We start from the raw sequence: 57,671 nt of genomic DNA, 5'->3' as shown, positions 1-57,671 counted from the left end.
TTCCCATGTAGTAGAATGTTTTCAAGTTCAGACTCAAAGAAGTCTAAGGCCTCGGCCATCCATACAAACTTTTCAGTTGATGGATTGCGATAATCAAACTGATGTACGTATTCATAACTAAGTTCTTTTTCAGCATCACGCCAACTTTGCTTTGTCGTTTGATTCAATGCAATTTTATTATCTTTAACCATTTATAATTCTCCTTTTTATTAACTGACTATTATTTAACCTGGAAGTTTGTTTCGTGTCCTAAAAAAGATTCAACCCTAATACTTGATCCTGCAATTGAATAGATTAGTCTGTCTTTCTTGTTTAAACGAACGCTTAAGCACGGCATACGACGATAGCAAATCTTTTCTAAATCGCCGATTGAATCCGTAGCACCATCTTCAAGCAATCGCAGCAAGTGCATCGTTTTGTGATAAATCTGATTGTTGTGCCCTGACTTCATCTTCTTCAAGTCTTTCTTGGCCCGTTTTGAATATTGAATTTGCATATTTGAATCTCCAATTTATTTCTTCTTCTCTATTATCCCTCACTTTCCTGCCGAATGAAACCCCTTATTCGGCACGTTTTAATTAATTAGATAATTCCTCATTTCGTCCCGCATGTCTATTATCATCGGATGAGGCCTCACGTCCATTGTTCACATCATTCCTTAATGAAGAATTTGTGCTATTTACCGAACTTGAAGAACTATTAGCTTCAGGCCGAACTTGATTTGACTCCACGTTTCCCTCTACACGACTTGGCAATGTTTCACTTTCATCTGTCCGTGACTCTTCAACATTTTGTTCAAAGCTACGACTTACACGTTCAGAATCTCTCTTAAATGATTCTTCCATCTCTTTGCGTCGTGATTCTTCATCTTCCATCGATGCCTTACGTGATTCCTCATCACGTTTGCTCTGTTCAGACGCCCGACGCTTTGATTCTCTCTTAGCCTCTTCCTCAATTTGCTTTAGATATTTCTTTGAATCAGATTCCATTTTATCTTTATGGCCTTCTGATAATTTGGTTAGGTTAGACTCTCCTGACTTAATCACATCAAGGCATCCCCATTGATAATGCAAAGAAGAAAAGCTGTTCATCACACTATTCAACGTTGGTGGAAATAGTAAATCTGACGCTTGCAGTACGTAACCGGTTTGGCCATTCACATTTTGTCTTTTTACTTCTCCATCTTTACCAATTAGCTTTGAGAAGCCAGATAAAATCGTATCTGAATCTTGTCCTAATTGAACCATCAATTCATCCATCTTTAATGCAAATGGATCAGATGGGTTATCTAAAAGAATTGAGTGAATTGTTCCAGCGAAAGTATCGTTAAATTGATATATCTTTGCCGGCGTCACCGACTTTTTCAGCTTAGTAGTATTACCACCTTGTCGTCCTGTCGCTGACTTACCATCGTTATCCAACAATGCGTTGTAATTCTTCAAGACAACCCGTTCTTGCTTATAGGCGTCTAAGCCATCTTGAATAAGCGCTGCCTCATTAGGATGCATGTTGTCCTTCAATTCATTCATCTTTGAAATATCTTCGTCATCAGGAACCATCTTTGAAACATCGGTTGCCTTTTTGAATTTAGTATCCATCTGTTCATATTTGAGATAAGCATTACTCTGAGAAGACATGACACCATTCTTGACTGAGACATTCTCTGCTCCTTGTTTATTTAGACTATAAGAACGCCAATATAATAAGACGACTATCACCACCAAAAAAACCAAGGCCAGCATCACGATATGCTTTTTTTTAGTTCGCATTATGATACCTCTCAATGTCTGATTTTGAATAATTTGGATCTAGCGTCCCGCCAACAAACATCTTTTTCTGATTCAAGAGATTATCAACATCCCGATTTAGGTTTGCATCCCCTGGTCTTGAACTAGGTTGTTTGTACTTTTGTGTTTGAACAACCGGGCCAATTTGACCTCCTGATGTTCCATATGCATCGTTTGGCTTTTTCCAATCGTTCTTTTTATTAGTAATCCTCTTCATTGTGTCTTTATATACATACTGTGGTAAGTCTTCTTCTGAAGCCCCACTAGGTAAAATGCGTGGCGACAAGTAATGAGTAGCCTTAGCTGTTTCATCAAATCCCATCCACGTGACTAATACTTGATTAGGCGTAAATCCTGCATACCATGAATCCTTAACCGCACGTGCGGGTTTCTTTTCACTAGCATCAAATTGATTCAAACCAGTTTTACCAGCCTGAGGCATACCTTTAATCATCGCACCCTTTGCTGTTCCATTGCTTGAAGGAACACCCTTAAGCATATCGACCAGCGTATAGGCTGTACCTTCACTCATAACACGCAACGCTTTATTCTCACGTGTTCTTGTACCTGAATTTGAAACAACTTTGCGTAACAAGTGTGGCGGATTATACATACCACCATTTGAAACAGCAGCATATGCACCTGCCATTGCTTGTGTTGATGTTTCAGTACCCAATGCTTGCGATATTGTAGCAATAGTTGAGCCATCATCAGGATTCTTTAAATCGATGCCAAGTGCACGTACAAAGTTAGAAGCGTATCTTGCTCCCGCTGCCTCAAACGCTTTAACAGCTGGCACGTTCAAAGAATTAACCAGGGCCTTACGCATCGTGACACTGCCACGATAACGACGATCATAGTTGTAAATCTGAATGTTAGTTCCTTCATACTTATATGGCGAATCATTTAACACGTGCTGACTATGCCATCCATACTTCTCTATCACTGGTCCATAATCAAGTAATGGTTTGATTGATGAACCAGATGACCTAGTTTCTTGCGTTGCACGATTTAGACCAAAATCAACTTGTTTGTTTCGTCCACCCACTTGCGCTTGTATCTCTCCATTCTTCACATTAACTAATGTAGCGGCTCCTTGTAATGCTTTATCAGTACCTGCAAAGTTAGGGTTGTCATTTATTTGCCCATACAGAACATTCTGGGCTTTTGTATTCAAAGATGTATAAATCTTCAAGCTTTCTGTTCTTGGCTTATATCCTGCCTCTTCGGCCTCCTGTAGCGCATTTGAAACAACATCATCAATCTTTCGCACATTTGCTGGCCGTTCATGCTTTTCGATTGGTACCACTCCATGGTTAACCGGCTGTTGCACAGATTGTTGATATTGTTGCTTATTAATCGCTCCGGTCGATTGCATAGCTGCTAAGACCAAGTTTCGACGCTTTTTTACTGCCTCAGGATTTTGATAGACGTTATAGACACTTGGCGATTGGCCCAAACCAGCAACCAGCGCTTGCTGATCCACAGACAACTTATTCAAATTCCTTCCATAATAGAATCTCGAAATTGTCTGTGCGCCATATCGGCCATAACCTTCATAAACTTTATTGATATACCACTCTAATTGTCGTTCCTTAGAATAGATAGAATCTACTTGAACTGATATCCAAATTTCTTGCAACTTACGTTTTAACGTCCGATCAGATGCATCAGTTGAGAACAATGATAGTTTCACTAACTGTTGTGTGATTCCCGAACCACCAACTTGGACCCCTCTCCCTAACACTTTAGATTCAAAGGTCGTTTTAAATGCATTTAGAATTCCCTTTACTGAGAATCCTTTTTCATGGAAGAAATTCTTATCTTCTATAGCAGTAACTGCATCAATGTAGCTCTTGGGGATGTCGTCATATTTAACATAATCATTTTTCGCCTGAGAAGAATTATAAATTTCCTTATTATTATCGTCATAAATTTGCGTGGTAATCTGTGGTAAGTTACGCAACTGCTTTTGACTAACCTGTGGTGCTCCCCACAAGATATACAGAATTCCCAATGCAGCTGCTATCACTACCACAATCAAATAGAACCAAACACTCTTATATACTGGTTTTTTCTTAACTACGTGAACTTTTTTCTTAGCCATCTTAGACTCGCAATGCCCTATCTAAACACCGCGCCTCCCATCTACTGTCGATAAACATTTTTAATAACATCATTGTCTATCTCACCGTATTTTACTAATGAGATGGGTACTGACACATTCCCACCGACATCTTGAATTAACGTTGGTGTGTTATTAACATCATATTTCTTTAAAAGACTCTTGTTTTTATCATCCTTTGCGTTCACATAAACTGTGGCAATATTTTGCGCTTTAGTTCGTTGACTTCCTGCAGCCTTCACAATTTTTGGATATGCATCCTGGCAATGACCACACGTTGGATTCAAAAATACAATTACTGTTTCTTTATTTGCCTTGTCCCTAGTTTCAATAACACGACTAGGGTTTTGCGTAAATGTCATTTGGGTTTTAATACCACTGCTTGTAGCAGAATACACAATTGCTGATACTACCCCCAGAACAACAATGAACAACAATATAACTAACGTTTTCCCTACGTTTCTAAATTTGGAAGTCATGCATATACCTCATGCCATTAATTGGATCATCGTTTACTGTTCTTGAAATGCCTAAAACAGGTACATACTTGATGACATCTGAATCACGTAAGGGCTCATTATTGTCATGGTCCTCTAACGACTTCTTAGCTACGCCCAACAATACTTCACGTTGTCCAGCACTTGGGTCCTTTAATACGTTTTTTTGTAAAGCATCTAAAATATCAGCCGACTTTTCAAAGAAGCTTTCTTCGTTGGCTAGTGTTGGAACAGTATGATCCATTCGATACCACTGAAAGAATATTTCATAAACAGTGCCATTAATTTCGCTTGGCCCCAAGTATCTAGTTGAACCCATTTCTAAATTATTTTTCTTATTAACAAATAAATTAACAAAATCAGCGTCTGGTTCAGACACCACTGCTTTCTTTAACTCATCAATTAACTCGTATAACTTCATAAAAATCTCCTTTTACAACATATATTAATTATTGTACACTATATAGCCGTGCGCTAATTTTTATTTTTGGTAACCCAATATCTACAAATTAACTCTAAAATTTAGGTGTTTTTTAGTCGAGCGCAATTTTATTCAAATAAACTGCTATTTTTTTACGCCTGTTACAACGTTTTAATTAAAATAACTTTAAATGGAAATAATTTCATGTTTATAATAATACGGTTGAATTTATCTCACTTACACCATAAAGAATTTAGGGAGAATATTACATGGTCAAATCTAAGCGGTTCAGAAAAGCTCAAAAAAGAGCAAATTCCGACATGTCGAAACACCCAAAACGGACATCCATACATCAACAGATTGTCCAGAAAGCTAATCCAAATGAAAAGAAAGCATTAAACGACAAGCTGAGAAACGTATTACTTTCATTTTCAACTTTACTAGTTGCTACATTTATAGTTTTTTCAGCCAAATCTAATAGCCTCGTCACTTCTCTGGCTGAGGGCGTCTTATTAATACTTCTAGGCATTATTTTTATATTCTTATTCATAGACTGGGTTCAGTTCAGAAAGTTCACTTATCAAGAAATTCTCAACGCATATGCGCTGCCGGCGCCTGTAGCAGGAAGCCCAAATCAATCTCTTGTTGTTACGGAAGCAGTTGTTGTCCGCAAGACGACAAAACTGAACAAACCTACGTCAATCGTGTTAAAGAAGTCATTGTTAAATAGTTTTACACTGCTTGAAGATTCACTAAGCTTTATCGCTACACAACTCAAGCCGGATAACGTTGGTGAAAATGAAGAGGTTTACTTAAACCCCTCTACTCAAGAAGAAATTAATGAGGCTTTTGCACGTTCTTATAAGCTCGTCAACACGATTAACAATAGTTTCAATGAATCTATCCGTGAATCAACAAGGAGTTACTAAGCATGGCTAGAAAAATTAAAAGGTTCTTTGTTACAGAACTTTTAGAACAACCTTCTGAATTTTATGAGTTACCTAGTAGATCAGTCGGCGTCACTCACTTCTTAGCTATTACAGTCAGTCAAGATAAGGAACCGTCTATCGCATATCGCGGTTCAATGGTAATCATTGAAAATATGGTTGATTCATTGTTTCAACACGTTCTTCATTCATCGACAACTATTAATTCAGAAATTATTCAACAAGCATTAACCATGTCGATGAATAACAATCACATTGACCTCAACTTATTTGCCAATGTTCCTATGTATGACTTGTTTAAATCTGAGCTGCCTGAAGTCGCTAAGAAAACAACTAAGAGAAAATCATTCAACCTTTTGCTTGAATACAAAAGAGGAAACATAAGTTACAGAGCAAAAGATATTATCACCCCTACTCAATTTACTTTAGTCGCCCTACTACTAATTCAATCTCTTGCCAAAGAAGCCTCTTTAGAAGATTGGTTCCTTGACTTTGAACTTAATAAATTAAAGGAGAACTACTGCAATGACCTCAGCGCATGACACAAAAACACTCGGAAGCGGCGTTCCAAAAATCTGGTTTCTAGATTATCTATTTATTTGCTACCACCCCATCGTTATAAAGAACCTATTAGGTAATCAAAACAATAGCGATTTTGTTGACGAATCTAAGTCATTCAAAAAAGTACTTGTTAATTATGTTGATACGCCTTCACGGGTTTTCAATGATCATCACGAAGTTTTTATGGTTGGCTACACAACAAAGAAACGTCTTTGTATTGATCCAAAAGAACCAATTGAAAACCCTTTATATCAAAAAATGTTGTGCTTAAATACATATATTCTTGATTGTCTTAAAAGACACGAATCATCATTAAGCCCAAATTCAAATTTTAAAATTGCAAAAGTTGGTGAACGGATTCCAGATACCGAAAAATTGCCCGATGACCTTCAAACCGTTCAAGCCTATGACTTCCCATATATCGAATACTTACTAACGCAGCACAGCGTTCGCTGGGTAGTCACTAATTCAGACGTCTTAATTGGTTTCAAGTTTGATGAAGTCGATTCTCAAAAATCAGCAAACCTTGATTATTGGGATTATTCACAACTATCAAATTTCCAGCAACGTTTCTATTCTCTTTCTCGCACCCCCACTTTCCTAACTGAAAGCCGCATCAGTTTAATTGTATTAAACGAAACATTAGTTAGATTTTGTAACCAATATAGTCGTGATCCAGAAACAAAATGTGACAACGCTACTTTAGCTTTGATACTTCAAACGTTGCACAATGAAGTCATTGATATTTATGACAATTTGCAGAACAGTCAGTATTCATATATCAGTGAAATCATTGATGATCTATCCAAATTTAGCCCTAACAGTTCAGAAAGAATCATCAAGCGAAAGATACGACACACTTTGACACACAACGACCGCTGGAATAACAATGAACCCGTGGCTCAGAATATGGCATTTGAATTTATCAACCATGCAAACACCAGCTTTCAAACAACTCTATCTTTTAATTAATCTACAATAGTGCCGAAAGGCGCTTTTTATTTTGCCTTCACTTTATATGTCTATATGTCACTAAGACAGTTACAATTATGACTACTTTAAACATCACAGACACCCCACCCTATTTGTTTCGTTCGCTACCAAGGCGTTGCCAGCAAAGCAGTCATCTACGCTAGTCAGTAATGATAGCTACATTAATCACGGTAACGTCCATTATAGATACTAAATTGTATAGAATTCTTGTTAACACCCCCCGCCACCCTAATAGCACCATGGCCAATCCATTGGATATTAACCTATTTTATAACTAGGTAACATACTAATATCATCCATGCTAGTTTCATTTTACGACTATTAGTTGAGTCCAATTGCATTGTAAAAGTCTTATCTAGACTAAATTGAAATACTTCTACTATTGTCAGTTTGTCTATAATAATTATCAATAAAGCTACACTAGTTGCTTATTTAACTATTGCATCGGGCTAAATAGAGTGTCTACTGAATCAACAACTATCAATAGCTACAACTAACACTCTTACAACAAGCTTATTTCGTGACCAAATCGAAACAAATAACTATAGTTTGATTATTATAGTTTATAATATATCCATGTTAGACATTTCAACTTTCATGGAAACGCTGAATAATTCAAGGTTTGTAATCAAGTTATACCTATACTTATAATGTTAATAACACTTATAGTTATATTCACGCCTAATATAGATTCTTAGGCAACTACAGCTGTCGTTCAAAAACAAAACAATTATAATAAACACGTTTTTCAACCATGATGGTTTATATTTAGTTGCTTTTTTACAACTAACATAGTGCTAAATAGCTATTAAACACTGGTGCCATAGTATAAAGATGGTATAATCAATAGCGACTAGATTAATCATATGATAGGAGACGTCAAATGGAAGAAAAAACATACCGAATAAAAGACTTTGAAGAAGAGTTCGATAAATCACGAACGGCAATTATCAATATACTGAAAACACTTGATCAAGAAGACGAAAAAATCTCAGCGGATGGTCGTGGATTTGTATATCCTCAATCAACATTCGATAAGCTTGCTGAATATTACTTAGAAAAAGATGCTACCTACATCAAAAAGGTGCAAGACAGAACAGACGCAAAGGAGTCAAACGTCGATAGCAAAGCTGACGAAATTCTAGAATTACAAAAACAATTAGAGTCTAAAAAACATGAGATAGAAAACCTAACTACTCAACTCAAGCACCAAGAGGAGATGACAAGTTCTAAGGAAGAACACATTGAAGACTTGCGCAGTCAAGTAAATGTGGCACGTCAGCATATTGAACGCTCTGATAAACGCTTAAGTGAGGAACAAGAAAACCTCAAAAGGGAACAAGCATTACGTGCTGAGTCTCAAAAAGAGATAACTTCTGTTAAACAGAAGAATCTAGAATTAGAAACTACAGTGAGGGAAAAGGACCAAGAGGTTAAGGAAAAGGATCAACAATTAGAGACAGAAGTTAATTCAAAGCAAAAAGGGTTCTTCAGTAAGTTATTTGGTACCAAATAACTTACTTGTTTTCTTAATTTCATTCTATTTGGTACCATAAGCTAGATATTTGGTACCGAATATGAATAATAATTGACCCCTTGTAGTTTATTTGGTACCATATAAGTATTATTTGGTACCAAATAAACTAAATCATTAGAACTTTTGGTACCAAACAATTCATAAATGACAAAAAAATTCGGAGGACGAATAAATGGCTGCTAATACATTAAAAATGGGAATCGACTTAGGGAATCGACAAACGAAAATCTACATACCTGAACAAGAAGGTGTGAAGAAACCAATTAATATTGTTTATCCATCAGCTTTATTACCCGCTAATTTGGTAGGTGAGAGTACTTTTGGATCACTAATGAATAATTCTGACTTACCAACAACACGTAAATTTCAACTTACCAATGATAACAACGGTTATATTTGGGGCGAATCATTAACACAATTTCACAAAGACGATGGCATCTTGCAATCTATAGCTAAGTCAAATCGTTATGAAATGGATGAATACAAACTACTTTCAAAGTTCGCCTTAGCAGAAGGTGTCCTACAAGCTGGCTTTGCTGATGAACCTGTAAACATTAGTCTTTCTATTGGCTTGCCAGATGACGATTATGATAAATATTCAGACAGTGATTTAATTAAGTCTATCTATAAGAATGCTCACAGTGTCGAAATTGATGATAAGGTACTTCAATTCAAAGTCACAAAATTACAAGTCCTACAACAAGGACTAGGTGCACCGATTCATGAACTAATTGATTTTGACGGCAATGTCATTAACCCTGAAATCCTAACTCAACGTACAGTTTGGGTAGACATGGGTGGGGGAACAATCATCATCAATACTTTTGACCAATTCCGAGCACTACCAGATCTTTCAAGCATCTATTGGAATGGATCAGATACAATTTACCGAAAACTAGCACAATTAATTGCAAAGAACCAACAAGTTAAAGTGGATATCGACGAACTTGAAAGCCAAATCAAGAAAGGGGAACGTTCATATAAAGTCTCACGTAACCAAACCATCGACTTCACAGATGAATTGAACGAAGTTCTACAAGAAACTTTGACAATTCTAAAGAATAAAATTCAAAACACTGTCGCAGATATGGACGCCATTGATAATATTTTCTTCTCTGGTGGAACTGCGCAAATCTTTGATCCAGAAGATTTGAAAGGAATGTTTGGATTTGGTGAAATCGTTCCTGATGGTGACATGGCAAATGCAATTGGTTTCGTCAAAGCACAATCAATGAAATAGTTTAAAGTTTCAGTTCATCAAGATATATCAAATATATTAAGGAGCAATTATGCCAGCTAAAAGAGATGGTGAAGTTCTCAAGGATGTTCATTTCCGTATCTATGATGACGAGGCTGATTTACTACAATATGTCCAAGAATATAGCGATGCTAATGGTGTAACTTTTAATAATGCGATTAAAGCAATTATCAAAGAGTCTAAAGAAGGCATGCCTAATAAATCTAGCATTGAAGATATGGTATCGAAAATACTTGCTGATAGCATGTCTGGTCAGTCATCAACCGTTACCGAAGAAAAAGAAACAACACCCAAAAGCAAAAAATCCACAGTAAATGTCAAAGATTTAGATTTGGGTTCAATAGCCGGAAAAATAGTTTAAAAAACGCTTTGTGTCGTTAGGCACAGAGCGTTTTTTGATTTACATAAAGATTTTAATTTCTTCTCTATACTAATACCTATGGAGGGACCTCATGAAAATTAAAAGCTCTACTAAGGAAAATAAAAATCTAACTATGGCGACTACCGGCTTTAAAAAGCTGTGGTATGGTCGCGTAGGGAAAAACATAGATGACACGGCAACCAGCAAACTAAACGAGCTAGACTTAGATGCTGCAATTGAAGAGTTGCAACAGCCAATCCAAACTATATTACGTTTTTTCTACACAGCAGCTGCTGTTTTAGTCGCTTTAGTTGTATTACCAATTGACAGGCCACTTACCTTAGCCCTTTTGTTAAGTGCCTTTGAGTTCGTCATGTTATCTTTAAGTGCATACAACATAAACTACCTAATCAAGCTAATATCACGTCAGCATGCCGTTATCTTTAACGGAGAGGAACTCTCATTTGACCGTTCCAGGATGCAAATCCTGTTAGAGGCACTTGACCGTTATTCTCTATACTTGAAATTTGAGTTCGCTGTTTACTTATGTACCATCTTGCTATCATTTTTTGCACCAATTCTACATCATTTCGCCACATCACAAAGCCTCATGTCAAATGTAACTGGGCCATTCATCTTAACGAAAATAGGGCTAGTGATAATAGGTATTTCAATATCTATGACAACTTTTCATGGAGCATTTATTTCCCAGTCAATGTACCCAGATGAGTTCAACAATGCCTTAGAAACGATGTATTACAAAGACGGACGCCTCGAATACACGTTAAACGGCACACCTTCAAAGCACAAAGCTAATTCGCTTCTAGGTTACACGATTGATAATCATGAATCAGAACTATGGTTGGACCAACCTGTTAGAACACTGGGTACAATTATTTTTGGGCCACCAGGTACGGGTAAAACAAGAACTATTTTCAAGCCTATGATTAAGCAAGACATTGATAAGCTAATCGAGTTTATACGTGACTATCAAGAAATATCTCAATACGACAATTTCTACAGTCGTGATGTATCAGCGACTTATCTAAATAGCATCGTCGTAGTTGATCCCACAGAAGACCTTACAAACACCGTTTATGAATTAGCTAGGGAGAAGGGCATCCCCGAGAGTTTAATCTTTTACGTGAACCCGAAAGACCCGTTCACGCCGTCTCTAGACTTATTCACTGGTGATACATCTCAAATCATCGGTAAGGTGTTAGGACTGTTCCAATCCCTTAGTGCTGATGAAGGTAGTACAAATCAGTTCTTCTCTCAATCAGAAGATGCTCACTTAACGCGTATGATTCAGGTATGTATTGGTGCCAATGCAATGCGGGGAACTAAAGCCACGTTAAAAGAGTTAATCGATATGTACCAAAACACGGCGATTCGTGATCGTGACATTGACATGTTCATTGAATATGAAAAACAGTCGAAAAAGTACTACCGAAAAATTAAAATTGAGTACCCAGACTCAGAAGATGACCAAACCGAGGAACAACGCATCACATTAAAGCGTTTATCAACTGAGTTAGAGGTTATCGACCAGACCAGCAAATGGCTATACAGCTCTTTCCCAAAAATGACCGTTGAAATCCAGCCAGGAGTGAGAGTTCCAGACATGCATACGGAACGAGGTTACGAAAGCACCCAGAAGCGATTTGATATGAACCTAAATAACATTCAAGGTTTAGTGAATAAAATGACGTTTGTTGTTGCTAATGAGAGGTTACGTAACGTACTAATGCAAGAATCACAATTTATTGATATTGATAAGGTCTTCAAGCATGGTGGTATCGTTCTATTCAACCTTGATCACTCTGGATTAGGGGAGGCTAACTCTAGTGCATTCGGTAAGATTGTCCAGGACTACCTTATTGAAGGTATGCACCGTCGTGATGCAAACGTGTCGCCAACCGCAGCGGTTTACATGGATGAGGTGGCCAGTTACATGACGAGTAACTTGGCCAAAACACCAACACAGGTGCGTAAGTTCGGAATTGCGTTACATCTTGCGTTCCAGGCACCCAGTCAAATCATTTCACGCTTTGATAAAGAAGAATACGAAAACCTGGTCACTGCTTGTCGAACAAGAATTTCGTATGGGGATACATCCCCAGAAAACGCAAAGATGATATCTGATATCTTTGGCGAGCATGTGGAGTTCACTGAGAAGCTTTCTAGTTGGGGAGATGACTTTATCATGACTAATGAGTCTAACCGTCAATCTTCAATGGTCAGTGTTGATGAGCACGTGCCTAATATCACACCTTCTAAATTAGCATCACTTGAAAGCAATACTATTGCAGTGCGCTATCCGTTAACAGAACGGTCAAATCTGTTCGAGCTAGTCAAGCAACGTAACCTAGATGGAGTGGATACCGAGAATAGACTAGACATCTCAAACCCTGAATCATTTGATGCAAAGGCATTTGAATATTTCAAGGAAGAATCAAATCGGTCTGTGAACGTGGATTTCGGACCATCACAGATGATCGCCGACTATCTGCTGAAGAGCGATAAAACCGTTAACTTTGTTCCAACTATCATAGACAATTATTCAATTAAGCCTTCTGAGACAAGCAAAGCCAAGATTAAGAATCCAACAAAGGTTAAAGACCAAAAAGCTGAAGATAGCATGCCTGAAGACTTGAAAAGGAAATTAGCAAACGCTAACGAGACAGACACGACCTCAGCTAAGGGAAAGAAGTCAACTAAGCGTAAGTCAAAGACATCAAAGAAAGCGACATCCCAACCGAATTCAAAGCCACGTCCTGAAGAACCAGAATTAGACAAAAATGCAATTAGGGCAGAAGACGCGCTAAAAGATTTGCTAACTGCAGCCCCTGCATATGGCGAATTAACAGACGACGATATCAATTCAATGCCAGTTCCTGATGAAACGGAAATGGATGATGAATCATTAGCGATGGACCCACGTAACTTATTAGCCCAGGATAAATATGACCATTCAACCGACGATTGGGAAAACATCGGAACAATCGATGATGATGACGGACAAGTAAAATGGTGATGAGAAAAATAAAAAATAGCGCACGATTATTTATGTATAATATTATTATCAAGAAAAAGGAGACATAATATGTCAAAACGCAACAACCCAATCGAGATTCGGAAAGCCTTAGGTATCAATGCTAATCGAATACTTAGCCCAGAACTTATGAAAGAATTAGTCCTAAGAAACTTCCAAGACTATATTGAATCCAACAAAATTTCTATGGAAGACGCAGTTAATGCATACGACGTTTTCTTTCCATTACGAGATGGCTTAGTTCGAGCAACTTTCGTCGGTCCAGATGATGAAAATCCAAAGGCACATATGGTTTATGAAATTTTACCTGACGTGAGTTTTGTAGATGATCTAAAGTCATACTTAGTTCCAACGGACGAAGAAGACGAAGAAGACGAAGAAGACGAGGAAGCCTAAGTTTCATGGGTATCGAAGTAAGCGCTCTGTCAGAGTCATTTAACAAGTTATTATCGACAGAGGAATTTCAACGACGTTTTATCTCAGCTAACTTTGAACGTAAGCAACCACTTAAAAAGTTCCTGACTGCCCGTAACTGGGAAGACAAGCCTCTTATCTACACTGATGGATCAGTAAACATGGAACTCTTAACGTACTTACGAGAGTCAGATTATACTAACGAAGATTTAGAATATTACTATCAACTACCTAATAACTATCTAAGCCAGTTCTAAACTGGGTTTGCGGCTTATCGTTACACACACATTTTTATCACTTATTCAAATAAGTGCGCAAAACACAAGTAGTTGTCCTAAGTAAGATGCTCAATCGCGTTATATCAATATTCTGACGCAATAATTTAATCGATATATTTTAAATCATCATATATATTAGATAAAAACGGCCTATTTCCAAATGGAATATGGTCGTTTTTTTCAAATTAGCGCACAGCAAATCAGGGGTACATAAAACGCTTTATAAACACTATTATATAGGTGTTTAGCCGTATAATTACGTCATTTTTGATTGAACTGGGCGCTCACTGAATCAATATTTATCTAACCTAAATGTAAAACCATCGTTTTTTACACGTATCATCTGTAATTTTGGGGCTTTTTTTCATTGTGCCTTTTTTCTCTTCCAATCATAGAAAATTACTTTAGGCGATATATCGTCAATTTCAATTTTTAGGAGGAAGGAAAATGTTTTCTTCATTGGTAAACTCAATGCCATCAAATCTTTTCACCATGGCATCAATTGCTGATGGTACCGGTGGTAACGCATCATTCAATGGTGGTTCTCTTGCCAAGGCTTTGCTTGGTCCCATCGATGAACTAATGCCCGTAATTGGTGCATTGGTCGTTTGGGGTATTGCACTTCTTGGTATTCGTATGATCATTGCCAACATGTTTGGGGATGCGCGTTCAATGGCACAAATCGGGCCACAATTCTTATATCTATTCTTAGGTGTTATTATTTGTCATAACTGTCGAAATATCGCGATGTTATTTGCAAATACAGCCCAGGCCGGATCAGCAACAGCAATGTTTAATCCAACTGTGATTAATCAATTGGTCACCAACGTACTAATACACTAGGGTAAGGTACTATGGCAAATAATGATGACCGAAATTATGAAATTGCAGCTGTCCCACCATATTCTGGCCGAAATCGTGAAGTGTGGTTGCTGTTCACAAAGCAGCAGGTCGCTGCAATTATAGGAACCGGCCTACTACTCATGCTTTTCGTGCCATCTATCTACCAAGCCTGTCGGGCTTTTGTGGGTGGTGTTATTGCCTTCGTCCCCATCATAATACTTTTAGTATTTGTGATTTACGCTCTTTATAAGACAGTTCTTGATTGCGAACGGGATTCCCAAGGGAACATTGTCTATAACGGACCACAAACATTAGCACTAAAAAGTGCCAACGAAAGCCTGGCTGAAAATATGCATTATGGTCGTTTAGAACAAAATGGCGTTATCAGTGAGCATGAACCAAAACGTATTGTGAGGATGAAGTAATACCACCTATTAATCGTATACACATATAATTTGAAAGGAGCAATCTAACAATGGCTAAAAAGAATAATAAGAAGAAGCGTAATGGCTCATTCTTTAACCGTATTTTGAATTTCTTCCGTGATAAGAAGAATTTCAAGAAAGTCTCAGTACTTATTTTCTTGGTATTCGGTTTCTTCTGGTATGAACAAGCATTTCTTCTACCAATGGATTCATCACCACGATACTTATGGACGACTGGACTAGCATCACTAGCAACTGCCGCTGGACTAGTTTTCATCTTGTGGCGTGTCAACATCCATGGTGTTCAACCAAAGAAGAAGCATTCACGGCGCTAATTCGTGTGTTCAGAAAATCTAATAGTTTTATTCCCTAAAAAGCAAGTAGTACATCTTTATGTGCCACTTGCTTTTTTTCTTTTAACAACAGAAGCTAATATAAGGTTATGCTAATTACATATTAAATTTTGAGAGGTATGACAATGTTAAAAGAGGATAAGGAAGCTATGCCAAAGTTTAGAGAAAAACCAGCCACTGATAGTCCAAAATTTGGAGTAGATATTATCAAGCTACTCAATGAGTATTTCAATGAGCCAGAACTTGATAAGGCCATTGAAGAGGGAACCGTTTTAACGGGCGAAGTAACTGATTTTATTTATGATCATCGGTTTAAGAATGACCGGGGCGGTACGATGAAAGGGGTTGTCGTATCTATCAAATTGCCTAAGTCAGGACACATTAAGGTGACCATCCCCGAAACTGACATGTCTGACGAACGTCCAGCAGACTTAGAGAGTTTAATTGGGTTGCCACTTAAATTTAAAATGACGGAAGTCTACGGTAGTTTAGTATACGGGGATGCTAATGGTCCCGATGGTGACTTCTGGGCTTACATGTCAAAGGAACTTGAGCAAAATGAATCAGTACGTAACCAAATTCGTAACAGTTATTTAGTCGACACCATTGTTAATACACAACCAAGTGGTCGTTCTACTACGTTCATTCGCATGAACTACGATGGGTATTTGTTTACTTTGCTTGCAAATAAGGTTGTGCCGTTTAACTTCAATGGACATTATGACCTACAAACAATGGCATTCATCCGTTCTGAGTATCCAATTCAATTCAGCGAGGTCTCTATTGAAAACGGCTCAATCAAGGTCTTTGGATCAAACGCTGCGATGGACGCAATCAACCCAGAAACATTTGTGAAGCAAGCAGAAGAAGATGACCAACCCGTTGTTGGTTATTTGCATCTTTTCAAGAGTAAATCTCAAGAAGAAATCATGTTAGTTGAAGTGGCACCATCTGTATTCATTCGTCCACGTGGAAATGCACAACGTTGGTATACAAAGGAAGACGCAAAGAACGTTACACCAGTTTATGGAACTATTAAAAACCTTTTCCATGGCCGTGGTGGAGCGTTACTAGGAAACTTCATTATTAAGAAGCAAACTTCAAAATCTGATGCTGTTTCATACGTCGACTTCGTAAACCAGCAATTAGATAAGTTCTAAACAATAGGGGCGTGTTATGACTCAGAAAATTTCTTACATGTCCGACAACATGGGAGTGCCTGTTCTATTTAGTTATCGTAAGTATGATGAAGAATTAGGATATCTCAACGCCGGTGGTTTCACAGTCAAACGCATCTACAAGCTTAAGGATAAAACTGTTCTTCAAACAGAACGTTTACTACGGCGCTATTCAAGTACAGATGAACTCTTAGACCTGGGGCCAAAGGTTAGCGACTATGAACAGAACCTACTAAAGTTCATTGGTCGGTTTAAGTCTGTACAACATCTGCATTTATTGAGAGAAGTACAAACGCATCCTGATCTATACGGTACTAATAAAGGCAGTACTAAATCTGACCCGGCCATTGCTTATGAAAATACTACCGCCGGTAAGAAGTGGACAAATAGTATTAGAAAGCTGTACGTCTTAGGGCTTACACAACGATGGTCACACGTCCGCATTCTGCCGGATGGTACACCATCAACTATTTACTTCTATACGCTTTCAGATGCCGGGTATAAATATTTGGAAGTTCAGTTCGGTAAACGGAACTACTATCAGTTCATGTCACCAAACAACTTCTACAAATTGCCTGAAATTGTGCACCTGCAATACTGGATGGCTTTAGACATATATCAAGCTATCAATGTAACCAAGCCGTTCAAAGCAGTCCACAATATGTTCAATTCAATTGGTGTAGGGAAGAAGATTAACGGCGTTTATTCACCACTACAGATGCGCCTGGACTTAAAAGGGCAGGGTGATATGAACTATATTTTCTATCCTTATTTGCCATCTAATCAGCCCAACGATTTACGAAACATCATTGACGACTATTGCGAATTAGTCCTTAATCGCGCTGATACATTGTACATCCCCGAATTAGCCACTGACGCTAATCTCATGAAGCGGGAATATCCCATTAAGCCAGTCTTCGTTGTTCAAAACACTGAAGATTTGTTCCAGCTGTACGACATTTTATTCAGCCCTACACACAAGCATGGGGATGAAGCTAAGAACGTTAGTGTCCTGGTAATGATTATGTCTCTTGTCAAATCTGAGCAAGAAGAAGCTGGCTTGCCTAAAAGCTTTGTTGAAATTTTTCCTTTCGTGCCTACTAAGAAGGATGGCGTAAAGGAAGTTACTATGGAGAATTTTTATGACTAAAAAACAAGTCAACGTAAAAAGACAACGAAATAACAAAAAAATTGCCTTAGTTGCGTTAGCTTTTACAACGACGATTGGCGCTACAGCATACACGACTAATGCTGTCTCTTGGGTCCCGGATTCAATTGCTTACGCAGAGCAAATGATGTCGTCTAAACCTAAAGAGTCTAAGCAAAAGAAGACAGACAAGAAAAAGACCATTGAAGTGGTTGACCGTACGGAAGTGAAGCACCATGACATTGATGTGGATCCACAGGCAGTGGCAAAAAAGCAAAACGACCAACTTATCAAAATCTCAGAAAAGAATGGTACAACGCCTTCTAAAATCGTTGATGACGACAGTAAGTCTGACAGCTCTACTTCTAAAAGTAAGAAAGCTACCGTCTCTAAAGGCAGCAACAAGGATGAATCAAAGGATAAAATTGGTTCTTGGATTCCAAAGTCTAAGCAACGTGCTAAGGCTGCAGATGAATATGCTGATGTTCCTGTCTTTAACCAGGAGGCTAAACGTACAGAGAGTGCACCAGTTGCATCTTCTACTCTGACTAAGACTTTGGTCACTAACAACAATGATCTAGATGACAATTCTGATATTTCAACTGTTACTGGGGATGAAGCATCATTCAAAAACGAAATCATCCACCGAGAAAGTACATTTAATCCATACGCTGAAAATGGACAGTATGTTGGTTTAGGACAATTAGACCGTAATTACTATCCTGTCTTGATTGGAAAAACTTGGGACCAAGTTAAGGGAAACAAGCGTCTACAATCGATAGCAATGGACAAATATGTAGCAGGGCGATACGGAACATACAAAAAGGCACTAGAGTTCTGGAACAGCCATAATTGGTACTAATTTAGGAGACAATGACATGATAGACTTCTTGTGGATAGGGGCATTCATCATTGCGTTCTTGTGCTTTGTGTACAGTCGTACCGGAGTATCTTTAAACCTAGATACCGTAAGCACAGATGATAATGACCCTAAATTCAAAAAATTAGTACAGAAGATTCCTTTTCTGGTTATCGGTCTGAATGTACTTCTAATCATTTTGAGCGGTATCTTTTCATTCCATCCAGCACAGTTAATATCAATACTGGCCGGATGTATCTTGGTAGCAGTTATTTTTATTTACGCACCTCTAGAATTCATACAATCATTCTTGAAGATAGAACTACTAGACTTTATCAAAGTAAAATCATTCAGCAAGCAAGCGGCAGCAACCCTAAAGCATGTCTCTGGATTGTCTATATTAGTCGCTCTAAGCGCTGTTGTCGGTGTGTTGGGTACAATCTGTTACGGAATATTTAACATGGTGGTACATTAATTATGTGGCGTATAGACCCTATATCGTTTTTCTTACAAGCAACTTTGGGTATCCTGATCGTGATGCTCATTGTCATTGCTTTTATAATTCTTACATTCCCGTTTTAAATAAAAAGGCTGTGATACATTAAAAAATGTATCACAGCCTTTTTTATTATTTACATGTAGCCTGATGAAACCAAATCATTCATAAGGGCCTGAAATTCCTTAGTCCGTTCGGGCTTACTTAATTGATTGATATATTGCTCTGCTGCCGTCTTCAGATACTTTACTGGGTTTCCCTTTGAATCAGGTTCTTCCTTGTATTTCTTAATATAAGAAATATGTTCGTATACCGCATTATCACCTTGTTCAGGTTTAATTGATGCAATCCGCTTATACAATGGATAAACCTCTTTTAACATCGACCGTTCAAATTCAGTATCAAACATCTCTTTCGTAGTAATAATGCCTGCTCTAGCCAGACGTTCAGTATAATTAGACTTTAAGAATGTGTCTTTAACCTGATCATCATCATTAATGTCCAAATCTTCATCCTCAAGTAGGGCACCATCGAAGATATGATCCTTTTTCAAGGAAATATGAAACTGTACACCGATTAATTGACCACGATCTTTAACTTGTTCAGCACCTAGATTGTACTGTGTGATTTTAGAGATCTCTTCTGTCATAGGTACAACAACATAGCGCCAAAAGTCATACTTACGCTTATATTTACCTTTTTTGTTAACAGCCTTAGCAAGGTCATCGATATCATAGTACGGATTCAGCATAGCATCTAACTGTTCTTTTGTGCGCTTATTAGATCCAACATATTGTTCATACTGCTTGTATAGCATAACAATTCGCTTATAGAAAAATACAGGTGCGCCACTTAATTTAGCCTCTTCTGCAACCAAATACCGCGTATAGCCAATACTCTTTTGATAAGCTAAGTAGGGGCGGAGCTTAGGGTGCAAACTAATTTTTACGTCTGGTGTATTCCTAGTTCCATACGTCATATCCAAGAATACGCTACCAATTCCTTCACCTTTCTGAATATCGAAAGTAGCATCCTTGATGGCAGTATTCAGCTTATCTTTCAAACGACTAAATTTACTCTTTGAAGAATTATCATCTAGTCCAAAGTAAATAAATAGCGCCTGTTTTTTAATAGTGACTTCAATTGCCTTGCCTGCATTCTTCTCTGCAGCCTCAGCTGTCAATTCTGATTTATCTATATTTGCAATAGCAAGATCTAGTAACTTACTTGCTTGCCAATTCATGTCTGGATAAGCTGTGACTAAATCATTGCCTTCTTTCACATACATATCATCCAGAAGCGTTAAGTTGTTTTTATCTTCTAAATTCTCTTCATCAGCCATGCTTACATATCCTTCACTGTACTTTGCATTTAATGTATTCTAAATAGCCAGTACGAGGGTTGCTTTTGTTTCCAGGGAAAAATGCGGTCATTCAATGAAGCTTTCCTGACGAAAAAACTGTACTAGAGCTATCTTTATTTACAGTAATGATAGCACAATCAGGCCTAATGAGCGAAAAAAACTTCCATTTAGGTGAAAGTTGCAAACTTTTCCCTATAAAGCCCAAAAACACCCTAGAAAGTTGCACTTTTTTCCCTCTCAACATCTAAATCCATCAAAAATCACTTATCTTTGACACCAATTGATAACTGTCACTCCTGTTTCTTCCCCCTTAAAAACAGATGAATTCATCCTATCAATAAAACGGATTTCTCAATTTTTCGTATTCACTGATCAAAATATCGAAAATTTCCCTATTCGATTATTCAGAACTATTTTCAAAAGTTAAATACTTTTACAGCAGCAAAATGTCACTAGATACAAACAATATCGGCTCGAACGGATGGCAATATTCGTCCATGAGTGATATAGTGCAATATAGCGCACAAGCAATCGAACGAAAAAAGTGCAACCTTTTAAGGCTTTCAAATATAAAGTATCGATTATTTCTCTCCAGGGAAAAAAGTGCAACTTAATCAATCAGTTATTTACTCATCATTTATAATGACAAAATTAGCTCTAAACCATTGTTACAAAGGCATTATATGCTTTTAAATGGATTTTTCGTTAGGAAAATTTTTCTCGATAAACAGATACGACGAAAAAAGTGCAACCTCAAAGACCCAAATCAAGTAGAGGGAAAAAAGCGAAACTTCGGGTGCGATCAACGAACAAAATGCGGTCACTACCTAAACACAAAATACGAACTACCACTCTCATCGATGATACACAAGTGGAACACAGGCACAATTATATACTATACATATTTATTTTAAATATGCTTTGAAATAGATACATCACCATTTGAAGTTGCACTTTTTTCCCACTTAACATCGCTTTTCTTCGTCGCCTACATCGCTTTTCTTCGTTCCCTACATCGCTTTTTTTCGTCGCCTACATCGCTTTTTTTCGTTGTCTACATCGCTTTTCTTCCCTTAAAAATCGTCTTAAGACCCAACACAGAGCGTTTTACCCTCTCGCCTATTTATATCCTTATATTCTTATATCAAGAGGATTCAGGATGAATAAAGGCAACACGTAACGGAACGTTACGAAAAAGGTCAAATTCATTTCATATAATTTATATAATATTTAACCTCATTAAAAACGTGTAAAGCTTTTAGCTTGCTTTTACACTAATAAATTGCTAAAATCAATTTTTGTTATCCAATACTATTATTTTCTTGTTATTGAATAACATGATTTGTTTAGTTTATATCTCTTAATTGAGATTTGGTTTGCACAGTAGTGCATGTATTGTTGTTAATTCAGACAAGTAGTCTGAAGAAGTTTCTGTTGTATATAAGACAAGTAGTCTTATTAAATTACATTGTTAATATTGCATTCAGCAAAGGACATTGATACCAATTTATCTGACCGATAAATTAGTCGATGTCCTTTTTTTGTTTGCAATATTGTTGCGTCCAATTGGACAGAAGGAGATTTTTTATGTTGAATCCGTTGCAAGATATTTCAGATGTCACTAATTTAGATGAGGTTTCTATGCTTGATGTTCATCAAGCAAACTTATCTGCTAAAAATGGGATAGACAATCTTTGTCTTTCTTTAGTTATCTATCGTCTAGAACAACTTAAAAGCGATAAACGTTTTATTTTGAACCGTGGTGATATTGATATTTTTATCGACACGTTCAAAATGAACCAAAGCTATGTTGGACCAGCTTTTAAAATCACGAAAAAAGATTTTACAGAATTGGTCAACGAAGATTTAAAGCAGGTATACGGCGTATTTTCTATTGGTATCCGTAATTGGTTAACGAACGCTCTAATTAGTGCGATCTATAAGTAACGAGTCGTTTATTGTTGTAATGTGCTTTGCACCATTATTGTTGAAAGAGGGGTTTATTTTCTATGACACGAAAAACTTACTATGTATTTAAACCTAGACAGGCACCAAACTCTACTTATCACTATTTAACAGTTGTTTATACTTCTCAAAATAGTAAGGACCGTTATGGCAAATTGATTCGGCATAAATATACGGAACGTTTAAATTCAGCTAATGAATTTGAGGAGTACCTGATAGGTTATGTTGAAGACTTTGTTAGTGGTGAGGCATCGTTTGGCCCTATATCACATATACAAGATAGAATGGCCGTTATTCGTAATCACTCTGAGTGGTTTGAAGAGGTTAACAATCATATATGTGTAGTCTCAGATTCGGACGTACATCATGAAATCGTTAATATTCTTTTGGGAAAGCAAAAGGTTACATTAACGATGGAACGACAGCACTATGTTCTTATTGATAAAATCAATGGTCGCTATCGTTTTGTTAAATATTCACATGGACGTTCATATACTAGTGATAAACCCGTAATTGTTAATGGATCTAATGCTAAGAAATTGGCTAAGATTCATAAATCATTACGGGTATTTTTGTATCAAAAAGATTATGAAACTGCAGAAGACTATGTGAATCAGTAGTTATTAAATCAACATTGTTGGTTGGATTGAAGATTGATGAAAGAGGAAAATAATAATGAAAATTGTAGATGGAAGTTTAGCGCAGCGTTTGGTTGCTTGTTATGAGCAGCAGTTAGGTCAGGAAGATGAGTGCGCATTTATTAAAGACTTAGTACGTACTTACAATGAGTTTCTTGGCCCATATTGCGAAAGTGAGGATGGGTATGATTATTTCAGTGAAAACGACTACAGAATTTTTGGATTAGCCAGTTTAAAAGGTGTGAACCGTATTGCTGTATATCTACCAGGGATTAACAAAAGCTATTACTTTTACTTTAATGACAATATGGATGAAATCTTGTATATGCAAGATTTTATGTATGACCATCCAGAAAAGGGAAGAGGAGTTTTCCCCTGTGTTTTTAATCAGCCTTATGCTGGTGGAGATGATCTTGTTACCGAAGCAAAAGTTGGTACTAGTCATGTTGTGTTCTTTTCACAGTTTCCTGAAGACTTAGCTAAAGGCATGGAGATTGAGGACCTGCGACGTTATGAACCATACATTGACCATGGTATTTATATGATTGTTTTGGACATTGTTTGTTCATTTGGAGAATGGATTCGGTCATGTTGGAATCCTTTGTCATTTTTTACCGCAATGGGAAAATACAATTTGTATGGTGTGGACATTAATCGTGAGGACATTTACAAAAAAAATATTGAGATTTTTTTCCGAGAAGATGCTGCTTTTAAAGCAATGACGGAACGGACTGAAAAAGAACTTCTTCAATTATTAGCTTATGTAAAGAATCCCAAAGAATTTGGGTTTTCTGAGGATGATATTAAACGTTCTTTTTGGGCTTATCTAGAGACTAACTTACCGGATATGGTAGGTAATAGAGACTGTTTAGATACCTGGGAAGAAGATTAGTTAGTTCTCTTGATTAGTACTTATGTTATTCAAGAGTAAAGCGTATTGATTGCTAGAATATTTGAACATTGATGAAAGAGGATAAATAAAATGAAGATTGTAGAAGGTAGTTTAGCAGCGCGTTGTATTCAAGCATATAAAGGACAACTGAGTGAGGATGGTACAAAATTATTTATTGTTGATTTTGTACGTACTTTTTGTCAAAACCGAGGTAATTATTATTTAGATGAGAATGGCTTTGGTTTCACAGAAGACGATTATGCAATTGATTTAGAATATGACGAGTACAATGCTGATGGCGTCAAACGATTTGGGATTTCTCTTCTTGATAGCGATATTAGCGAGATATTTGAACTTTATTTCAATAAGGAACTAGACGAAATCTTGTATATGCAAGAATTCGAGCGTAACTTTGATATTTTGTATCAAGAGGTTACTGCTTTTCCTACTGCTTTCCATAAAGAATGTAAATTTGGTGGCAATGATTTGCTTTATACTGACGTGAAGTTTGGTACTTCACTGTTTGAGAGACGTGAATGGTTTCCACCAAAATCAATTTTAAAGGGATCAACAATTGCAGATTTGAGACCTGGTAAAAATCGCCTAGATTATGGAAATTACTTAGTTTTAAAGGATAAGGTAAACACTTTTGCTAACTGGTTACATTCTTATTGGGATGAACAGCCTTTCTTAGAACAAATGAAAGAGTTTAATGTTCACGGGTTAGGCATTGACCAGGATACGCTTGATATTGAGAGTATTGAGAAATTTATTCGTGAGAAGTCTTTAGATAAAGCTATTAGTACTGGTACTGAGCAAGATGTCCTTAATATGTTTGAGGAATTTCAAAAGCCAGGACATAGTGCTGCGATTTATGATGAAATCACACAATCATTTTGGAGTTATTTAGAAGAAAATTTGATTGAGATGATTTGAGATATTGATGAGAGAGGATAAAGAATATGTTTAATGAGGATATTAGTGTAGTTGCAACAGTTGAAGTTTTGGAATTTAACGAGTTCTACCAGCGTGTATTGATTATGCCTGATGCAGTAAAGAATGATAATGATGTTCTTGTTTTTAAGGCTACTAGTAATGTGGGGACTAATGATCAAGGTGCATTAATCGGTGATGAACATAATTTGTATCTCACAGGTAAATTCAAAGGTTTCAACCTAGAATTTGAAATCGAACAATTTCCTAATGATATGGATCAAGTGTTATATGTTGAATCACCTCAAGAGTTCGCTATTGATCGTCAAAGTTTCCAAAAGGCTTGGGAAGAATTAGAACAAAAGCACCCTTATTTGGATAACTTATCGTTCATCGAGATTAGTTATGATTCCCGGGACAAATCAATCTTATTGAATGTACCAGGGGATGAAGAAGTAGATGATGTTGTTGTCCCAACGGTTGATGTAGATGTTTCAAGTCTCTGCAATCTAGATGTGTCTGATTCAGAAACATATAAACGAGTAGCTGACATGCTTTGCGTGCAAGCAGACTATAAAAATACACGGTTTGAATACGTAAATGCTGGACTGCCAGGACAGTTAGCAGAGGCAGTTTACAGTCGTTATAACCGAGTTGTGAAAATCATGACTAGTCCAAACTTCATGACTCATGAAGACATGGTGCGTGAATTGGAATTCATGAATTAGCAATCAAACTCAGCGGATAGCAGTTAATAAACATTGTTGAAAGAGGCAATTATGGCTGATATTTCATATTTTGGTTGGACCGACAATTGTTCGGAAGGACATAACGAAATAGTTATTGGGTCAACGAATGATTATGGTGAAATTGATTTAACTGATGCAGATGTTAAACGTTTAGTTGGGGATTTGCAGATGCGATTAGACTGTGGTGAACATATAACATTGAGCATTGACTGAAAACAGGGCCCATGAATTAGAATTTATAGATTTGATGGCAAATCTGAACGACTAGAAAGTTATAAACATTGTTGAAAGAGGAAAATAGATATGATGAATACAAATAATGATGTAATAAAGGAATTCAATAAAAAGCACAAGCAAATCCTTAACCAATTGAAAACTGATGAGGGATTTGACGAGTTCACGTCGGATGACATAGTTAATCAGACAGCTAAAATAACGAGTAACTTACGCGGAAATTATGAATCTGTCTTTTTTTTCATTGATCTCGGTGGACCAAGTACTTTCATAAATACTGAAGAGGGTATTATTGAAAGTCGCTTCGGAGGCGATGTATTAACGACACTGTTATCTTTTTCGGATATAGAAAGAATAAATAGTTATTTTGAAGATGTGTGGGATTATTATCGACGTCAATAGCAAGATAATAAAAGATTTTCATTGAGAATCACCGCCATGGCGCTTTTTTATTACGAAACTTTTCTAGAAAAATTGGTGAAAGAGGAGAGAAATTATGACTGTTAAGCTAAGTAATGATGAATTTAATGACTTTGTAGCATTGATGAACGGGGAAGACTTAGTTCAAGTAGATGCAGAAGATGAATATGCAGTTGAACAACGAAATTTAGTTCTTGCTTTGTTTAATCAAATGAAGACTGTTGAGCATCAAGAATTTGCAGTTGAACCTTGGGGTTATGACCAGATAAATTTAGAGAATGTGACGCTAATTGGTACTTATCGTAATAGTGTTTTGTTACAAGGAAAGTATGTATTGTATGCGGTTAGCAAGTCTAAATTTAATAAGCGTGAATCTGCGTCTTTAGATGGTTCTCGTATGACTTTGTGGGCAGAACCACACAGTTATAACGAAATAGCTGAAAATGTTATAGATAATTTTTATAGTGGTCATTAAGATCGAAGTTGGAAAAATTGATGAAAGAGGACAGATAATGTTGAATGAGAGAGTATTTGTTGCGGATGCACCGATAAAGGAATTTAGTGAGAATTTAAAAAAGGAACTACTTGCACCACATGCGAAGATCAAGGAAGAAGCTAATGGATTCACTTCTGTCTATGCGGCTTGGACTGATGTATATGTAATAGCTAATGACACGTTGGAAGATTTTCAATTTTCACGCGGACCAGTTGAACAAGATCAATTTGGTAATGCTTATGTTATTACTACAGTGAAGGCAAATGGAAATGAACGAACTCAGCCTTATCCATTGGATACTAGAAATCCAACAGCTCAAAACATTCAGACTGCTTATGCACGTGCTTTTGTTAAGAGCACTGCGGAACTGACAGGGATAGGATTTGAGCTTTGGTCTAAGCCTGAGGAAATTAAGCAAAGGTTGTTAAATAGACAAGCTAATCAAGCTGAAGAACAGGCTGTAGAGCAAGAAAATACCATGGTTGAAGAGGTTAAGCATGTAAAACAGGCTATTATGACCGTAGCCAAGCAATTTCTTGTTCAAAGTGGATTTTTCGATGATGAGAATTCTGTTGATAAGCGGACAGCATTTGACTTTGTTTCTAAAATAAAAGAGGAAGTAAGTCAGAAACGTAATTTCGCTAATGAATTAGAACTTTATCAAACTGTTGGAAAGTCAATTCGAGAGAAGTTGAGGAAAATTCAAATTGTTGAAGAGACTGAAACTATTAAACCGACACCAGCCTTTATTGCGGATGATATGGATCAATCTAATCAGACCGATAATGTTGATGGATTGGATGACTTAGATGCTTTGAATGAATTAGATAGTATGGCAGTTAGTGCAGACGAAAAATTGAATAATATCTTGAGTGTTGATTTTATTCAGTTAGAAAAAGACGGCTCAACCAAGGCAGTCTAATATATTGTTGAATCAATGTTTCTTGTTTCAATATAGAAATAAGAGACATCAGGCGGATAATGATGAAAGGAGAGAGCAAACCTAATTGGGTTACTTGCTCAAGAAAATTGATGGAAATTAATGGATTAAGAATTTCAAACAGAGGTAAGCAAATTAACCCAACTAGTGATTTGCTATGGTATGAGTTTAAACAACCATGCCCAATATGTGGTCATGATGATTGGTGTGTTTATTGTCCAGAAACTAATACTGTTCGCTGTGAACGTGTTATTAATGATTATGGACGGCCTTATCACAAATTAGAAGGCGAAGTAACAACTAATTTGCCTGAACCTAAAAAAACCTATGATGTTAAGACTGCAAGCGATAAGCAACTTGATGTTGTCTATCGTATCGTACTGCAGGAACTTGGACTAGCTGAAAGAACAAAGCAGGACTTATTGCGTAGAGGGTTAACAGAGGAGGCCATTGCAGCAAAGCAATACGCCTCAGTTATACCAGATACTGCATTAATCCAGTGGGACGATGTATTTGAGCGAGCAGGATATGATAAAGATTCAAATATCTGGCGAGGTGTGCCAGGCTTTTCAAAGGTTAAGATGAATGGTGAATGGCGAGTTAAGTTTTGCTGGAGTGCTATTAAAGGGATGATTGAAAAGCATGATGGTCCTTTTGAAGCATTATTAGTTCCTTATCGCAATGAACGTCAAGAGATTATTGGATTGCAAATTCGTGATCTTGATCATCCAAAGGAAGACGGTAGTAAGTATCGCTGGGTTTCAACTGCTGGCCAGGTAGCAGGATCCACTGTAGCTAATCGCTTAAACGTAAACGTTTCCGTTTACTCACCAATGATTAATGATATTAAAGGTGGCAAGCATTTAGTTTCAGATAGCGCTTGGCTAACAGAAGGGGGCCTCAAAGGTGATATTATTACTGAAAAGGTTCTAGAGCGTTACTTCCAAGGTGATGACACATTGTTAAAGAATGGATTTGTTTCATTAGCTATCGCAGGAACTGGTAGTTATAAATTATTCCTTGAGATGCTAAAGCGGATGCAGGTAAAGTCAGTAATTGTTGCTTTTGATGTTGATATTGAAAAAGAGCAAGTACGGAATTCACTTAATGCTTTGGTGAAGTTGCTTAAGGAAGAGGGCTATACAGTTAAGAAAGCTACTTGGAACATCGAAAATGGTAAGGGATTGGATGATTTGTTGAATAACGGTTACTTACCTGAGATTGTTGAAATTTAAAATTGAAAGGACTCTTTGTAGAGGACGTGGATAGTTAAGTCTATCTTGTCGGAAATATCCGGCTATGTTCTCTACATTGAGTAGTGGGCATAGTCGGGTTTTGATTATGCTCATGAAAAATAAGTTATTAGCTCAATTAAAAGTTCAGAACGTATTTGCGGATGAGGTAGAAACTGGTGTAGATGTTGATTTTCGGATTGAAAACGCATCAGATATAGACATTCAAGCACCTATCCCGAATTTACAACCTGTTGATTAATTGAATAAGCAGAGGCGCAATTCTTTAAGAATTGTGCTTTTTTTGTTTTTAACAAAGAAAAAATATTAGCCTTTATACTTATAGACATAGTTTAAAAAGGAGAAGATTATGTCGAGCAAAGTAAACGTGTCACTAGCAGTTGCTAGTGCAGCGACAGGTGTAGTCGCTTTTAACCAGACCGAGGCATCAGCAGATAAAATTGAGGTTAAGCAAAATGATTCAGTTAAGAAGATTGCTAACCGCTATGGGGCTAAGGTACAAAATATTGTAGCTGAAAACGGTATCGATAATGACCATAAGTTAACTGTTGGTGAAGATATTGAGGTACAAAAGGGTCGCAAACGCATCTATACTGTTAAAGCTAATGATTCACTTTCTAAAATTGCACAACGACATCATGTGTCAATTGAACGTTTAATGGAATTAAATAAAATTTCCAATCAAGATGTGATCTATGTGGGTCAAAAGCTTTTCCTTGGATATGAAACGCCTAAAGGCCGAAAGCAGCCCTTGGTTCGTGTCCCTGTCAAGGAGGGCGACACCTTAAAAAGTATCGCACAACGCTATAGTACTGATGAGGCAACAGTTAAGAAGTTGAATCCTAAAGCAGATTTCAATGCTTTGAAAAAAGATATGACATTGGTTGTGAATGTAGACAAGTTGTCTAAGGAAAATGCAACGGAAGCAACTATGGATCCAAATGATGGTTTGTTGACTTCAAATGGTGCACCAACTACAACAGGCGAGGGTAATACAGCGGTTACTGGTGGTGTAAAAACGGATAGTGCTCAAAGAAATGCAATTGTTAAGATGGCATTGAACCTGACGACTAAAAATATTCCATATGTGTGGGGTGGAGAATCAATGAGCGGTATGGACTGTTCTGGCCTAGTTCAATATGTATTTGGTAATGCAGTCGGGGCAGGAGTGCCACGTACTTCACAGGAACAATCGAAAGTATTTCAAAAGATAGCCGTAAAGGATGCTCAACCTGGAGACTTGTTGTTCTGGGATGAAACTGGAAGTAATGCACATCACGTGGCAATCTACATTGGTAATAATCAATACGTTGCAGCGCCTACTTTTGGATATAACGTTCGTGTTGAGACAATCTCAGCTGGCTTTATGCCTAGTTATGCTGGTAGTTTAGGATAAGAATTAGCCGCGATAAAGCGGCTTTTTTTGTACTCTAAAAATAAAAAATAGCGCACGGAAAACTGTTGTATAATTTAAACATGTTCAAATTAATATCTTTAATTATTATAAGCGCAATTTTGTTGATAACTTTTTTCAATGCGCCAAATCAAGAAGAAGCCATGTCTATAAAGCTTTTTAGGGGTAATTTAAGTTTTGACTCAATAAGTAAAATTCTATTGTCGAAAGACTTTATGATGTTCTTATTAATTTTGGCGTTCTTTTTTTTGACGAGCAATATGTAGGAGAAAGTGATGAAGAAATTAAAAGCAGATTATGCGAAGTACAAAATGCCAAGCATGAAGAGGCAATTGATTATCAACTTTTCAATTTTGGTTGGATTAGTTAGTACAGTAGCAGTTATATGGGTAGTAGGAGGATTATAATGCCGAAGTTGAATGTAGAGGTGTCTATCACAAAGGATAATTTTGCACTGTTTGAAGCCTGTGTGACTGGCATGAAAGCACAATATCTTATGAAAGATAGTGTGGAGAAGGACAATCTTCATATGCAAGTATCAATGTCTCTTGCGTACTTAGTTAATAGTATGCGTAAGACTGTTGAAAGTAGAGAATATATTTATAGAATTTCAGTGCCTAGGGAGTACTTTCCAGAAGATAATTTACGGGCGGTTGCGCTGAATGTCCGTATGAATAGAGCTATTGAACATATTTGTACGATGGCAGTAAATCAATATAAGGATGAATTTGAGATTTTGAAAGAGAAGGAAGACTCTACGGAATTTCAAGAATTTAGTAGTAGACCGACAGCGATGATTGGCGTTATTATGGTGAGCTTGCTGGATCAATTTAAGCAGCCTGTCATTGACCATAACTAGTTATTCAATATGGTTGCAAAGAAAGTTCATTTAAAAATAAATCCCTTATCAGTTGTAGCGTGGTTAATGTACATGTTTGAATTACCGGCGATGTTGGTTATTGTGTACAAGCTATATACGATAGGGGATTGGTTTAATTTTGGGGTGTCGATTGCTCTGGTATGTTTCATTATTTATCAGTTAACCCTAGTTAATCCAATTTTTAAAGATTAGAGGCGAGGGATAATGGAGATTATTAATTTTCAGACGCAAAAGACGTTAAAGAAAATCGATAAATTAATTGATGATGTTTATAGTGGATGTACTATTGAACAATTACGTGGATTTTTGGTCGAGGTTAAAGGTTATCAAAATCGAATTGACCGATTGACACACACGTTTGCGATACTTTATGTACATATCAAGAATGAATTAGGATTTACGCCACACAAAGTTCAATTGCAGGCTGCGTTAGAAATGGCAAACGGCAATCTAATTGAGATGAAAACAGGTGAAGGTAAGACACTGACAGCGTTATTTACGGCACTGTTCAGAGTGATAGAGGGTGATCATGTTCATATCATTACTGTTAATGATTATCTAGCGAAACGAGACCGTATTGAATGTGGAGCTTTATTAGAGAAGTTAGGTGTGTCTGTGTCTCTTAATTCAAGTCAGCATGATATTACAGAAAAACAAAATGCTTATTTGGCAGATGTAATGTATGCAACTAGTGAAGCAGTAGGATTTGATTATCTAAAGGATAATGTTTGGATTAAAGACCCTAAGAATCAATCAGGCTTAAAATTTGAATGTGCAATTGTTGATGAAGCGGACAACATCTTTTTGGACCAAGCAGTTGTTCCTTTGATTATTGGTCTTGACGACGATTCTACTAAGGCAGCTGATGTTAAAGCTGTTGATATGTTTGTCTCAGGCTTGCGAGTCAATGATTTTATTGTTGATAAAGCCAGCGATACAACTGTTCTAACAGAATCTGGTATCAAGAAAGCTCAAAAGAGATTTCAGAGTACGAACTTGTTTTCAGATAAGTCAACGGATAAGTACATAATGCATTTGATTGTAAATGCGTTGTCTGCTCATTTTAATATGCAAAAAGGGCATCAATATGTTGTTAAGAATGGTGAAATTCAACTGGTTAGCGATAAAACTGGCCGAATCACTCAAGGGCAGCGTTATTCAGAAGGGTTACATGTTGCATTAGAAGCTAAAGAAAAATTGGAAATTAAGAATGACCAGTTAACGAGTGGATCAATCACTTATGAAGCATTATTTAATAAGTATAAGTTCCTAACGGGCATGTCAGGAACAATGATGTCATCGAAGAAAGAATTTAAAGACTTATATCATCTTGGTGTCGTCAAGATTCCAACGAATAAAAGAATCCAACGAAAGGATTTAGCAACTAGACTGTTTTCTAATAGACAATCTAAATATGACGCTATCGTTGCAGAGGTAAAAAAGCTATCCGATGCCGGTAGACCAGTATTGATTGGAGTTGGTAACGTCGAGGAGAGTGAGCAAATTCAAAAGGTGCTTGAACAAAATAGAATTTATTCATATTTGTTAAATGCCGAAAAGAAGGACATGGAAGAAACCATTGTCAAACTTGCTGGTCGGGTTGGTTCAGTCACAGTAGCTACTAATATGGCCGGGCGTGGTACTGATATCAAAATTGACGTAGTAGCTGAGGCTGAGGGTGGTCTTGCAGTCATTGCGGCTGATATGAGTTCTAGTAAACGTATTGATGATCAGTTAAAGGGACGTGCTGGAAGACAGGGCCAACCAGGTACAAGTCAAATGTTCGTCTCTTTAGATGATGAGGTCTTTGACAAGCTAGAAAGCTATCAGTTTTCAAAGTTCAAATATAAAAATCAGCGTAAAGATAATAACCAAGGACATGAAATTACTTCACGCATTAAAATTCATCGTGCCTTGGGTTATCAAAAATATATTGAAAGCAAAGATGTTGATACGCGGAAAACCTCTGACAGGTTTGATGATATTGTCAAAGGATATCGAGATGATTTTTATCGTATCCGTAATAAAGTACTGCACGATGAAAACTTCCAAGATAGTTTTGATGCCTTTTTGGATCAGGCGATTGATGAAATGTTGTCTAATCAGGAAAGTTTTGATGCAGCCTATAATAATGCTAGTGTACGAGGCCGAAAATGGTTAGTAAAATATTTACGGTTAAATAATCAAAAACCAAGTAAAGCAGCGTTTTCATCAATTCATCGTGATGCTAAGGCTGAACTTCACGACTTAATTTCAAACTATATCGATAGGTTTGTTGACTATTCAGTTGGGCAACAAGAGTTAAAGGATATTGAGTTGAATTATATTGATAGAAGCTGGATGTATTTGTTAATGAAGTTAGAGGTCTTAAAACAGAGTGTGCAGTTACAGGCTCATGCGCAATATAATCCTTTCTTGAAATTTGAGGAGCTTGGTAATGAGCTCTATGCTGATGCAAAAAAGTATATGAGTTTAGACGTATTTGTAGCGATTTTAAGCCGAGTATTAATGGAGAAAGGGTATGAGCATGTTTAATAAAGTTTCGGGAGCAGCGACACTGCAAACGGTATCAGACAATAAAGACCTGAAACGATTGTGGACATTATCTGTACGACTTTTGGTAACCTTATTAGTTGTCGTTACATATTCATTTATGATCGGCATGTCTTTGCCTGGTGTTACACCATTGAAAGAACTGTATGGTAATTACCTGGGGTTGTCGCAGATGTTGAATGTTTTTGGCATAAATGGGATAACTCAACAGTCTATAGTAGCAATTGGTATTGCACCGTATGTGACGGCGCAAATTTTTGTGCAAATTTTGCAAAAGGGTGTTAGTACTCATCTGACCGATTTAACGAAGATGGGTCATCTGGGAAAGAAGCGCTTATCACAACTAACTCATTATGTGGGTATGGTGCTAGCGATTCTTTTTGCGAGCTTTATGGCATTTGCTGGGACTGATTCACTTCCATTGAAACTGGAATTGTTTGGTGTTCTGATGGCCGGATATTGTATTCTAATTTGGTTCACGACAATGATTAACCGCTTTGGCTTAGGAAACGGTAGTGCAATCATAATGATTGTTGGTATTTTAGCTGGATATGTTAACTTGATTCAAGAATCAAAGATCACATCAAAAGATATGTCATTCTTGCTCTACTGTGTACTCTTTATGCTAGTTGGATTGTTTATTGTGGCAGAGTTTCAAATGCTAGAAAAGCACTATCGTATAGTATTGGCTAAGCAGCGGATTGATTTGGTTGATAAGGCAGTATTGCCATTCAAGGTCAGCTTGACAGGGGTTATGCCTATTATTTTCGCAGGGATGTTGTTTACATTAATTCAAATGATACTTCAATTTGTCTCAAGTACTTTTAGTGTTGTCATTCCATCTGTATTGATTGACCAATATTTAGGTATGCAAACATGGGAAAGCATTGCATTGTATTTGGTGGTTGTATTCTTAGGTACCTTTTTGTATTCGTTCATTCAAATGAATGTACCTGATTTACAAGATAACTTGGAGAAGCAATCAACTTATATTGCTGGTATCGCATTAGGTGATGATACGGCTAGATATATCCGAGGGCAAATATTGCGATTAGACGTATCTGGAGCTCTTATTGTCACATTAATTGCTGGTGTTCCATTAATCTTGGTTAAGTATTTCGCTTTACCAAGTGCGCTTGGTTACATTGGCTCTAATTTGTTTATTATTGTTATTGGATATCAAGATATCTACCGACATTTAACTGGAATTATTAATAAAAAAATCACGAAGTCCACGTAAAGTGGGCTTTTTTTGATTTGCCATAAAATTCTGCAATACCAGATAAAATGAAATAGAAAATTAGGAGGAGAGAATAATGAATATTTCATGGATTGTTGAATTTATTAGTCAGCATAGATTGTTATTTGCGGGTGGAGTCCTTGCATTAATTGTTTTAATCTATTTCATTTTTAAAATATTTAGTCCCGATGATGAGGAAGACGAGGAAGATGATGAACCAGAGGTGGATCCAATCACAGATGATGATTCACATTTTGAGGATTTTGAGCCTTTTGCGGAATTGTTCCGTGAGATGAACCTGGTTGCGATTAGAGATGGATTGATGATTTTTAATGAATCAGAGGAAGTCAAAAAATTTGTCGGGATGGCTAAATTGATGCCATCAAATCCTGTGTTGCAGACAGCGGACATGCGGAATGGCACAATCGCAGCGCAAGCAAGAATGTTTTCTATTATCCAATCAGAAGGCCAATTGGTATCAATTCCTTTGAAAAAGGACCAATCGGAATACTATGACGGAATTGACGAACAGATAAAGCGTTCTTTTGAGCGAGAGGACTTCTCTGTTTCTGAAGAGAAACGAGCACGAAATCATACGAATGCAGATCAGGCACGAGAATTATTGGAGCAATTTAAATCTTATGACCAGGAGAATGAGAATTTTGAGTCTGAGGTTTATATCTTATTAGCGGACTATATCACTGATGAAGATATGGATGAAACAAATGAGGTAGAACGCGCTAAGAACATGACTAGACGTGCTAAAGAAGATTTAGGAATCCAGTTTCAACAGATGAGTCAAGCGGAGAGTGCAGTTGGGCGGGATGTTGAACCGTTGGATGATATTGGGATTCTAGAAGTTTTGTATCGGTACTTTAATCGTGAACAGTCAATTGAGGTGCCTTTCCGTGAATTAATTAAGACGGAGAATTATGCCTCAATGACCACGGGTAGCTTAGATGAGGAAGTAGCCATCAATATCCAGAAATTTATGAATGATTTTGTATACGCACAAAACAGTGCAGAAAAACAACGTCGTCAACGTGAACAAGCGGCAGCTAAGAAGAAAATAAGTGAGAAGGAGAACCAGTAATATGTCAGATAATGAATATAAACCTGACGTGGATGAGCAAAACGAAGCTCAAGAGAACGATAGAACTGACCAAGAAGACTTGTTTATGGATATGTTGGATAGTACCGGTATTCCAGACAAGGAACTAGGACGGACTACCGTTTTAGAACTGATTGCACCCGACTATATCGGCTTTGATTCAACTGAAGAAGATTTTGTTGTTGTTAAAGAAACACCGGCAAAACGTTATTTTGCCATGGATGCTTTTGCAAGTCCTAAATCGTTTCCAGCACGTTTGACTGCTGATATTTTTCCGGAAATACAATCTTTGGGTTATGGCATTAGTATGTCGATTCATCCTGTGTCTAATCAGTTTGCTAGGCGTACTTTAAAGTCAGAACGAACAACAGCGAAGGTCCAAGCCATTAAGGAAGCCGAGAAAGGCTTAGACGCTAATGGAAATGATACAGAACGATTAGTAAATAACATTGATGCGATGATGCAGGAACTGGAAAGTGGAACTAATCGTATTTTTGATGTTAGTTTGAATTTCCAATCGGTTGGGAAGAACACCCGTGAAACAAGAATCCTCATGCGCAAGTTGGAGAAGATACTTAGTGATAGGAATATTATTCTAAAAGGCTATGAAATGAACCTAGGGACCGGTTTTAAAGCCTCAGCACCGGTTATGTTGGAAATGGATGAAAATGAGCCTACATATCGTCGTTTGGATTTGACTGCATTATCTGTTCTAGATATGGGACGTTTGGATAGCGGTGCTGGAGATGGGGGCATCATTGTTGGTATTAGTTTAGCTGTACCCAGTGAACCGTTAGTTCATCAATCCGTGTTTGGTCCAGAAAACGAGAACTATAATGTTGCGACAATTGGACCGCCCGGGTCTGGTAAGTCTTTGTACATGAAGTTAAAGATGCGTCGAAACTACTTACTGACAAACGAAGCTGGCATGGTTATCGATAGTGTTGGTGAATATGTGCATACTGCACGGTCAGTAGGCGCGCGTGTTGTGCGTGTGGATCCATCAGAAGAAGATAGCCGTGAAACTATTAATCCAATTGCTTATCAATTAGTCGAAGAACCTATTGAGCGATATGCTGAGGCTAATGATATGACGGTTGAGGAAGTAGAACGACGCTACAGTACACCAAATGCTGCTAGAAAGATTGTTCCAATTCAATTTATGGATGAAAGCACTGGGGAAACCTTTGTTAAAGAGTTCATCCAAAATTTCGATAAGAAGGGGACTAAGGCGGCGGTTGTAGACTTTATTCAATCACTAGTTATCAATTTAGCGGGTCCAGGGAATGAGCTATCTATTGGTGAAATGACAGCAATTAATACAGCGATGGAAACTTTGTTGAACGAACGTGAAATCCGGAGTAACCCTGATAGTTTGTATCAAAATGACGCAATCATGGTTAATGGAGTGCTCTATGAGCATCCAAAAAAGCCGGAAATTACATTATCTGAATTACATGCGAAGTTGATTGAACAAAACCAAGTTCAAAAAGGATTTGCCGATTCTGATGAGACTGTTTTGAGTAACAATGTGATTCGGATTGAAGAAGCTATCCGGGATAACCTAGATGGCATATTTGATGGTCAAGGCACGATAGACTTTGATAATTTGAGTCAAAACCGCTTGGTAGTGTTTGATATTTCACCGTTAGCTAAAGATGCATCTACTATGCGGGTGGTTGAAAACTTGCTTATGTACAATGTTTGGTATCGATACATTACAGCAGCGAAAAACTCTTATATTCACAAATCTATATATTTAGACGAAGTATTGAAAAATACTGATGACCCAACCTTCATGAAGATGCTTTCAAAGATGATTCGTGAATCTCGTAAGTATGAAGCGGGTATTAATTGGGCTATTCAGGACTATGCAAGCCTGAAAGATAATAAGGCAGCCCAAGGGCTACTTGTGAATACCGGACAATATGTACTCTTTAAGACTGCCGAAGCTGAAACTAGTTTGCTACAACAAGAAATTGGGATTAGCGAAGGTGTTACTGAGTTTTTGAGTTCTGGTCAGGAACCAGGGACAGGTGTGCTTATTTCTGGATCAGGCCGTACGGTACCTTTTAAAACTAACCCGACAGCTGAAGAACTGAAAATCTTTGAATCTAATGAGGGAAGGAGAGATAGTTCCGATGAAATGGATCAAGAAGCGTTCTAAGCCAATCATTATCACTATTGTGATATTAATCGTTTGTTTGGTTGGGTTTTTCATGGGGGTGTCTAATAACGCGAAAAAAGCCAATAATCAGGTTTCAGAGGTCAGCACAGAGAATTTAAATAAAGTGCCTGATAAACAACGTAAACCTGCAGAAGAGTTTATTACAACTACTAACCAGTTAATTCATAAAGGAAATTTTGGTATTAACAGCGATGCACAGTTCGGTTTGACATATGTTAAGAAAGAAGATGCCTTTGTAGTCACTATTCCTTATGATAGTCAGAACACTGATATTAGTGTTGAGCAACAGAATAAAATTATGTATAAAACTGCAGAGCTTTTTGTTGATTCGTGGAACTCATATTCAGATGGCATGCCGAAGTATCCAACGCTAATTTTCGCAGATTCTGAAAACCGTGAAATTGGTCATATGAAGCCTAATAGTGAGAGAGTTAAATCAGAATTAGGTGGTGACCAAGGTGAGTAAATCTAAGTTATTGGGGTGGATGCCACTTTTTTTCATTATTCCAATTGTTTTTTCATTGTCATTTATGGCGGGGAATTCAAAAGAACAACCACCAGTTGAAGCGACGACAACTGTTTCAATGCAAGAGGCAGCCATGCCTGTTCCACCTGTTGGTTATCATCCAATAACGCCTTTGGGACAGGCAGGTAAATATATTATTCAGGGTTCAAAGTTAGTAAAGCCTCTTGGTGAAGTGACTTGGTCTCAACTTAAGGGCGGAGTTTCTAATTTGAACGCGAAGATGCAACCAGAAGCTCAAAAGCTCAAAGGCAATATTGAGATTAATTCCAAGAGACGACAGGCCAAGCATGCCGAGCAACTTTGGGATAAGAAGAAGGCAAAAAAGCTAAATGATGAAGCTGATAAGCTAGAAAAGAAGACCAAGGATAAATATAAGGACGATAAGAAAAAGAGCGATAAGAAGGTAAAAGAAAATAAAAAGAAAACCAAAAAAGAAACAGATAAAGCTGTTAAGGAATTGAAAGGGGCCTGGAAGTTTGATTTACCAGACCCCGTACAAAATATCATGAAAGGTGTTCTTGGGTTTTATTTACCGGGGATGTCTAACGTCAATGGCTTTTTGAGTTTCTTTAGTGTTAGTAAGATTATTTATCTTAGTGATTATATATCCACGAAAGACGGCGGTTTGGATGCTGTAGATAAGCTTACAGCTGACCCATTTATCACAATATTTGGGCCTTTGGGGCAGAAAGATCTAGTTAAATCTTATGGCCAATTAACGTCTAAATTTGTTGCGGGTATTACCCCGCTAGCGGGAACAGTTCTGGCTATTATTATCTTTATTCAAGGTTACCAATTGATAAAGAGTGGAATCATCAATAGTCCGAAGGATAAAGGCGAGTTCTTAGATAACGCTTATTATAGTTTGATAATGATTGTTGCCACTTATTTCTATCAGCCAATAATGTTTTGTTGTATTCGTATTCAGGCAATTCTGTTTGTGTTTGTGCTTGATTTGATGAAGACAATAGATGTAGGCAAGGGTAATCTATTGGATGCAGCGCAACATGTTTTGTCGGGTACCTCATTGTGGAAGATTATGTTCAATACCGATGGTTTCCCTGAGGTCAATGTGGGTGGAATCATTATCCTTATTGCAATCTTCCTAGTTGTGTTGGGGCTTATTGCATCTATTTATTTCCAGTTTTTGGCGCGTGCAATCACCTTTATCTGGTTGTACTCAATTGGACCAATCATGTTGTCTTTGGCAGGACTGAATATGAGTAGAGGTCGAACTGGAGCATGGATCAAGGAGATGGCCGGAACATTGCTTTTCCAAACAGTTCAAGCTTTGGGATTTGGAATAGTAGTCATCTTGATTGAAGGTGTAACTACCGCAAAGGTAAATGGATTTGTTGGTGGCATTATCATCATCTTTGCTTTGTTCGTATATAAGCCCATTATCTCAAGTATTCAAGAGTTAATTGGATTGCCATCTGGAGTGATGAATCAAGCATATTCCAAGGGTTCTCAGTCACTTATGGTTACTGGTTTAGCGGCTGCTGCTGCAGGTGCAGCGGTTGCAACTGGCGGTCTTTCTCTTGCAGCCTCTGGTGGAGGAGGATTAGCGGCCGCTGGTGCTGGAAAAGGCACGGCAGGTATCCTGGCAAAGGGAACAATGAAGACTGGAATGAAGTCATTAGGCGCAGCCATTAAAGATCCTAAAAAGGCCAGCCAAAAAGTTGGTATGATGACGCGCAGTAAGTTACAGGATTTGCAATCTGATTCTGCTAAAGAAAGAAGAGCTGAAGCCTTTAAGAAGGCAGGGAATGGCTTAAAGAAGACCAAGGATGCGATGCGTGATAGTGGCGCAATTGACGCTTTAGGTACATTTGCTCTGACAGCACTTGGTAGTGGTGATTCAAGGCTTGCAGGGGCTTATATGGGCCATAAGATGATGAAACGACGAAATGGTAACACGAGTCCGTTTAATCGCTACCGTGATAAGAATTCAGGCTATGGTGGATATGATAAGAGTATTGAAGATCAAAAATGGGATGATATTGTTCCTAAAGATGATGAGAAGCCTTTCAATCCAATCAATAAAGACATTCCTAATCAAGAAAAGGATGCCGTTAATGCTGATGATTTGTTGAAATCATACTTAAACAAGTCATCAGTGCAAAATAATCCGCCTGAACCTGGCATGCAAGACCCTGGTTATTTTGATTCATTAGTAGAACAAACTGAACCACCTGCTGATAACTGGGTCAAAACAGAAATATCAAGACCTGTTCCAACTCAATTAGGCATGGGAAACATTGCTGATTTTGCTGGCCAGAATGGCAAGCTTATGGCTGTCCAGACTAATCAAGGAACACAGTTGGTAGGTGAAGACAGTAGCAGTGTTCTACAACCACTTTCACGTATGGGAAAAGGAAATCCAGGCCTAGAAAATGGAGAGACAATTATTCAACCGTTGGCTTACCATCCTGAGACTGGTGTTCAAATACCAACCGTAGCAGATGGGTCGCCAGCAGTGGCTAAGTTCTATTCACCTACAGTTGGTGGTAGTGCGAATGCAACACGACCATTAGGAAATTCAGAGATGTTTAACGCATTGTTGGATAGCACAGATATACCATCGGCTGCTTATACCCCGGTTGGCGCGTCTGTAGACAATGGATCTCTTTCATTTAACAACATCCAACAGGTACAGGACAATTTCGATGACTTTGGTATGCGTTTCACAGAGGCTGGTTCCTATGTTTATGGTAAGAATCACGCGACTGGACAAGTTCAACGCTTGTCACCCGTCATGTATACGATGCCAGATTTTCATGAATATGGTGAAGAGCTAGATGTTCCACTTAATATTGGAGACTCTAACTTCCGCCTAGACTTGAGCCGGCCAACTAAGCTTGATAATCATGATTTGTCATTAGGAAATGACGGCCCTCTACAGAATTATGTTAAAGGACTTTCTAGCGATATTTCGGGTGAATTTAGCATACCGATTGATGATAGTATTTCTGGATTTACGTTACGTGATATCAAGCGTGATATTGAGCCGTTTCCATCAGGAGATGTTTAATGTCAGTTAGTGAGAATTTAAGATTTATCAATGGAGTAGTCCTTGTGGGCTGTATACTAAGTGTTTTTATTGGTTATTTATTTTTTCACACCGACTTTTATGTTTCAACTGCTTTCCTATTGCTACCAGCAATTAGATATGCTTGTTTTCCATCACAAGTAGATGGTTCAAGTGAATTTGCTATCTTGGTTAGAGACAAGCTGGACACTAACTTTAATGTTTATTCTGTGTTTGATTCATTTCTTGCATTTAGAGTTGCGAAGTTTTTTAAAGTTTTCCTCAGAACAGTCTTAGCCTTAGTTTTTGGTGGATATGCCTTGTTCTTACTTGATATCTATAATACGTTGGTCAATATTTATAAGCGCTGGATCCACAAAGATATACAGCCGACCTTTATTGAGGCCAAGAAAATAAATGATGACTTTAAATCAACCGATGGGGATGTAATCAATCAAATGATGAGTTTGCATCACGAAATTATGGACCATAATAAATAAAAGGCAGGGCCAATATTGGCCCTGCCTTTTTACATAGACATCGATGCAATTGCAGAAAGGATTATGTTGTTGTAAGTGAATGCCTGATTTTCCGTTTGTAAGACATCAAATGTGGTTGGTTCTAATTGGCTAGAATCGATGTTTAAGTCGTTTGAAACGAACATAGGATAATCATTAAGGATAATTGCATCTTTGGACTGAGCGATAGTATTTAGTAGTTTTTTGATAGCATCAGGTTCCTGGAAGATAGTGTGAATTGAAGCGTTTTCCGTGGGGTTAATGATCATCGATGCTGATTGAGGGTCCAAAGGTGATTGAATCGTCTTTGAAAGGGTTTCATTGATTGCTTTAAATACTTTTTCTGTGTTGGTTTCGTCTTGTTTGCGTACCAAGTCTGACTGAATGAGAGCACTGATACTGTCCATTGTTTGCAACAATGAGAGTAGTTGAAGATACATCAATTTTAAAGACTCATCTAGCATATTAAAGTCAATCAAATTTGAACGTAGGTAAACACTGCCATCGCGCCGTGTGAAATCTGTTAACGCAGAAACTATGAGTTTACTGATTGTTTCTTTGTTTTCACGTACAAATTGGTTTTGGATGCTGTCCAGTTGACCTTCCTCATTCCAAAAGTCTTCACGTGATACGACAGGCTCAACTAGTGGGAATAGGATAGTCTTGCCCTTTTCATTTTTTTCATTAATCGGTTTAACGAATATGGAATTTTGAATAGCGTCCAACATGATTTGGAAGACTTCAAAGGTTCCCATTGCCTTAGCGTAGGTCAACGAAGTAGGCATAAGATTATTCTTAAAGATGTAGTCAGAGCTTTTGTTAATCGCACCCAATTCATATTCACTGTCAGTTGAGGCAATAATTTGTTTCAAACCATCTTTTAGAAACTTTAGTTGCTTGTCAGCATTAAATTTATCTAGCAACGCGTGTAGTTTTGAATCTAGAGTCGAAGCATATAGCCCTGGCATCATGGGTTGGAATTTTTGGATGGAATCGTTCATTAGGAAGTCCTTTCTTTAACGCGCGGTTGTAGATTCGTACAGCTTGGTGATGTTTAGATCACTAATGTCCGCACGGTTTAGTAGATTAATGGTTAATGCACGTATTGATGCATCCCCATTCTGGTTAATCATCTCATCAATATTTAGGTCACCAAATTGTGTAGTGAGATACTTGTTGATTTTGTATCTTGATAGACCCAAGGCCTCAGAAATTTCCTTGATAGAGAAGTTGAATGTAAGTAGGCCAAGAATAGATTGAGCGATTTGTTCGTCAGAATCTTTTTCTAAATCAATTGCGACAACTAGGTTATCTAGTGAGGGGTCGTTCTTATGGGCCATCATGTCCGCGTTGTGGTTGATTTGAGCACGAACCTTTAGTGTTTTAAAATTGGCCAAAATATTGAGTGACTTGAAGTCTCTAGTTACTAAATCAGGTGAGTAGTACTGCATAAGACGTTTTTTGTCCTTAGCCTCAAACATACTAAAAGGATCTAGGTACGCCTCTTCATTCACACGGTGAGAATGATCATCATTATCAACGTATACATATGAGAAGTGTGGCCAAAAGCTAAGGTTAACGGTAGAGAAGCTAAAGCTAACGATGTCTACTTTTTCTTCTAGCGTTAGCAGTTGCTCATCGTGATTAACACGGTACTTTTCATCGTTGCAGTAAAAGAGTTGAGTAACATCAAGTGCAGCTTGTGTCATCGCAAATACAGCACGTGAGAGGTATTGTTCTACCGCTGAATGGTTATCGTTTGATAGAACGATACCTGTATAGCCAGCAAGAGCATATTTGACTAAATTAAACATCTCTTGGTAGAACTCTCTGTTACGTCGTGCGAAATAGCTGAGTTCATAAGAGATATCGAAGAATTCGTCAAAAGACATATTAACGATATCTGGGTCGAAGATGATTTGACCTTCAAAGGTGATGTCCTGTACGTAATCACGCAATTTAATGGCCAAATATTCCATCATAAGGTTTAAATCAGTCGCACAGAAGTAAAAGCCGTTGATGGGCAGATAACTACTAGTGTCTTGTGTCACGTCATTTAAGAAGTTAAGCGTCATCTCCTGATTGGTGACCATTGAACGTGAGGTCTTAAGAATTTGAGTAGACAGTTCTCTTTCAAACTTTAACTTTGCTTGATAGCTGACGTGATTAAAGAAGTCTGTGAAGCTAGACAGTACATTTCCAATAACAATTTTGGTAGAAGCGATCGGTAGCCCAGGCACGTTATCAAGTCTTGGCGTATATGTAATTTGTTGGAAGACGCTTTTACCGTATTGCATTGTTGTCAGTACCTTTCTATTGCTGATTGGGATTATTTATTTTCGACGTATTTGATGAATCCCTGAAGCATTTCATCAGTTATCGGATCAGTGGAACAGATGTATTTTCGAGACCAAACACCGCCACGCTTGTTAAGTTGCATGTTCTGATTGTTCATTTCCATTGTAGCGCGACGTAGAAGCGCCCAAATAAATGTTTGAGGTGATGTCGTTTCAGGCATCTGAGCAGAAAATGTCACGTAGTTGGTGTGAGGAATTACAGGTGATAATAAAGAACCGTGTATTTCCTTTGCAGCCTCTTGAAATATGTCTGTGAGTTCATTACCTAGTGAAGGTAACTTATCGATGCGTGTACCTCTAGAAGTAGCAGCAACGAAATTCAATTCAATGTTTGCGGCATAAGCCAGTGATTTTTCCTTTTTTGTGGTAGCCATTGACGGCCTCCTTATCTAACATATATAATTTTACCACATTATTACCGAATAAGGTAACTTATTCGGCAGAAAGTGAGGTGTTTTTTGATTAACCATACTTTTCGTCATGTACCCATATACTAATAGGTGCGAGGTATAAGACATGACGGAAAATAATAATGTATTCAAAAGTAAGTTTAAAGCATCTATAAAACTGATACCAGTATTAGTATTGTCTGCAAGTTCTGCATTCTTAGTCTATCAGATGAATGATGGTATGCCACTATCTGCTTTGAAAGCTAGTGATATCCAATTTCAAAAGAATGTACAAACTAAACGGGTGTTAAGTGATCAAGATGCTAGGAACAAGGGAATTAAGCCTGTATACCGTAGTGAGAAGTTGCGTACTTATCGTAGTTTTGATGAGATTCAACAAGCTGTTAATCAAGTTGACCCAGCAAACGTTGGTTCAGTTGGGACGATATATTATCCTGCAGCGGGTGTACAGCAACCGTTATATCAAGGGGTAAGTGAAGATACACTTGCACTTGGTGCAGGTACAGGTAAGCCCAATATGAAGCCTGGAAAAGGCAATTATGTTGCTGAGGCACATAATGCGATGACTTCTTCTAACGTGAATGATCATAATCTGTGGTTTTCAAATCTACAAGGCTTTGCATTTCAGAAGAACCAGCCCGTTTATTTGATAATCGGGGATGAAGCCTATGTGTATAAATCAGTAGCTAGGCGTGTAGTTGATGAACATGATGTCTATCTAGTAGGTGATTTAAAGAAGAAAGACAAAGATGGTAATTATGTTTATGACTACCTAGGCTCAGAGGTAAAAAACAAAGAGAACATTTATAAGGTGACAGGCGGGAAGCCTTTGTTAACTTTGCAAACCTGTTACATCCCCGTTGACCATATCAATAGTGATGATACGACTAACATTACGCAACGAGTGATACTACAAGCAGCCTATGCTGGTAAGACAACTGTTGATAGTTTGGGATTGCCTAGGGAAGAAGTTAATCAAATTAGGACTCAGAACAAGATAGATCAACCCGATACAGCGTATGACGTTGTTAATCAGCCTAAACAAGCCAAAGAAGTAAAACCTGACATAACTGATATTGCTAAGCGTTTTTGGACACAGACAGCAGGTAAGTGGGCAGTGGCCACATTTGTCCTGGTGTTTATGGTGCTAGAACTTATTATGCATTTGCCCCGGAAGAATAAATAGGGGGATATGTAATGAGTTCTAAAAAGAAGTCAAATCCTTTATTAAAGATAGTTCTTTGGGTTGTGGCGTTTTTGGTAGTGTTTGCTTTCTCTGTGCCGATAGCAATGCCTTTGTTTAATCAGTCTAGTTATTGTGATACTTCTGATGGGCAGGACCCAACATCGTCTATAGGTGGAGGTAAAGCAGCCGGTGGTGCAAATGGTAGTTGGACCAAAAAGGGTACGAAACCATATAACAATGCCAAAGAATTAGCCGAAATCTGGGTGTCCTTTGGTGTTGGTGGACAGGCTGTTGCTGGAATTGGAGGTAATGCTGGTCATGAATCAGGTTCCTCTTTTAACCCAGCTGTTACGGGTGGTAACTATGACTACTTTAACGCTGATGAAAATACTAGGCCAGTTGCGCAGAGTGCTAATGAATCAGCCGGTGGAGGTAAAGGTGTATTTCAATTCACACCCTACACAAAGTTTGCGCCTCTTGGAAGTAAGAAGTGGTTAAGCATGTCAGCACAATCAAAGTTCATTATGAATCAGATTAAAGAGTCAGGTATGCGATTGCCGATTGGGCAGAGACGCTCTTTCGATACATTTAAGAAAATGTCAATTAAGGATGCAACAATGGCTTGGCTTGAAGACTATGAACAAGGTAGTGGTGCAAGATTTGATGCGCTACCTCAGCGTTTAGCTATTGCAAATAAGTTTTACACATTGTTTAGTTTGAAGGATAAGAAAGCTAGTTCTACTATCAAGAGCGCAGCCGATGGCGCACAAGAGTCTGAAAACCAAGGTTGTCCGACTGATGGAGATGACGAAGGAGGATCAGGAGATGTATCTAGTGCTAAAGGCGTGAAGAATCCTATTTTGGCCAAGGCTGTCGGATGGGGCTTAACCCGTTTGAATAAAGGAATCACTTATTCAATGGCCGCGCGTTGGGGTTCTAGTTCTTATGACTGTTCAGGATATGTCTTAACGGCTCTTGAAAAGGCAGGGATGAAGAATGCTAAGTCTGCTGGTAATACAGTGGGGATGTTGCAAAATTCAAATGCGCTTGGCCAAAATGGTAAGATGTTCAAGCAGGTTTCTTTGAAGACTGCAAAGAAGGGAACTATCGTGGTTACCGGTGGCCTTGCTGGTGCAGGTGCTGGAGGACATACTTTCTTCTTGATGGAAGATTATCATGGGAAGTCTACCAAGGTACTTGAATGTACGGCAGCGTTTAACGGAATTGCCAATAAGAATACGTTCCAATATGCAGCGATTAACGGTTCGCCAATTGCATTGGAACCTAGATAAAAGGAGAACACATGAAAGAGTTTAATAGACTTAAATACTATGTCGTTATTGCTGTGTGTTTAATCTTTACATGTATGATGTTGTTATCAATGCGTAGTGACCAAAAAGAGCATGAGAAGTTGAATGACCAGCTGGGCAATAAATATCAACGGTTTACTAAGATGAGCAAGATGGTTAACCGTGGTCAAGATATCAAAGCTAGTGAGATGAATCATAAATCTATTGAGGTCGATTTAAAAGTTGGTGAATTAAAAGATCTGGTGGATCAAGCAGCAAAGATTGACCAGGGTGCCCCGGATGAAAAGCAGTCAAAAACGTTAGATGATATTCAAACGAAGTATTTGCACTTGTTCAATAAAGCTAGTCAAAATAAGACCATGCCTGTCTGGTACACAAAGGCGTATAAGCAGAGCTTGGAGATTGGTTATCCAAGTGTGATTAAGCCAACTGATAAGACGGTTAACATCCCCTTCAAGGTCAAAACAAAAGGTACACAAGATTATGTGATGCATATTGTGACCTATTCATTTGAGAAACATAAGTTTGTTGAGGATAGATTGCTAAATATAAAGCACGATGATGAGGAGGCTGAAGATGAAGAATAAAACTAGTGATAAGTTCTTATTAGTTCTTTCTGTCTTGATGGTCTTTATTGCTGTACTAGTCTTTATTGCCTGGATGACTAACGGGGTGCAAATGCGACATGAAATCAAATCTATGCGTCGTGATATTAAGGCATATCAGAAGTCCATTGATAAGATGGAAAGGGATGCAAACAAGAGTCTATATCTTGAGGGAAACCGGTTAGATGCCAAAAAAACGTCAGAAGTAAACGCTGATATAAAGGCAATGCACCTAAAGGATAACTGGAGTAATTCTAAAGAATATAACCGCAACCGGCAGAAAGCAAAAACGTTCATCACTGACAAGCAATATTTTGAAGATATTAACGACCCAGATAAAGATGACCAGGGTGAATCAGTTATCGATGGGATGGAGTTGAAGAGTGAATCATCTAAGGCAGATGTATTCGGTACAGGAGAGCCCAATGAGTGGTTAATCTATACTGAGACCTTGAACAATGGAAACCTAGGTGAAATGTTGAATGACGAAGGGCATAATTCTCAGGCTCTCTATCAAACGAAGAATGATGACCAAAAAATCAATCATATTGAATACCTTGGAGACGTCGTAAAGTCTGTTAATTCTAATTAGCTAAAAAATTCAAAAAAATAGCATGAAGCATTAGAGGAAAATGAGGTTCTCTAATGCTTTTTTATTGTTGATTTACCTCAAGTGCGTGTTTTGTTGAATAAATACAAAAAACAAGAGTAGTTATCTAAAAGAGGTGTTGAAGTATTGGTGTATAGCCAAAAGAAATTTTTATGAATTTTTGCTAGAACGACCAGAACTAAATTATTGCGCGTAAATAATAGGGGTGCATTTTAGTTTTTCAAAATAGCGCACAAAAATAGCGCTTTCAGGGGTTTTATGAGAACTAAAACAAAAAAATAGCGCACGATAATTGCTGTAAAATAAAAAAACAGATAGTAGTGTGGAGGAAAGTTATGGGACGCCAGTATAAGGTTATGGGTCTAGCCCGTAAAAACGATGTAACGCCATCGCAAATGTTGGCCTACATTCAGAAGCAATTCCCGGATATGCAAATTCGTGAACGAGAGAACGGAGAAGATCACTTTGTTCATGTAAAAGATTGGACAGTTAAGACAACCATCCCCGGTTATCGCGTCACAGAGATTCAAAAGGACATTGATACCTCAAGGGATTGGGAAAATGAGTATACAAAGGTTCCTAGTGACCACTTTATCTTAGGGGAAAACTTCAATATGTCAGTTCGGCATGCTTGTATGCGGTCGGTTTCAGAGATATACGATAATTCAGACGGAGCAAATGTGTTCATGCCATCTGGATTGTTTGTCACGACGAAGCTGGATTTGTACAAGGTATCAAAGATGGTATGGGAAATCAGTAATAAGCGTCGGGATTTTAGAAGTAATTTCATTCAACCTGGGGAGCTTAAGGGGACAATGGATTATTTGTGGGCCCAAGTAGCTGATAGTACTGAAGTGAACTTGCCTGTTGGCGATAAGTTCTCTAAATACAAGCATCCAGTCCAGTACTTTGAAACCCTGTACATTACGTTGGATTTGCGCTTGCTGTTCTCTAAGGAGTTTATCCGTTTCATTCATTGTGTGAAGTTCGATGAAAATGATGTTGGATTCAATATCGCGGATGATGAAAAGTCCTTCACAGTACGTCTGTATAAAGTATCAGTCCCTCAAGACCTAAACATTCAGGACTATCGTGCGGTATATGAAGTCTTGTTGGTAGGCAGTGGTATTGATAGTGAAAGCATCGTCAGGCTACAAGGAAAGAAGCCTGAGGACCACTACAACCAAATAATTGTAGAAACATTCAACAATTATTTGGGATTGAGTGACCTAGACTACGCGGCTTTGAATCATGCAGCCTCTATCGCAAATACTAGTCCTGAGAAGCTCTTACATGCGACGCTCATGTTTATTCGAGATACCTGGCATAAGAGTAGTGAGGCTGAACGTGAGCTATTTGGAAATCCTGATGCTGATCCAGAAGAGGTTGCTGATAAGTTAGCCAAAGCGGCGATTGATTTGTATGAAGGCGTTTATAAAGTATTGGAGTAATAAGTATGGCTAAACAAGTAAAAGTCGTGCGTAAAGGCAATAATAAATCTGATAAAGATAAGAACTCAGGTGTCAATGCCGATACCAGACGACGTAGTAATAAAAAATCGGCCCCAAAACGGCAAGGGACCACAAAGTTCGACAATATAGTAGCGAAAGTTATGACTTACTATCATCGGAATCGTGCATTTGTTTCGATTCTTGTTGGTTTGGTAGTCGCACTGTTCATTGTACTGATGCTAGGGGCCTTTGCTAGTAATGTAGGTAAGCCTAATGGAGGGTCTCAAACTGAATTTAAAAAGGCCAAGGATGATAATGCCATTCAACCTAACCAAGGTGTTACCGGTGTTTCACAGGTAGATGGAAAGTCAAAATCAAGCACTGTTTCTGACTCAGACTCAATGTTAAAGAGCCATGTTGATGTTGATGAAGAAGATAGCTCAACAAGCAGCAAGTCTAAAGACTCAGACAGCTCAAAGGGCAAGGATGACGACATCCCCGAAGCAAAGACTAATGATAAGAAGAAGTCAGCACGAGTAGATGCAGACAAGCGTTTTAAGTCACGGGATGAAGCTAATAAGTACATTGAAGACAACAAGAATGAAATTCATGATGCTGGATACAAGAAAGTAAGTGTCGTAAAGCATGAGGGAAGTAGCACTTATTTCATGAATGAATATCAGAAATAGTAGGTGGAGCTAGTAGATGGAAGGTTATACAAGTAATTATGCAAAGGTAGTATTTAGGGATGCCTTTACTGAGGAAGTCATTTCGGCAGAAAATGACATTCAGGTGCCATATACATATGGGGCTAATGTTGATATTCCAGGAAATGTTTTTCCGGCTGGGTATCAATCTGATCCAGAGCGTTCGGTAGTACGTTTAAAGGATAGTGGTTATGAAATTTCGGTGTATTTGAGTCCGAGAATTTGGCAATTTGCACCGATTCAGCCACGCGACCTTATGGGCATCGATTTAGATAAATACCGGGTCGAGTTGGATAAATGCAGTATTGGGGAATTTGAATTGCAAAAGGCAGCACACGAGAACAAGACATTGATTGCGCTATCATCTTCTGATTCTGTATACGCCATTCCTTTGGTGTTAATTGAGGGGATGCATAAGCAAGAAGTTGATCCAACAGTACAGCCGGTACAAGCGCCAGCTAGTGTTTCAGACACAAGCGATGTCTATGCACCAAAGGTCCCAAAGAACAATGATATGGATAAAATTGCCCAGAAATTAGATAAGATTGGACAACAACCTGCACGAAAAGTAGTGAAAAAAAGGAAGGTAAAGTAATATGAGAGCAACAGAATTTTTAGACGTGATTAAAGATAAAGTGTCATCACGCCCCCCAATGAATGAGCCTACAGAAGTCCGCTTGTTTGAAAGAGTAAATCAACGTAACGGTTCTTCTGATTTGGTGCGAGTTGAGGTTCCACAAGAGAAAAAGACAATTTATGATCCTACTAAAGATGAAGGGATGGAGCCATCTGATTATATTCCTGATGATTATGAGGAAGAAGATCCAGATGCTGATTTTGAGATTGAAGATGGATATATCGATATTATCGTTAAGAAATCTTCTCATATGGTTAAACCTAATTCTGAGCCAAAGACTTTGGATGATTTAGTACAAGAGACGGCTACTACACCGCAACCAGCACAGGTTCAAACGACACCTCAGGAAGTACCTGCACAAGCTGTTGATTATAATGCTCAACCAGATGCGCAACAGTATGAGGCACCTACTCAACCAGAAATGCCAGTAGAGCACACATCCCCGGTTTCTTATCAAGAAAACATGTCAGATGAAGTGATTTTGGCAGTTTTTGATGTCACAACAGCAACCAATGAAGAGAGTTTCAGTAAAGCTATTTCTATTGATGATTTGTCGGTAGACCAAATTGTGCAATTAGTCCAAGATGATGATGACTTCATTGTCCTTAATGATAAGGCGCTATTGGATCAAGCATGCCAGAATGCTGAACCAGAAGAAACTATTTGCCTATTTATCATGCGAAAGTCTCAAGCGCCTGCTGAATTAATCCCAGAGCCTGTGGTTAAGCCTGTTTATGTACCTAAGGAACAACCGGAACAAGATCCAATGCCACAAGCACAAAATGTAGTACCTAATGAAGCTGTACAAGACATGAGTCAACAAAAAGCAAATCCTACCTCTCAGCAAGCGGTAAAGAAGCAAGCTCAAAGTAAGAATACTAAGACTCAAAATACAAAAGCTATTAATCCTGAAAAGAATGAAAATTCAACGTCAACCCCAGCAAAGCCTGCTGTAAAGCGACGTAAGGCCCGAAAAATTAGTTAAATGATGACCACCCGATTGCCGGAATTTTGGCAAAAAGGTGGTTTTTTTGATTTACCATAAAATTTTCAGTCTTGTTTTAGAATTAAAAACATAAATGAAAAGGAGAAATCTTATGAGTAATAAGAATGGGTCTACTACAAAAGACTTTGACACAGCTACGATAAAACGGCGCATTTCTGGTGGAGCTTTGGCTGCAGGAGCATTAGTTACTGGAGTTTATAACTCTCAACAAAGCGCTGACGCCGCTACAATCGATATGGGGTCAATGAAGACGACTGATAAGTCTGTTGGTTCTACGGAAGGCTTGCCAAGCCAAGGAAGTATCACATTAAGTGGGGATGTCATCGGATTTAACTTCAAGGGTAAGCAAGAAGTTACTAAGATGATGCACTTGAACGGTAACATTGCATACTGTTTGGAACTTTCTGCTCAAAATCCTGATGGTGTTGGATTTAAGCCTGGTGGTTCTGCATCAGACAAATCAAACGCTGCTATCTTCCAAGCAATTAACTTGGGATACCCTAACAAGAAGGGTTCTGACTATGGTGTTACAGATACACAACTTTATGCTGCAACACAAGGATTGGTTTGGATTCTATCTGACTCACGTGGATCAGCACAAGTTACTAACCGTAATTTGAAGTTTGATGACCCTAAGGTTGAAGCTTTGATTGATAAGCTTTTGCCACAAATCAAGACTGGTATTACATCTGACCAAGCTATTAAGCTCTTCCAAGACAGCATTACTGCCTCAGAAGCAGACCAAAAGAAGGCTCTTGAAGAAATGAATGCTAAGGCTAAGAAGGATGCTGAGGATGATGTAGAACGTTCATTGAATGCACAATCAAAAACTTTGATTGATAGCATTAAGTACAATGTTGAACGCATCAAGAACAACAACAAGCCTAGTGCTAACGATGGTTTGGGTCATGATGAATACGACAACCATGATTATAAGAATGGTAGCCACACATCATCATACAAGATTAACTACTCTGCAAATTCTGCATTGAAGTTGTCACCAACATCAAAGATCACATTTGATAAGGCTTTGCCTGCAGGTTCTGAAGTTGTTCAAAACGGTAAGAAGTTGTCATCATCTGATAACAAGACTTACACGGTTAACAACAATGCTAACTTTGAAGTTAAGACACCATTTAGCAATGATGCTGGTAAGTACACATTTACTGCAGAACCATCACAAAACGCTACTGGTAAGGTATCAGCTACTTCTGAGAAGACTGGTAAGGATTATACAAAGCGTTTGCCAGGTAAGGAAGCATCATGGATGGGTATCCAAAGTTATGAAGCTACTGGCCCTTCTAAGTACCCTGATGGTCAAGCAACTATCCAACGTCCACAAGACATCATGGCTGCCGTTAAGCACACGACGACTGGTAAGCCTATCGATATCGTTGGTAAGGGTAAGGCTAGCGGAACTAAGGATATCTCTGTTTCTTCGAAGGGCAATGCCGTATTCCAATATGAAAAGATGTTTGGGGTTCCTACTCTTCGTAAGGTCGACCAAGATGGTAAGCCTTTGAAGAATACTCTCTTCCAATTGTGGACTCTTGATGATAAGGGTGCCATGAAGAAGAAGGTTGGGGAATATGCATCAGATTCTAATGGTTTCATTGTTCCTGGTGCCGATGGTACAACCAATGAAGCAGGTAACAAGGACGTAAGTGCATATGCAAAGCTACCTTTGGGTACTAAGTATGCTTGGAAGGAAATCCAATCAGACGGTAAGCATAAGACTGATACTAACTTGCTACCAGGTACAATTGACCGTCACCACGTATTGTGGGGGGATGTTACAGCACGTGATGACCAGTTCACTTTGGTTTCAGACAAGGCTGTTAACGAACTAGACAAGCCAATCACAGAAGATGCTGGTCTTGAATCAAAGGCCTCATTCGCCAACGGTGCTTTTGAAGCCCCAGCTGGTAAGAACCAACAAATCAAGGACAAGTTGATTGGTAAGTTAGACAAGTCTCTTGTTAACAAGGAACTTACTGTTAAGACAACACTTATGGACAAGTCAACTCGTAAGCCACTTGAAATCGATGGCAAGCCAGTTATTATTACACGTAAGTTCACTCCAAAGACTCAAAACTTGGATTATGAAGCTGTAGTTACAAACCTTGATACTTCAAAGCTTGCTGGTAAGACAATAGTTCTTTATGAAGATATCTTAGATGAAAATGGTAAGACTGTTGGTAAGGAACATGATCTAGGAAATGAAGACCAAACATTGCGTGTTCTTGACAATCCTAAGATTCGTACGGTTGCTACATCTGACAAGGGTGACAAGACTGTAAACCCTCTTAAGAATTCTAAGCTGAACGACCGTGTTGAATACCACAACTTAGTTCCTGGTAAGAAGTATCAACTTAAGGCTGAATTGATGGACACTTTGGCTAACAAGCCATTGATGAACAACGGTAAGCCTGTAGTTGCTACTATTGAATTCGTTGCCGAAAAGGCTGACGGTGTTATCAACGTTCCTGTTAACGTTGACATCTCAAAGCTAGCTGGTAAAAAGACTACATTCTTTGAAACTTTGATTGATGATGGGGATGTTGTTGCTGAGTTCAAGGACATTAAGGACAAGGACGAAACAGTTGATGTTTCAAAGCCTGAAATGGGAACTACTGCTACTGGTCAATCTGGAAACCATGTTGATGAAGTAACTAAGAACGGTACGATTAATGACAACGTTAAGGGGTCAGGAATCCAACCTGGGGATTATGAATTACATGGTACTTTGAAGGACAAGAAGACTGGTAAGGATGTTTTGGACAAGGATGGAAAGCCTGTTCAAAATAGTAAGAATGTTACTGTTTCTAAGGATGGAAAGCTTGATGTTGATCTACCTTTGAAGAACTTTGATGCCTCAAAGCCACGTGAAACTGTTGTCTTTGAAGAATTAACGACTACTGAAGAGAATGGTGGAAAGCAAGTTGTTGCTGAACACAAGGATTTGAAGAGCGCATCTCAAACTGTTGAGTTTAAGGAAGATGCTGAAAACAATCCTGAAACAGCTGTTGCACCAGGAAACCCAGGTGGTGGAAACTCATCACAACCAGGTGGACCTGTAAGCTCATCTGTACCAGGTAGTGGTGTTATGAATAGCACAGCCGCTGCTATTAAGAACCACCCAATTGCATCAACGCTAATTACATTGATTGTTCTTATAGCTAGTGCTGCTGCTCTCACAAAGGACAAGTGGAAGCAATTATTGCCTAACAAGAAACAATAATTCGCATTTGTAATATTTGTGTAATATATTTAGATTAAGGCTGATATGAACGCATTTGTAGCGTCTATGTCAGCCTTTTTTTGCACTAATTTTTTAAAATGAAAGCGAAATCGATGTTTCTGGAATCAATAAACCGTAATATATAAATTGTTCCAAGGGGCAAAACAATTAGATAAATAACAAACACATGGAGGACATTGATATGAAGAATGGAAAGACGATTTTAGCAGCGGGAGCGATTTTGGCAGCGGTAGGTGGAACAGGAGCCTATCAAGTTATTTCTCAAGATAATGGAAACGCTGAAAAAGAAAATAAGCATTTGCGAGTTAAGGCGCCAGGAAAGAAGCAAGATAATTCTTCAAAATCTGATGACAATAAGAATCGTTCAGGTGCAAAAAAGCAATATAAGGACGGTAAGAAATGGGTGAGCCAAGGAGTTGATGATGGTTCAACTGTGGCGGATAATGATCAGGATTTTGACATTCGAGAAACCGCTTTGTATACACCACAAGCTGAAGCACAAGAAAAGTTAGCAAATACTAATTTTGTTTCATTGGCTACTAAGCCAGATACTCAAAAGCAAGTTGCGACAAGTCAAGCTGTGGATCAACCAGCATCATCTGCATATACTGAGTCACAAGCTGTGAGTCAATCAGCTGTTTCTTCACAATTAGTACAAATTACACCAGAGTCAAATGCAAGTTCAGAAGCATTGCCAGAATCAAATACAACACCAGAGTCAAATCCTGGTTCAACTGCATTGCCAGAATCAAATACAACACCAGAGTCAAATCCTGGTTCAACTGCATTGCCAGAATCAAATACAACACCAGAGTCAAATGCAGGTTCAGAAGCATTGCCAGAATCAAATACGACACCAGAGTCAAACCCTGGTTCAGAAGCATTGCCAGAGTCTAATACAACGCCAGAATCAAACCCTGGTTCAGAAGCATTGCCAGAGTCTAATACAACGCCAGAGTCAAATCCTGGTTCAGAAGCATTGCCAGAGTCTAATACAACGCCAGAATCAAACCCTGGTTCAGAAGCATTGCCAGAGTCTAATACAACGCCAGAGTCAAATCCTGGTTCAGAAGCATTGCCAGAGTCTAATACAACGCCAGAATCAAACCCTGGTTCAGAAGCATTGCCAGAGTCTAATACAACGCCAGAGTCAAATCCTGGTTCAGAAGCATTGCCAGAGTCTAATACAACGCCAGAATCAAACCCTCGTTCAGAAGCATTGCCAGAGTCTAATACAACGCCAGAGTCAAA

56 protein-coding genes and 1 pseudogene (1 of these 57 running past the window's edge) are annotated in these 57,671 nt (G+C 38.1%); 47 read left to right on the top strand and 10 right to left on the bottom strand.

The window, feature by feature from the left end; all coding sequences use genetic code 11:
- The 6 genes from JOC36_RS07315 to JOC36_RS07290 all read right to left on the bottom strand — a co-directional run.
- Positions 1 to 191, bottom strand: the start of a protein-coding gene (locus JOC36_RS07315) for a hypothetical protein (RefSeq protein WP_205145844.1). Its footprint begins 199 nt before the window's first position; only the first 191 of its 390 coding nucleotides appear in the window; it begins with the start codon at positions 189 to 191; its stop codon lies off the left edge, out of view.
- A 29-nt stretch (positions 192 to 220) separates the two neighbouring features.
- On the bottom strand, positions 221 to 496 hold the full coding sequence (locus JOC36_RS07310) for a hypothetical protein (RefSeq protein WP_205145843.1): 276 nt from the start codon (positions 494 to 496) through the stop codon (positions 221 to 223).
- 82 nt (positions 497 to 578) lie between these two features.
- A complete protein-coding gene (locus JOC36_RS07305) occupies positions 579 to 1,769 on the bottom strand; it encodes a hypothetical protein (protein WP_205145842.1) in 1,191 nt (396 codons plus the stop codon).
- Positions 1,759 to 3,894 carry a transglycosylase domain-containing protein gene (locus JOC36_RS07300; protein ID WP_205145841.1) on the bottom strand — a complete coding sequence of 712 codons (2,136 nt, stop codon included), beginning with the start codon at positions 3,892 to 3,894 and terminating at the stop codon, positions 1,759 to 1,761. Before JOC36_RS07300 ends, JOC36_RS07305 begins: the two co-directional genes overlap by 11 nt.
- A gap of 41 nt (positions 3,895 to 3,935) precedes the next feature.
- On the bottom strand, positions 3,936 to 4,391 hold the full coding sequence (locus JOC36_RS07295) for a DUF6568 family protein (protein WP_205145840.1): 456 nt from the start codon (positions 4,389 to 4,391) through the stop codon (positions 3,936 to 3,938).
- Positions 4,375 to 4,830 carry a hypothetical protein gene (locus tag JOC36_RS07290; protein WP_205145839.1) on the bottom strand — a complete coding sequence of 152 codons (456 nt, stop codon included), beginning with the start codon at positions 4,828 to 4,830 and terminating at the stop codon, positions 4,375 to 4,377. The genes JOC36_RS07295 and JOC36_RS07290 overlap by 17 nt, the downstream gene beginning before the upstream one ends.
- A 269-nt stretch (positions 4,831 to 5,099) precedes the next feature.
- Here JOC36_RS07290 and JOC36_RS07285 point away from each other — a divergent pair, with 269 nt between their 5' ends.
- The 16 genes from JOC36_RS07285 (at position 5,100) to JOC36_RS07210 (ending at position 19,514) form a co-directional block, all read left to right on the top strand.
- The gene (locus tag JOC36_RS07285) at positions 5,100 to 5,759 is read left to right on the top strand and encodes a hypothetical protein (RefSeq protein WP_205145838.1); all 660 of its coding nucleotides are present in this window, start codon (positions 5,100 to 5,102) and stop codon (positions 5,757 to 5,759) included.
- A gap of 2 nt (positions 5,760 to 5,761) precedes the next feature.
- A complete protein-coding gene (locus JOC36_RS07280; RefSeq protein WP_205145837.1) occupies positions 5,762 to 6,319 on the top strand; it encodes a hypothetical protein in 558 nt (185 codons plus the stop codon).
- Positions 6,303 to 7,310, top strand: a complete 1,008-nt coding sequence (locus JOC36_RS07275) for a hypothetical protein (RefSeq protein WP_205145836.1) — start codon at positions 6,303 to 6,305, stop codon at positions 7,308 to 7,310. The genes JOC36_RS07280 and JOC36_RS07275 overlap by 17 nt, the downstream gene beginning before the upstream one ends.
- 904 nt (positions 7,311 to 8,214) lie before the next feature.
- Positions 8,215 to 8,847, top strand: coding sequence for a hypothetical protein (locus JOC36_RS07270; RefSeq protein ID WP_205145835.1), 633 nt, complete (start codon positions 8,215 to 8,217; stop codon positions 8,845 to 8,847).
- Positions 8,848 to 9,040: 193 nt separating this feature from the next.
- Positions 9,041 to 10,108 (top strand): ParM/StbA family protein, encoded by a 1,068-nt coding sequence (locus JOC36_RS07265; RefSeq protein WP_205145834.1) that lies wholly within the window; start codon positions 9,041 to 9,043, stop codon positions 10,106 to 10,108.
- A 49-nt stretch (positions 10,109 to 10,157) separates the two neighbouring features.
- Positions 10,158 to 10,487, top strand: coding sequence for a hypothetical protein (locus JOC36_RS07260; RefSeq protein WP_205145833.1), 330 nt, complete (start codon positions 10,158 to 10,160; stop codon positions 10,485 to 10,487).
- A 91-nt stretch (positions 10,488 to 10,578) separates the two neighbouring features.
- A complete protein-coding gene (locus JOC36_RS07255; protein ID WP_205145832.1) occupies positions 10,579 to 13,524 on the top strand; it encodes a type IV secretory system conjugative DNA transfer family protein in 2,946 nt (981 codons plus the stop codon).
- 69 nt (positions 13,525 to 13,593) lie between these two features.
- Complete coding sequence (locus JOC36_RS07250) at positions 13,594 to 13,938, top strand: hypothetical protein (RefSeq protein ID WP_205145831.1); 345 nt, start codon at positions 13,594 to 13,596, stop codon at positions 13,936 to 13,938.
- Between the two features lie 5 nt (positions 13,939 to 13,943).
- On the top strand, positions 13,944 to 14,213 hold the full coding sequence (locus JOC36_RS07245) for a hypothetical protein (RefSeq protein ID WP_205145830.1): 270 nt from the start codon (positions 13,944 to 13,946) through the stop codon (positions 14,211 to 14,213).
- 468 nt (positions 14,214 to 14,681) lie between these two features.
- The gene (locus JOC36_RS07240; RefSeq protein WP_205145829.1) at positions 14,682 to 15,077 is read left to right on the top strand and encodes a hypothetical protein; all 396 of its coding nucleotides are present in this window, start codon (positions 14,682 to 14,684) and stop codon (positions 15,075 to 15,077) included.
- Between the two features lie 11 nt (positions 15,078 to 15,088).
- Positions 15,089 to 15,502, top strand: coding sequence for a hypothetical protein (locus JOC36_RS07235; RefSeq protein WP_205145828.1), 414 nt, complete (start codon positions 15,089 to 15,091; stop codon positions 15,500 to 15,502).
- A 50-nt stretch (positions 15,503 to 15,552) separates the two neighbouring features.
- Complete coding sequence (locus JOC36_RS07230) at positions 15,553 to 15,837, top strand: hypothetical protein (RefSeq protein ID WP_205145827.1); 285 nt, start codon at positions 15,553 to 15,555, stop codon at positions 15,835 to 15,837.
- A gap of 143 nt (positions 15,838 to 15,980) precedes the next feature.
- Entirely contained in the window at positions 15,981 to 17,015 is a 1,035-nt protein-coding gene (locus JOC36_RS07225) for a hypothetical protein (protein ID WP_205145826.1), read from the top strand.
- 16 nt (positions 17,016 to 17,031) lie between these two features.
- Entirely contained in the window at positions 17,032 to 18,183 is a 1,152-nt protein-coding gene (locus tag JOC36_RS07220) for a hypothetical protein (RefSeq protein WP_205145825.1), read from the top strand.
- Positions 18,176 to 19,042 (top strand): aggregation-promoting factor C-terminal-like domain-containing protein, encoded by an 867-nt coding sequence (locus tag JOC36_RS07215; RefSeq protein WP_205145824.1) that lies wholly within the window; start codon positions 18,176 to 18,178, stop codon positions 19,040 to 19,042. The genes JOC36_RS07220 and JOC36_RS07215 overlap by 8 nt, the downstream gene beginning before the upstream one ends.
- A 16-nt stretch (positions 19,043 to 19,058) precedes the next feature.
- Entirely contained in the window at positions 19,059 to 19,514 is a 456-nt protein-coding gene (locus JOC36_RS07210; RefSeq protein WP_205145823.1) for a hypothetical protein, read from the top strand.
- Positions 19,515 to 19,671: 157 nt separating this feature from the next.
- Here JOC36_RS07210 and JOC36_RS07205 read toward each other — a convergent pair whose 3' ends face one another.
- A complete protein-coding gene (locus JOC36_RS07205) occupies positions 19,672 to 20,877 on the bottom strand; it encodes a RepB family plasmid replication initiator protein (protein ID WP_205145822.1) in 1,206 nt (401 codons plus the stop codon).
- Between the two features lie 1,608 nt (positions 20,878 to 22,485).
- Here JOC36_RS07205 and JOC36_RS07200 point away from each other — a divergent pair.
- The 21 genes from JOC36_RS07200 (at position 22,486) to JOC36_RS07105 (ending at position 42,861) form a co-directional block, all read left to right on the top strand.
- Positions 22,486 to 22,845 (top strand): hypothetical protein, encoded by a 360-nt coding sequence (locus JOC36_RS07200; protein ID WP_205145821.1) that lies wholly within the window; start codon positions 22,486 to 22,488, stop codon positions 22,843 to 22,845.
- A 62-nt stretch (positions 22,846 to 22,907) separates the two neighbouring features.
- On the top strand, positions 22,908 to 23,483 hold the full coding sequence (locus JOC36_RS07195; protein ID WP_205145820.1) for a hypothetical protein: 576 nt from the start codon (positions 22,908 to 22,910) through the stop codon (positions 23,481 to 23,483).
- A gap of 55 nt (positions 23,484 to 23,538) precedes the next feature.
- Positions 23,539 to 24,393: a hypothetical protein gene (locus JOC36_RS07190; RefSeq protein WP_205145819.1), complete on the top strand. Its 855-nt coding sequence runs from the start codon at positions 23,539 to 23,541 to the stop codon at positions 24,391 to 24,393.
- Positions 24,394 to 24,483: 90 nt separating this feature from the next.
- Entirely contained in the window at positions 24,484 to 25,329 is an 846-nt protein-coding gene (locus JOC36_RS07185; protein WP_205145818.1) for a hypothetical protein, read from the top strand.
- 26 nt (positions 25,330 to 25,355) lie between these two features.
- Positions 25,356 to 26,054, top strand: coding sequence for a hypothetical protein (locus tag JOC36_RS07180; RefSeq protein ID WP_205145817.1), 699 nt, complete (start codon positions 25,356 to 25,358; stop codon positions 26,052 to 26,054).
- A gap of 51 nt (positions 26,055 to 26,105) precedes the next feature.
- Positions 26,106 to 26,288, top strand: a complete 183-nt coding sequence (locus JOC36_RS07175; RefSeq protein WP_205145816.1) for a hypothetical protein — start codon at positions 26,106 to 26,108, stop codon at positions 26,286 to 26,288.
- 90 nt (positions 26,289 to 26,378) lie between these two features.
- Positions 26,379 to 26,711 (top strand): hypothetical protein, encoded by a 333-nt coding sequence (locus JOC36_RS07170; RefSeq protein WP_205145815.1) that lies wholly within the window; start codon positions 26,379 to 26,381, stop codon positions 26,709 to 26,711.
- 94 nt (positions 26,712 to 26,805) lie between these two features.
- Positions 26,806 to 27,204, top strand: coding sequence for a hypothetical protein (locus tag JOC36_RS07165; RefSeq protein WP_205145814.1), 399 nt, complete (start codon positions 26,806 to 26,808; stop codon positions 27,202 to 27,204).
- A gap of 37 nt (positions 27,205 to 27,241) precedes the next feature.
- Positions 27,242 to 28,147: a hypothetical protein gene (locus JOC36_RS07160; protein WP_205145813.1), complete on the top strand. Its 906-nt coding sequence runs from the start codon at positions 27,242 to 27,244 to the stop codon at positions 28,145 to 28,147.
- Positions 28,148 to 28,257: 110 nt separating this feature from the next.
- Positions 28,258 to 29,400, top strand: coding sequence for a DUF3854 domain-containing protein (locus tag JOC36_RS07155; protein ID WP_205145812.1), 1,143 nt, complete (start codon positions 28,258 to 28,260; stop codon positions 29,398 to 29,400).
- 64 nt (positions 29,401 to 29,464) lie between these two features.
- A complete protein-coding gene (locus JOC36_RS07150) occupies positions 29,465 to 29,659 on the top strand; it encodes a hypothetical protein (RefSeq protein WP_205145811.1) in 195 nt (64 codons plus the stop codon).
- A 108-nt stretch (positions 29,660 to 29,767) separates the two neighbouring features.
- Positions 29,768 to 30,814, top strand: a complete 1,047-nt coding sequence (locus JOC36_RS07145; RefSeq protein ID WP_205145810.1) for a C40 family peptidase — start codon at positions 29,768 to 29,770, stop codon at positions 30,812 to 30,814.
- 293 nt (positions 30,815 to 31,107) lie between these two features.
- On the top strand, positions 31,108 to 31,239 hold the full coding sequence (locus JOC36_RS08795; RefSeq protein WP_275585867.1) for a hypothetical protein: 132 nt from the start codon (positions 31,108 to 31,110) through the stop codon (positions 31,237 to 31,239).
- Positions 31,239 to 31,691: a hypothetical protein gene (locus JOC36_RS07140; protein ID WP_205145809.1), complete on the top strand. Its 453-nt coding sequence runs from the start codon at positions 31,239 to 31,241 to the stop codon at positions 31,689 to 31,691. Before JOC36_RS08795 ends, JOC36_RS07140 begins: the two co-directional genes overlap by 1 nt.
- 225 nt (positions 31,692 to 31,916) lie before the next feature.
- Positions 31,917 to 34,247 (top strand): preprotein translocase subunit SecA, encoded by a 2,331-nt coding sequence (locus JOC36_RS07135; protein ID WP_205145808.1) that lies wholly within the window; start codon positions 31,917 to 31,919, stop codon positions 34,245 to 34,247.
- On the top strand, positions 34,234 to 35,505 hold the full coding sequence (locus JOC36_RS07130) for a hypothetical protein (RefSeq protein WP_205145807.1): 1,272 nt from the start codon (positions 34,234 to 34,236) through the stop codon (positions 35,503 to 35,505). Before JOC36_RS07135 ends, JOC36_RS07130 begins: the two co-directional genes overlap by 14 nt.
- A gap of 76 nt (positions 35,506 to 35,581) precedes the next feature.
- A complete protein-coding gene (locus JOC36_RS07125; RefSeq protein ID WP_205145806.1) occupies positions 35,582 to 36,598 on the top strand; it encodes a hypothetical protein in 1,017 nt (338 codons plus the stop codon).
- Position 36,599: 1 nt separating this feature from the next.
- Positions 36,600 to 38,783, top strand: coding sequence for a hypothetical protein (locus JOC36_RS07120; RefSeq protein WP_205145805.1), 2,184 nt, complete (start codon positions 36,600 to 36,602; stop codon positions 38,781 to 38,783).
- Positions 38,758 to 39,270, top strand: a complete 513-nt coding sequence (locus JOC36_RS07115) for a hypothetical protein (RefSeq protein WP_205145804.1) — start codon at positions 38,758 to 38,760, stop codon at positions 39,268 to 39,270. The genes JOC36_RS07120 and JOC36_RS07115 overlap by 26 nt, the downstream gene beginning before the upstream one ends.
- A complete protein-coding gene (locus JOC36_RS07110; RefSeq protein ID WP_205145803.1) occupies positions 39,263 to 42,364 on the top strand; it encodes a TrbL/VirB6 family protein in 3,102 nt (1,033 codons plus the stop codon). Before JOC36_RS07115 ends, JOC36_RS07110 begins: the two co-directional genes overlap by 8 nt.
- Complete coding sequence (locus tag JOC36_RS07105) at positions 42,364 to 42,861, top strand: hypothetical protein (RefSeq protein WP_205145802.1); 498 nt, start codon at positions 42,364 to 42,366, stop codon at positions 42,859 to 42,861. The genes JOC36_RS07110 and JOC36_RS07105 overlap by 1 nt, the downstream gene beginning before the upstream one ends.
- Positions 42,862 to 42,890: 29 nt before the next feature.
- Here the strand turns inward: JOC36_RS07105 and JOC36_RS07100 are convergent, their stop codons facing one another.
- From JOC36_RS07100 to JOC36_RS07090, 3 genes are read right to left on the bottom strand one after another with little or no spacing between them, the layout of a single operon-like run.
- Positions 42,891 to 43,880, bottom strand: coding sequence for a hypothetical protein (locus JOC36_RS07100; protein ID WP_205145801.1), 990 nt, complete (start codon positions 43,878 to 43,880; stop codon positions 42,891 to 42,893).
- A 15-nt stretch (positions 43,881 to 43,895) separates the two neighbouring features.
- Positions 43,896 to 45,176 (bottom strand): hypothetical protein, encoded by a 1,281-nt coding sequence (locus JOC36_RS07095; RefSeq protein WP_205145800.1) that lies wholly within the window; start codon positions 45,174 to 45,176, stop codon positions 43,896 to 43,898.
- A 32-nt stretch (positions 45,177 to 45,208) separates the two neighbouring features.
- Positions 45,209 to 45,610 (bottom strand): transposase, encoded by a 402-nt coding sequence (locus tag JOC36_RS07090; RefSeq protein WP_205145799.1) that lies wholly within the window; start codon positions 45,608 to 45,610, stop codon positions 45,209 to 45,211.
- Positions 45,611 to 45,752: 142 nt separating this feature from the next.
- On the opposite strand from JOC36_RS07090, the gene JOC36_RS07085 reads away from it, so the two are divergent.
- The 10 genes and pseudogenes from JOC36_RS07085 to JOC36_RS07040 form a co-directional block, all read left to right on the top strand.
- Positions 45,753 to 46,832, top strand: coding sequence for a class A sortase (locus JOC36_RS07085; protein WP_205145798.1), 1,080 nt, complete (start codon positions 45,753 to 45,755; stop codon positions 46,830 to 46,832).
- Positions 46,833 to 46,843: 11 nt separating this feature from the next.
- Positions 46,844 to 48,124 (top strand): phage tail tip lysozyme, encoded by a 1,281-nt coding sequence (locus JOC36_RS07080; RefSeq protein WP_205145797.1) that lies wholly within the window; start codon positions 46,844 to 46,846, stop codon positions 48,122 to 48,124.
- Between the two features lie 11 nt (positions 48,125 to 48,135).
- Positions 48,136 to 48,729: a hypothetical protein gene (locus JOC36_RS07075; RefSeq protein WP_205145796.1), complete on the top strand. Its 594-nt coding sequence runs from the start codon at positions 48,136 to 48,138 to the stop codon at positions 48,727 to 48,729.
- Complete coding sequence (locus JOC36_RS07070) at positions 48,719 to 49,339, top strand: hypothetical protein (RefSeq protein WP_205145795.1); 621 nt, start codon at positions 48,719 to 48,721, stop codon at positions 49,337 to 49,339. Before JOC36_RS07075 ends, JOC36_RS07070 begins: the two co-directional genes overlap by 11 nt.
- 353 nt (positions 49,340 to 49,692) lie before the next feature.
- Positions 49,693 to 50,808, top strand: coding sequence for a hypothetical protein (locus tag JOC36_RS07065; RefSeq protein WP_205145794.1), 1,116 nt, complete (start codon positions 49,693 to 49,695; stop codon positions 50,806 to 50,808).
- Positions 50,809 to 50,813: 5 nt separating this feature from the next.
- Entirely contained in the window at positions 50,814 to 51,497 is a 684-nt protein-coding gene (locus JOC36_RS07060; RefSeq protein WP_205145793.1) for a hypothetical protein, read from the top strand.
- Between the two features lie 16 nt (positions 51,498 to 51,513).
- Complete coding sequence (locus JOC36_RS07055; RefSeq protein ID WP_205145792.1) at positions 51,514 to 52,110, top strand: hypothetical protein; 597 nt, start codon at positions 51,514 to 51,516, stop codon at positions 52,108 to 52,110.
- 1 nt (position 52,111) lies between these two features.
- Positions 52,112 to 53,137 carry a hypothetical protein gene (locus JOC36_RS07050; RefSeq protein WP_205145791.1) on the top strand — a complete coding sequence of 342 codons (1,026 nt, stop codon included), beginning with the start codon at positions 52,112 to 52,114 and terminating at the stop codon, positions 53,135 to 53,137.
- A gap of 112 nt (positions 53,138 to 53,249) precedes the next feature.
- Positions 53,250 to 56,399 (top strand): VaFE repeat-containing surface-anchored protein, encoded by a 3,150-nt coding sequence (locus tag JOC36_RS07045; RefSeq protein WP_205145790.1) that lies wholly within the window; start codon positions 53,250 to 53,252, stop codon positions 56,397 to 56,399.
- A gap of 202 nt (positions 56,400 to 56,601) precedes the next feature.
- A pseudogene (locus JOC36_RS07040) lies at positions 56,602 to 57,671 on the top strand (hypothetical protein); the annotation flags it as partial.

It is taken from the genome of Weissella uvarum, from assembly GCF_016908785.1.
Lineage (GTDB): Bacteria > Bacillota > Bacilli > Lactobacillales > Lactobacillaceae > Weissella > Weissella uvarum.
Note: the sequence above shows the minus strand (reverse complement) of the source record. Positions and strands in the feature narration are given on the sequence as shown.

Bases quoted from the DNA above. Each gene is read 5' to 3' on its own strand.
- JOC36_RS07310 (WP_205145843.1), bottom strand. From the start codon at position 496: ATGCAAATTCAATATTCAAAACGGGCCAAGAAAGACTTGAAGAAGATG.
- JOC36_RS07305 (WP_205145842.1), bottom strand. From the start codon at position 1,769: ATGCGAACTAAAAAAAAGCATATCGTGATGCTGGCCTTGGTTTTTTTG.
- JOC36_RS07300 (WP_205145841.1), bottom strand. From the start codon at position 3,894: ATGGCTAAGAAAAAAGTTCACGTAGTTAAGAAAAAACCAGTATATAAG.
- JOC36_RS07295 (WP_205145840.1), bottom strand. From the start codon at position 4,391: ATGACTTCCAAATTTAGAAACGTAGGGAAAACGTTAGTTATATTGTTG.
- JOC36_RS07290 (WP_205145839.1), bottom strand. From the start codon at position 4,830: ATGAAGTTATACGAGTTAATTGATGAGTTAAAGAAAGCAGTGGTGTCT.
- JOC36_RS07285 (WP_205145838.1), top strand. From the start codon at position 5,100: ATGGTCAAATCTAAGCGGTTCAGAAAAGCTCAAAAAAGAGCAAATTCC.
- JOC36_RS07280 (WP_205145837.1), top strand. From the start codon at position 5,762: ATGGCTAGAAAAATTAAAAGGTTCTTTGTTACAGAACTTTTAGAACAA.
- JOC36_RS07275 (WP_205145836.1), top strand. From the start codon at position 6,303: ATGACCTCAGCGCATGACACAAAAACACTCGGAAGCGGCGTTCCAAAA.
- JOC36_RS07270 (WP_205145835.1), top strand. From the start codon at position 8,215: ATGGAAGAAAAAACATACCGAATAAAAGACTTTGAAGAAGAGTTCGAT.
- JOC36_RS07265 (WP_205145834.1), top strand. From the start codon at position 9,041: ATGGCTGCTAATACATTAAAAATGGGAATCGACTTAGGGAATCGACAA.
- JOC36_RS07260 (WP_205145833.1), top strand. From the start codon at position 10,158: ATGCCAGCTAAAAGAGATGGTGAAGTTCTCAAGGATGTTCATTTCCGT.
- JOC36_RS07255 (WP_205145832.1), top strand. From the start codon at position 10,579: ATGAAAATTAAAAGCTCTACTAAGGAAAATAAAAATCTAACTATGGCG.
- JOC36_RS07250 (WP_205145831.1), top strand. From the start codon at position 13,594: ATGTCAAAACGCAACAACCCAATCGAGATTCGGAAAGCCTTAGGTATC.
- JOC36_RS07245 (WP_205145830.1), top strand. From the start codon at position 13,944: ATGGGTATCGAAGTAAGCGCTCTGTCAGAGTCATTTAACAAGTTATTA.
- JOC36_RS07240 (WP_205145829.1), top strand. From the start codon at position 14,682: ATGTTTTCTTCATTGGTAAACTCAATGCCATCAAATCTTTTCACCATG.
- JOC36_RS07235 (WP_205145828.1), top strand. From the start codon at position 15,089: ATGGCAAATAATGATGACCGAAATTATGAAATTGCAGCTGTCCCACCA.
- JOC36_RS07230 (WP_205145827.1), top strand. From the start codon at position 15,553: ATGGCTAAAAAGAATAATAAGAAGAAGCGTAATGGCTCATTCTTTAAC.
- JOC36_RS07225 (WP_205145826.1), top strand. From the start codon at position 15,981: ATGTTAAAAGAGGATAAGGAAGCTATGCCAAAGTTTAGAGAAAAACCA.
- JOC36_RS07220 (WP_205145825.1), top strand. From the start codon at position 17,032: ATGACTCAGAAAATTTCTTACATGTCCGACAACATGGGAGTGCCTGTT.
- JOC36_RS07215 (WP_205145824.1), top strand. From the start codon at position 18,176: ATGACTAAAAAACAAGTCAACGTAAAAAGACAACGAAATAACAAAAAA.
- JOC36_RS07210 (WP_205145823.1), top strand. From the start codon at position 19,059: ATGATAGACTTCTTGTGGATAGGGGCATTCATCATTGCGTTCTTGTGC.
- JOC36_RS07205 (WP_205145822.1), bottom strand. From the start codon at position 20,877: ATGGCTGATGAAGAGAATTTAGAAGATAAAAACAACTTAACGCTTCTG.
- JOC36_RS07200 (WP_205145821.1), top strand. From the start codon at position 22,486: ATGTTGAATCCGTTGCAAGATATTTCAGATGTCACTAATTTAGATGAG.
- JOC36_RS07195 (WP_205145820.1), top strand. From the start codon at position 22,908: ATGACACGAAAAACTTACTATGTATTTAAACCTAGACAGGCACCAAAC.
- JOC36_RS07190 (WP_205145819.1), top strand. From the start codon at position 23,539: ATGAAAATTGTAGATGGAAGTTTAGCGCAGCGTTTGGTTGCTTGTTAT.
- JOC36_RS07185 (WP_205145818.1), top strand. From the start codon at position 24,484: ATGAAGATTGTAGAAGGTAGTTTAGCAGCGCGTTGTATTCAAGCATAT.
- JOC36_RS07180 (WP_205145817.1), top strand. From the start codon at position 25,356: ATGTTTAATGAGGATATTAGTGTAGTTGCAACAGTTGAAGTTTTGGAA.
- JOC36_RS07175 (WP_205145816.1), top strand. From the start codon at position 26,106: ATGGCTGATATTTCATATTTTGGTTGGACCGACAATTGTTCGGAAGGA.
- JOC36_RS07170 (WP_205145815.1), top strand. From the start codon at position 26,379: ATGATGAATACAAATAATGATGTAATAAAGGAATTCAATAAAAAGCAC.
- JOC36_RS07165 (WP_205145814.1), top strand. From the start codon at position 26,806: ATGACTGTTAAGCTAAGTAATGATGAATTTAATGACTTTGTAGCATTG.
- JOC36_RS07160 (WP_205145813.1), top strand. From the start codon at position 27,242: ATGTTGAATGAGAGAGTATTTGTTGCGGATGCACCGATAAAGGAATTT.
- JOC36_RS07155 (WP_205145812.1), top strand. From the start codon at position 28,258: ATGGAAATTAATGGATTAAGAATTTCAAACAGAGGTAAGCAAATTAAC.
- JOC36_RS07150 (WP_205145811.1), top strand. From the start codon at position 29,465: ATGTTCTCTACATTGAGTAGTGGGCATAGTCGGGTTTTGATTATGCTC.
- JOC36_RS07145 (WP_205145810.1), top strand. From the start codon at position 29,768: ATGTCGAGCAAAGTAAACGTGTCACTAGCAGTTGCTAGTGCAGCGACA.
- JOC36_RS08795 (WP_275585867.1), top strand. From the start codon at position 31,108: ATGAAGAAATTAAAAGCAGATTATGCGAAGTACAAAATGCCAAGCATG.
- JOC36_RS07140 (WP_205145809.1), top strand. From the start codon at position 31,239: ATGCCGAAGTTGAATGTAGAGGTGTCTATCACAAAGGATAATTTTGCA.
- JOC36_RS07135 (WP_205145808.1), top strand. From the start codon at position 31,917: ATGGAGATTATTAATTTTCAGACGCAAAAGACGTTAAAGAAAATCGAT.
- JOC36_RS07130 (WP_205145807.1), top strand. From the start codon at position 34,234: ATGAGCATGTTTAATAAAGTTTCGGGAGCAGCGACACTGCAAACGGTA.
- JOC36_RS07125 (WP_205145806.1), top strand. From the start codon at position 35,582: ATGAATATTTCATGGATTGTTGAATTTATTAGTCAGCATAGATTGTTA.
- JOC36_RS07120 (WP_205145805.1), top strand. From the start codon at position 36,600: ATGTCAGATAATGAATATAAACCTGACGTGGATGAGCAAAACGAAGCT.
- JOC36_RS07115 (WP_205145804.1), top strand. From the start codon at position 38,758: ATGAAATGGATCAAGAAGCGTTCTAAGCCAATCATTATCACTATTGTG.
- JOC36_RS07105 (WP_205145802.1), top strand. From the start codon at position 42,364: ATGTCAGTTAGTGAGAATTTAAGATTTATCAATGGAGTAGTCCTTGTG.
- JOC36_RS07100 (WP_205145801.1), bottom strand. From the start codon at position 43,880: ATGAACGATTCCATCCAAAAATTCCAACCCATGATGCCAGGGCTATAT.
- JOC36_RS07095 (WP_205145800.1), bottom strand. From the start codon at position 45,176: ATGCAATACGGTAAAAGCGTCTTCCAACAAATTACATATACGCCAAGA.
- JOC36_RS07090 (WP_205145799.1), bottom strand. From the start codon at position 45,610: ATGGCTACCACAAAAAAGGAAAAATCACTGGCTTATGCCGCAAACATT.
- JOC36_RS07085 (WP_205145798.1), top strand. From the start codon at position 45,753: ATGACGGAAAATAATAATGTATTCAAAAGTAAGTTTAAAGCATCTATA.
- JOC36_RS07080 (WP_205145797.1), top strand. From the start codon at position 46,844: ATGAGTTCTAAAAAGAAGTCAAATCCTTTATTAAAGATAGTTCTTTGG.
- JOC36_RS07075 (WP_205145796.1), top strand. From the start codon at position 48,136: ATGAAAGAGTTTAATAGACTTAAATACTATGTCGTTATTGCTGTGTGT.
- JOC36_RS07070 (WP_205145795.1), top strand. From the start codon at position 48,719: ATGAAGAATAAAACTAGTGATAAGTTCTTATTAGTTCTTTCTGTCTTG.
- JOC36_RS07065 (WP_205145794.1), top strand. From the start codon at position 49,693: ATGGGACGCCAGTATAAGGTTATGGGTCTAGCCCGTAAAAACGATGTA.
- JOC36_RS07060 (WP_205145793.1), top strand. From the start codon at position 50,814: ATGGCTAAACAAGTAAAAGTCGTGCGTAAAGGCAATAATAAATCTGAT.
- JOC36_RS07055 (WP_205145792.1), top strand. From the start codon at position 51,514: ATGGAAGGTTATACAAGTAATTATGCAAAGGTAGTATTTAGGGATGCC.
- JOC36_RS07050 (WP_205145791.1), top strand. From the start codon at position 52,112: ATGAGAGCAACAGAATTTTTAGACGTGATTAAAGATAAAGTGTCATCA.
- JOC36_RS07045 (WP_205145790.1), top strand. From the start codon at position 53,250: ATGAGTAATAAGAATGGGTCTACTACAAAAGACTTTGACACAGCTACG.